Below are 57671 nucleotides of genomic sequence, written 5' to 3'. Positions count from 1 at the left end.
ATGCATTGCTAACATAGTATTTCTAGAAAAATCATTTTTACGGGAATCTATAATGCGGCCAGTATTTAGCCAATTGGAAAGTAGCTGAACGCTGCCGCATAAGATTTCCACTTTCCAAAAAACGGAGTACTCCAAACTCTTAAGGAGTTGGTAAAAATGAATCTGAGAGAATCTCGGACAGCCACTCCTTTATCAAATTTTAAAATAAATATTATGAAAAAAATAGTAATAGCCTTAATGGCAATAGTTTTTAATACGTTCTTATTTTCTTGCACCAGCGATTCGATTGCTGAAGAGGATACTCTTTATGATATACGAGCAACTGAAGGCGATGATGGTCAGGTTGAGGATGATAGAGGGAATGGATAAATTCCACCAATTAACATAGAAAGGGCCGTACAAAACTGTATGGCCCTTTTTATATACATTTATAACAAAATTTTAAAGTGTTTAGAATACGCATAATACTGATTGTATACGGCTTTATATTAATTCTCTCTTGTACCCAAAAGGACCGCGTTAAGAATAAGTCTTTCTATAATAAGATTGGATATGAAAATTTAAATAAATCAAAAAGTAATAAACTTGATATTGCTGAACGTTTAATGCTGATAAACGAAAGTTTTGAGAAAATTAAATTAGAGTCGCCAGATTCGATTTCACTTGCGATTATTTCTCAAAAAGGCAATCTTCATTATTTAAAGAAAGAAAAAGACAGTGCATTTTATTGCGATAAATTATTGCTTAAAACTTCCTCATCTATAAATAGCTATGCTTTTGCAGGTAAGGCACATTTTAATATTGCCTTATATTTTAAAAGTAAAGGCATTTATGATAGTGCGTTTTATCATTATAATCAATCAAAAAACAATTATTTAAAGGTTGCTGATTTTAGCCAGGTTGGACGGCGGTTTTTAAGTATGGGAGTAATTCAACAAAATAAGAGCGACTATTTTGGAAGTAAGGAAACCGTCACAGAGGCTTTAAGTTATTTACAAAAGGATAACGACGTTAAATTTATGGCTTCTGCATATAGCATATTGGCAACAAATCATAGGAAACTTTTAAACCACTCAGATGCTATAGATTACTATTCTCAAGCAATCAAGATAACAAACTCAGAAAAAGACAAGTTAATTTATAGCAACAATTTGGCGGCTACGTATATAGATAATGGACAATATGACCAAGCAATTAGTTTATTGCAGAAAATAGCAAACGATTCTATTCTGATTAGAAATAAAAAAGAATATGCCAGAGTTTTGGATAACCTCATTTATGCCCAATGGCATAATGGAAATTTTCCAAAGACTAAAGACTTCCTAGAATCATTGAAGATAAGGCAACAAAATAATGACAAGCGAGGTCTGATTTCCAGTTATACGCACTTAGGGGAATTCTATATCGAAAAGAATACTAAAATAGCGGAATCCTATTTTGATTCCGTTAGGCAGCTGTCAAAAACTATACAAATGCCGCGCGCAGAAAAAGATGCTCTTAAGTTTTTAATGCAGCTACAACCTCAAAATGTAGGCCTTCGGGATCGTTATGTTTCGCTGCAAGACAGTCTCTATGAACAAGAGCTGAAGGTGAAAACCCAATTTGCTAAATACAAATACGACGATAAACTCAAACAGGAGGATATTTTACGTTTAGAAAAAGAAAAAGTCGAAAACGAATTGGAAGTTACCCAGCAACGTAATCTAAAAATAAGTTCCTATGCTATTGGTGGTCTTCTCCTATTAATATCAAGTTTTGTAACATACTTTTTTGTGCAACGATCTAAACGTTTAAAACAACAAAATAAAACAGCGAGATTAGAGGCTAATTTCGAAACCGAAGCAGAATTATCTAGAAAGTTGCACGATGATTTTGGGGGAAAATTAAATCACGCTATGTTATTATTGCAAAGTGAGTCAAATAGAGAGGAAGTACTTAACATAGTAGACGGACTATATAACCAAAGTCGAGACTTTTCAAGGGAAATTAATGATGTGGATACAGGACCAAATTTTAAAGATTTCCTTTTTGGTATGATGGGCAACTATTCTAAGCATACAAGGCTTATAGTTTCTGGTAGCACTGAGGTGAACTGGCTAAGAATATCACCTTTATCAAAGAAAACACTATTTAAAGTGCTTCAAGAATTAATGATTAATATGCAGAAGCACAGCAATGCTACTTTGGTTTCTTTCGCCTTTAAGCAAACAAAGAAAATGATAAAAATCACTTATACTGACGATGGGGCTGGTGCTTCAAATGAAGCATTAAATCTTAAAAATGGTCTTTGGAATACAGAAAAGCGTATTGAAGCCATAGGTGGAACTATTATTTTTGATTCGGAGAAAGGACAAGGCTTTGAAACCCGAATAGAAATCCCGAATTAAATAGTAACGATAATGTTTAAAAAAATACTAATCGCTGAAGATTTTCAAGACACCAACAAGGGTATTGTTGATGCACTTGAAAGTAGGCTGCAAATCGATTTTATAAAAGAAGAACTTTACTGTGATAAGGCTTATAATAGGTTCAAAGTGGCATATGAAAAAGGAGAGCCATACGATTTATTAATTACCGATTTAACCTTTAAAGAAAGTCATGTAAATCGAAGATTAACCTCGGGAAAAGAATTAATAGTTGCTTTAAGAAATATTGATAAAAACATTAAGGTAATTGTTAATTCTATGATAGAAAATCCGATAGAAATAAACCAGTTGTTTTCTGAGCAGAGAATAAATGGTTATGTCTGCAAAGGTCGTCATAGCTTAAATGAATTAATCGATGCTCTTCAAGAAGTATTTCAAAACAGAACGTTTGTTTCTCCCCAATTAAATTTAAATACGGCCAGCAGTGTTTTCGAGATGGATAAATATGACCTCATGATTTTAAAAGATCTTGCCGAAGGTTATACCAAAAAAGAGATTTCAGAAAAGCTCAAAAAACAAAATATCTCCCCCAATAGTGAAAGCACCATAGATAAAAAGGTAAGCAAACTATTTGACGAATTTGGGGCCAAAAACACCCATCATCTAATTGCGAAACTGATTAAGCAGGGTAAAATTTAGCTCGCACCCCAATTCTTTATTAAAGAAATTTCAATGCCTTATAGATATCTGTAAGGCATTGTCTTTTAATGACTTTAGATTTGGGTATTATTAATCAAATACTAAATTATTATGGCAGTTAAACATACACCTACAAAAGAAGTTCATAAGGGTTCAAAAGGTGGAACTACTGGTTGTGGTTTTGACACAACTGAACACCCAAGTCATTGGGTAAATGCAAATGAGAAAATCACATGTGGTAAAAATGGATGTAAAAATTAGGTCATTTTAAAAAAAGAGAATTAAAATGGAAAACCAAACTCCGCTTGAAAAATTTGTGAATACTAAAGAAGGTTGGGATGATAAACACATTCAACTTGCACAATTATATGAATTGAAATTAATACATAAAAAATTGGAAAGAAATCGGTCAAATACATCAACATTGGTTTGGTGGTTAATTGCCTTTCCATTAATAACTATGCTGTTAATTCTTGGATTTGGTTTAGGGTCATTTACATAATCTATTAAGATTATGATCTCTAATACTAACCATTATTCGCACTATAAACTTTTGAAAAGAACGGTTCTTAAATCGTTCTTTTTTTGCTTTACAGATATCTGTAAGGTATTGCCTTTTATTGGTTATAGGTTTGAAAATGTCAAGGATAAACCATACTAAATACTAATCAAAATTTAAAAATGAGTTTCTTAAAAAGTGCCATAAATCAAGTAGGTCGTGATATGGGTAAGGTTGTAAGTAACCAGGTATTTAATAATAGTCATTCTACTCCGTACAGAAGAGTAAGTCAAAATGCAAGATTAAAAACTACTGCCCAAAATAAAAGTCTAAAATCAGATTTTGATAAGGCTATTGACTTTCAAACAGGTCATAGACCAAGTACTTTAATTGCCAAAATATCGGGTGTTTATACGGTTATTAAAAATGAAGCAAATCAGTATATTTCCGATGGTTATTTAGATACTTCCGAATCGGCAAGTCTTTTTGAAATGATGAATCGTTTTAACATGAAGATAGATGATGTCTGCGATGTTTTGGAAATTGATGAAGTAGCAAATGAAAAGGAGATTAATCAACTTATTACTATTGTAGATAAAACTAACAAACTATTCAAAGAGACTTTAAAAGTTTCGGCGGATGGGTGCATTGAAAGAAAATCTGAACATGAAATTGAAGCTACTAAGATTGAAAATGTTAGCTTTCTAAACTATGTTGGTCTTCATCTAATTTGGATGGGAAAATATGCCAGAGGGCAAGAAAAAAATGTTTGGAAGGCCGTTTTAGCCAATATATTTGACATCATTACAATTACTTTCCCTGTTACCAGGGTTTATCTTTTACTAAAAGGTGTTTTCACCTTTCCTTCAGAGAGTAAAAGGCGCATAACCCTTAAAAATGCTCATAATAAATTAGCCGAGTTAGAAGGGAAACGAGCTGAATCATATTTAAATATTGGATAATGAATCGCTCGAAGTAATGCTACTGCATAATTGAATTCGTTCTAATAAATGTCACTTTAAATGAAAGTTAGTACCCAGAAAAAGATAATCAGGTTTATTGCATTAATAAGTGCAATAGCATTATTTATGGCGTTATTAAATATGCCAAAGCAGTACTATTTAGTACTAAGGATAATAGTTTTTGTAGGTGCAATAGTGGTGATTCTAGAAAATATACTCAAAACCTATATGGTGCTGATTTTTTCAATAATTCTGATCCTGTTCAACCCGATATTCCCTATATATCTCTACGAGAAAATATTATGGATGCCCTTGGATTTTATTTCAGGGGTACTGTTTTTATATGTACTTAATGGGCGCAAGAATAAATCAATAGAAGACGATTCAGCAAAACCAAGAAAAAAGAATTTTGAGCGAGATAGAATTGTATAAATCATCTTAATATGGAAAAACCTGAAATATCAATAGAACTAAAAAGTCACTTTCTAAGACTATATCAGATAGCATTGTCTGATGAGGATTTTGACATTCTAGAAATGCGAATGCTTTATGAATTTGCAGAAGAAAGAGGGGTTTCAAAAGAACAATTAAATGAATTGTTATTGAGTCCTTCGAATTATTCATCAGTTCCAGATTCGCAAGAAACACGAGTGGAATATTTATATGATTTAGCAGTAATGATATGGGCTGATGGTAAGGTGACTGAGGACGAGTATAACACCCTAAAAAAATATTGTAAAAAGTTCGATTTCCTAGAGAATAACATTGTTCCATTGACTGATTTTCTGTTGGAAAATGCTAAAATCAATACAAGTAAAGAAGAGATTTTGAAGAACCTGAATACGTAATCAAATGGAAAATATTAAAAACCTTTTTACCCTTAAAAAACCTATACCTCAAGAAGAAATTAAGGAGGGTTTTGATGAAGAACTCAGAGATCAGATTAGGGTGACATATTATCAAAGTGGTTATGGAGCTTCTGTAAAAGCCTCAGGCGAACCAGTAACTTTTGGAGTAGGTTTAAGAAATTTGTATAACAGTTTTGAAGACCAATGTAGGAAACAGCTGAGTGAACAACAAAGACTAAAACAACCTTATATAGAAGAACAAGAGAAGAATAAAACAGAACTGAAGAAAAGAGATACCGCAATAAGTATTATTGAGGATCAAATTAAAAATACATCGCATTTAGTAGAAGAGAAAAAGTCAGACATGATTAATGTAAGACTAAATCCAGAAAAATATGGTATAGACGCTGATAAGCGACCTAAAGCGCAATTCTATATTGGGCTACTCTTATTGCTGCCAATCACCATATACTTATTTGTATTCTACATTTCAGCATCTTATTCCAGTTTTTTTAAAGATTTTGAAACTGCTAGTTTAACAGCAGCAATTTTCGATGCAAATGCTTTTAGTAAGGCTCTTTCTGATGGAATGCTCGAAGCAATATTTGTTGGTACCATTCCATTTGTTTTTATGGGGCTAGGTTATTTGGTTCACATGTTTCATAAAATAAAAGGCTGGCAAGCAACAATGAAATTAGTAACACTATTTATCCTTACGTTTCTGTTTGATGTAATATTAGCTTATTTAATAGAAAAGAAAATCTTCACTTTTAATGCTCTTGTAGGTCAGGAGTTCACACCATATGATGCTATCCAAAGTGTGAATTTTTGGGGTATAATCTTCGCCGGTTTTGTGGTTTACGTTATTTGGGGTTTAGTATTTGATTTTATAATGAAAGAACACGAAAATGTCGATAAAATAAGAGCTTTTATTAGGGTTAGAAAAGATGAGATAAAAAATCTAGATGCAAGTCTTGAAGAGCTTAAGTCGAAAATTGATTCCATAAAACAAGCTTCTATTGAATTTCAGGGTAAAATTTCTGAATTACAAACTAAAATAGATGGCTTTATTTTTCCAGTCAAAGAATACCTGCATTATCACTATCAATATAAAGAGGGTTGGTATCAAGCTATTAATTCAGAACTCTCATTCCCATTAAAACAGTTAGAGGCTATTCGCAATCAATGTGAAGGAATTGAAAAGGAACATTTAGAAAATCTAAATTTAACCGAGATGGACTTTCAAAATTTAATATTCACTACAAATTAAGATAATGAGGCAGCATAGACTTTTAGTTAACCTATTGATTCTTCTTCTCATATCTTGTGGGGATGAGCCTAAAGAAGAAAAGACCGTTTTTGAAGGGAGTTCTGTTCAGAGGGAAAAGGAACCCGCAAACCTTAATGTCAGCCTTTTGTTGGATTTGTCAGATAGAATTGACACCGTAAAATATCACAACGAGACAATGGAATTTTACATGCGAGATATTGGCTATATAGAATCAATTTCTAACGCTTTTATAAACCATTTGAGTATAAAGAAAAAACGAACTATTAATGACAGAATTGCTGTATACTTTAATCCAGAACCAAAAAATCAAAGAATAAATAGAATTTCTAAAGATTTAAAATTTCATATCAATAGAAGTAATGCTACACCAGAATTATTTAATAATGTAAAATCAGTTTATTCAAATGAACCTAGAGAAATCTATGAGCAAACCTTAGAAGATGATAAGTATGTAGGCTCAGACGTGTGGAGTTTTTTTAAAAACAAAGTCAAAGATTTCTGTATTGAAGAAAATTCAAGAAACATCCTGATAATTTTAACTGATGGGTATTTGTTCCATATTGACAATATCAGAGATGAGAATAACCTTTCAACGTATTTGACCCCTCAGTCCATTCAGGAAAATAGATTAAATAAGGCTGACTGGGAGCAAAAATTCAATGACAGAAACTATGGCTTTTTATCCGCTGCAACTGACTTAAAAGATTTAGAAGTTTTGGTCCTTGGAATAAACCCAGCTAAAGGAAATGTTTATGAAGATGATATTATAAAAGCGTATTGGGAAAATTGGTTTGATAAGATGGAAGTCGGTTATTATGAGTTGAGAAATGCAGACTTACCTTCTGATATGGAAAAAATCATTAATGAATTTATTAGCAAGAAATAGTCATTTACTACTTAAACCAAAGGACTTACAGTTGTCTTTCGTGAAATTTAGATTCCTCATTTCAGTTGAAACTTCAAAAAAACGGGTAAATGATCCGAAAGCTTTCTAGCTTTTTCTAGATTATCACAAGCCCTAACAAAATCGAGCACACCACTTTCTGTTTTCAGCAAGGAGTCAGAATAAAAGACATTGTCAATAGGATGGTTGCGATATTCAAAACCGTCACAAGCCTTTTTTAGTGTTGTTTTTTGATTAGTTATGGCGGCAGTAAACCCTTTGGTTTTAAAAGTGTCAAATACAGATTCAGCTTCATTTACATTAAAATCTCCTGCTAAAATCAAAGGGGAAGAAGAAGAATTGATGATATACTTTGTCAAGGCTTTAATTTCTGCTTCTGGATTTTTGTTATAAGGCCTAGAGTGAAAGTTAATAACGGTTATTTTTTTATTTTTCATATAGAAGTCTATTAAAAAAGGTTCTCTATCAACAAGGGTATCCAATTCCTTAATCAGTTTGCCTCTATTTTTTATTTTTATATGTTTGGTTTTCCAAACTACAGCATAACGTTCTGTAACATATTTTGAACTGTTGGTAGGGTCACTTATCACATAATCCCATTGAGCACCTTTTCTATTGAGAATATCGGCTAATTTAGCAACTGCTTGGGCACCTCCGTAACCTGTAACGACTTCCTGTATTGCTACTATATCTGCTTCTCTTAAAATGTCGGCAATTTCATCCAATTCTTTACTATTCTTTGTCTTGCCAAAATCTTGAATATTCCATGAAATAAGGTTAAAATCATTCTGCTGTGAGAAGATGATATTGGAAAGAAAAAGAAATAATATTAGTACGGCTTTTTTAAACATAAAACTTAGCTTAGAAAGTTGCAAAGCTAACAAAAGTTGTGATTTATGAATTACGCTTTTCTGTAAGAAAAAAAATACAATAATTTCTATATTGCGTCTTCGGTTATTAAAACCATATGCCACACCATTTTTGAATTTTGACAATAGTTACTAAGAATGATTCATAATTACATGCGAATATACTCTAATTGTTAAGTGGGTATATATGTCGAAAAGCATAGAAATTTATTTTACTCCTATACTAATAAAAACAGGGCGAATGAAATTAGAAAAATTAGAAATTAGAGGATTTAGGAAGTGTTTTACTATTGATATTCAACTTGGTGATGCAACTTTTTTAATTGGAGAAAACAACGTGGGAAAATCCTCCATTTTAAGAGCAATAGAATTGTTATTAACAGCAAATACACCTACAGAGGATGATTATTCTAAAATTTTCAATGTAGATACAAATTGTGTAGAAAATTCAAGTACAGAAATAGTTCTTGTCGGAACATTTACTGATGTTACCCTAGATGCAAATGGTTGGATTGGTTTTAAAGGCAGGGTTTTTATTGAAAATGAAAAAAGAAAAATAAAGTATAGAAAAACTTTCTCAACTAATAAACCCAAATATGAAATTTGGGAGCAAAATAAGGAACTAAAACCAGTTGTTTTTGATGCAGCCAAAATAACAATTGATTCAATTATTGAAAGTGGAATCGAGGAAAGTGTGGTCAAAGAACATTTTAAGGATATTGGTAACTCACAAAACCTTACAATAGCAAAGTATAAAAATTTACTGGATACATTTGCTCCGGCATGGGACTATAAAGAAACTTTTAACTGGATTAATAACCCAGGGGGTATTCCTCAAAATGTCATATCCAAACTCCCAAAATTTATATTAATACCGGCAGAACATAAAGCAAACGAAATAGACAGTGACAAGAAAACAGCTCTCGGAGAAGTTATGTCTACAATATTTGATGATGTAGTTGAAAGCTCAGAAAATTTTGACAAAGTAAAGGAATACTTTGGCGAATTAGAAAAAGAGATAGATACAGAAAATACTGAAACGATTTTTGGGAAATTAATGGTTCGTGTCAATACTACAATCAAATCAATTTTCCCCGATTCTGAAATACATGCTAAAGTAAATCTTTCAGATCCAAGTAGTTTTTTAAAGCCAAAGTATGATATTAAATTAGGTTCTAATATTATGACCGATGTATCATATCAAGGAACAGGTATGATACGCTCAACTGCATTTTCTCTGCTTAAGTTTAGGGAAGATTGGAAAAAGGAACGTAATGGAGACTTAAGAAATTTAGTTATTTGCTTTGAAGAACCAGAGCTCTTTCTACATCCAAATGCCTCAAATCAAATGCGAGATACAATTTATGAATTAGCTGGTTCTAGTAATCAAATAGTTTGTACGTCACACTCTCCATATATGATTGACCTTTCAAGAGAAAAAGAAAATCAAGTCATCAATAACATTTCTATACAAAGTGACTCATTTGTAAAGTCTACGGCTTTTTCCGTCACCGAAAAGTTTCTTGAACTACAAGGCAATGATAGAGATTACGTTAAAATGCTTGTGAAGATTGACGATTATTTTGCGAGAGCATTTTTCTCAAAGAAAATTGTTATTGTAGAAGGTGATACAGAAGATGTTGTTTTACGAAAAACAATTAGTATTCTACCGAAGCACACCAAGGACAGAATTGTATCAGATTATCAATTTATCAAAGCAAGAGGAAAAGCTACTATTCCGCCACTGCTTCGATATTTTAGTTCTTTGGGAATAACGGAGTATTTTGTCATACATGATAGAGACCAGGGAAAATCAAGAGCCGAAGATGTAAATCCAAGAATTTTGAAAGCTTTGAAATCAGAGGAGAAAAGAGTAATGTTGGAAGAAAACATCGAAGATACTTTAGGTTATGACTCACCCTCAAAAGACAAACCATTTAAAGCGCATTTAGAAACTAAAGAGTGGAAAAAGTTTGAGGATATTCCTGAGAATTGGAAAACAGTAATAAATAAGGTATTTGCTAATTATATATAGAAAACTAATTGTCTAAATTGTAAATGTAACGTAGTTGTCCACAGCTTTTTGAGAGAATTCAGACGAAACCCTTAGTGTCCTTATATTATAAGAGTTTAAGACCTAAATAAAATTCAAATGGTAGATAAAATAAAGTGTCCTAATTGTGCACACGAATTTGATGTCGAAGAAGCGCTGTCAGGTAAAATGCAAGCCCATTTTAAGGCTGAATACGAACGTAAGGTGGCCGAGCAGGCAGAAATATTTAATGAAGAACGTAGTAAACTAGCCCGAGAAAAAGAGGAGTTTGAACAGAAAAAGGAAAAAGAGAATGAACTTTTCAAAGAAAAACTGGAACTACGCTTAGCCAAGGAATCTGAGAAGATTCAGAAGCAGACCAACGAAACGTTTGAACAACAACTAAAAGCGCTACAACAAGAAAATGATAAGAAGAAAGAAGAAAATCGTGCTTTAAGAGCGCAAGAAATTGATTTGCTAAAAAGGGAAAATGAACTAAAAGAGAAAGCTGAAGACCTTAAATTAAATGTTCAAAAAGAGTTACTGGAGAAGCAAACGGAAATAGAAGATAAGGCGAAGGCCAAAGAACGAGAAGCAATGGCTTTAAAAGAAAAGGAATATCAAAAACAGCTTGAAGACCAAAAGAAGCTTATTGATGAAATGAAGCGAAAAGCTGAGCAAGGCTCTATGCAAATGCAAGGAGAAGTTCAGGAATTGGCACTTGAAGAGCTTTTAAGAAACGCCTATCCTTTTGATGAAATAGATGAAGTTGGTAAAGGTGTTCGTGGTGCAGATTGTATACAAACTGTCATAAATTCACTTCAACAAACCTGTGGCTCAATAGTTTATGAAAGTAAGCGAACTAAGAATTTTTCAAACGATTGGATTAATAAACTCAAACAAGACCAAATTAACTGTAAAGCAGATATTGCCGTAATCGTTACGGAGACATTCCCACCTGACATGGATAGGTTCGGAGAAAAAAATGGAGTATGGATTTGTGGTTTTAATGAGGTAAAAAGTGTTTCCTTAGTTCTAAGATCTCTATTGCTAAAAACACAGTCTATAAAATCTTCTGATGAAAATAAAGGAGATAAAATGGAATTGCTGTATTCTTATTTAACAAGTAATGAGTTTGTACAGAATATTAGTAGGATAATTGAAAATTATGATTCAATGATCAAACAATTGAATTATGAGAAAAAAGCAGCATTCAAAAATTTTGCAACCAGAGAAAAGCAAATTTGGGGAGTTCAAGAAAATATAAATGTACTGTTTGGTTCAATTAAAGGTATTGCTGGTAATGAATTGTCAACTTCAGCGATTTTAGAATTGCCTGATTCGACAATCGATGAATAGAGAATCTAAAAGCACTCTGGAAATTGCAGTTTAATATAAAGCCAAGGAAGTATTAGGTTTTTAGTGATAATTAAACTATAAAATGTCAAAATTAATCAGGTTTGCTATGCTAATATTTGCTTTAGGAGTAAATCCTATTTATGCTCAATCTTCAGAGATTAAAGTCATAAAAACGAAAAGGGAAAATATTCAGAGATTAGTTCGTGCCTACCAAGACTCCCTTGCAGATCTTGATTTCATAATATCGGAATTAGAAAGTGGTAATTCTGTAGACTACTCTGAAACTACTTTTTACAAAAAATCCAAGATTAAGAATACAAATGTGGTATCCAAACTTCCCTCGAATAGCTCTGGTAGTAAAACAGCGGAAATAAGAACTTCTAGATATCAAGTAAAATCCAACTCTCCCAAATACGGGACCAAAATCTTAAAAAAGAAATCAACAAGGCTTTCTTCCAAAACGTCTAAACCTGTGATTAAAAGCAAAAAATCTAAAAGAAGGGTCGGCGCGATATGTAGGGATGGAACCAGGTCTTCTGCAACTGGTAGAGGAGCTTGCTCTCATCATGGAGGGGTAAGTCGTTGGCTTGTTCAATAATATAAGTTTCTATTTAGTAGGTAATCGTACAATAATCAAAGTTTAAATAAATCTTAAATCAAAAATATGTATTTAGCTATCGGAGCTCCTCAATTAATATTATTATCTATCGTTCCTATTGGAATTTTCATTCTTGGATATGCGCTTGGAAAAAAAGCCGGGTACATAAAAAGGGTTAAAGAAACAGAAAATAAAGCTTTGAAGGAATAAGGTTCAAACAAGTAATCAATCATATTTACTAACTAAAATTCAAAATTATGGCTTATCATTCTATTATGAGCGACGTTCATCATGTATATAAGAAATGTACAGTTGGAAATAATATAGAAAAAGATAATTTAAGAAGCGGTACAGGAGGCAAAAGACTTTGTAAAACCTGTCAGGAAATTAGAGATGGAAAGAGGTCTAGATAGAAAGTTCAAATAAACTATGATAGAGTTGAAACCAGAAAGAATCTTAAAGGAATATTCAGCTGTCCTATCGCGAGCCTTGACAGACGTTTCAAAAACTGGACCGAAAAATTATAGAACTATTGAATTGGCATTAGATGAATTTCAAGGTCTTGGTATCGATGCAATAAAAAGTACAAAGACCTACCTTAAGCTAATTGATTTGTTTCTGTCATATACGGACCCCTGTGTTTATTGGTTTGAGATTAGGTCACCCACTGAGGTCAAAGGCATTTGGAATAGTTTTGGAGAATACAAAGCAAGAAAGTTACGAACTGTTCCCTATAAAAAGAAGGTCATGCCAGAGGACACCAATGTCCTCTATCTAGGAAAGGTTAAAAAGGGTTTGTTGAGAAGGTTAAAAGAGCATCTGGGATATACCGACTCGGTGAAAACCCAGTCTCTTCAGCTCATTCATTGGGCATTGGGATATGGCATTAAAATTAAAATTCATGTAATGGAATTTGAACAGGAGACTTCTAATTTAGTGGGAGTTTTTGAATTCAAATTAGCAAGGGAAATAAGACCATTATTGGGACGGCACTCCACTTAATAAGGTTCAAATAATAAACTCTTTACAGAATGCACCTTTTGTAAAGAGTTTATTATATGATTTGATTTTTAGTATCTTCGATTAAAAGAAAATTATAGCAAAAAAATGAGCGAAATAGCAAACAAATTAGCACAACTAGAAAATCGTGGTTACAAAAAATCTACAGATGTCCTTGGTGAGTATCATAAAGGGGCAGACTTGTATTCCAAGCGATTGAGAGATGGCGTTTACGTTATTTTCAGTCACTACAATAAAGGCAAGAAAGAATACCTTCAAGGCTTTGATTGTTGGTTGAGCCTTTTCAATTCTATACCAGATATTGGTAAAACCAAGTCAATATCAACAGACACTATTAGATTATCTTTTGATTTTAAAGAAGATTGGAAATTATTGGCTTCCAAGATTGAAGCTGTTCAGAGTGCAATTGTTTAACTAAGCAATCTTTTGTTACTTAACAATCCCTTTTACCTCCCGATGAATCTTCTCAAAATTCTCCTCAAGTTTTTCCTTTAAATTCCGCCCCTGCAAAGGCAACTTCCTGACAATTTTGGGTGTTTTGAATAGTACCTTTTTATCCTTGCCATCCGCAAGCACTACAAATGCCCCTTGTTGCAGTCCATAGAATACATCGGCACGGGTCTTTGCCACTTCGCGTTCCCCTTTGGTCACACGAGTGTCAAAGTTGAGGTTGTAGCCCTTGTTGACACTTTTGGTCTCCTTCTTTACGATTTCAAAAAAACGTTCGTAGTATTTGGCGGTATCGGGGTCGTTCGCCTTGCCAAAAAACTGATAGGACAAATTGGCCAAAATCGCCTTGCTGGCCATAGGCCCGTAAATCATATCATTTTGAATCTTGTCTTGCAATACGTAAACTGTGGCAATATCGTAGCTGCGTAAAGTGGCAGGAATACGGTGCATATTCAGTAATCGCAAAGTCGCGGCTTCTTCCATCAACAAAAAAGAAGGGTTTTGATTGCGTACGCTCATCTGTTTGGTAATTGTGTGAATGATAGTCGCAATAACCGGAGAAAGAAACGTTTCGATTTTTGGGTTATTGACCACAGAGACGACCGCCAAATTATCCTTGTGATTGATGTTTAAATCAACTTCATCGGCGGATAGTGCCATAAAGATCCGTTGGGTACTGATCTTTTTAAAGGCATTGGCCAAGGTACTTTTGACCCCGGCCGTCTGCCGTTCGGAATCCGCACCACTGATAAAAGCATCGGCCATCGCTTTCGAAGTAACATTGTCGGATAGGAATTCAATAAGTTGGGCAGTATTCAGATGTTGATATAGGGCGATCAAATGGGGTAGGGTACAGAATTTTTCAAAATCGGTTTTCAAACGCCATATCATTCCCCCGACCAGACCCTCAACCACATCATTAAAGAATCGGGTGGTAGCGTTCATATTGTTGTCCTTCTGTTCCAATAGATTTTCCACCAGCACCCTTGAAAGCTCGTTGACACTTTCCTCATCGGGCAGGTATCTTGGCGCAATGGGATTGACCCTAGAATGAATGGTGTCGAATGAAATGATAAAAAAGGGAATATCGCATGTACTGAATAGGGGGTAGGCCATTTCGGTAATTTCAAAATCTTTGTAATCATAGATGACCCCACTGAAATTCCATTGACTAAAATGATTTAGAAGCGGATAGACCACACTTTCCGTTTTGCCACTTCCCGCAGCCCCGATAATGGCAATTCCCCTGCGGATGTTTTCCAAAAGCAGTTTCCCTTTTGAGACTTGAAGTTTGACCCTATACCTACCATTCGTATTCGATTCGCCCTCCTTGGGAAAGAAAACATAAAAGAGGATGTTGATAAACGACAAGGGCAAACCAATTATTAGCAGAACCGAAAGGAACTGCTTTTGATCCGAGGACTTTGACCAAGCCCAGAACAATCCAAGCCCGATCCAAAGGATATTGACAAAGAACCCCTCTTTGATAAAACGCACCAAAAGGAGGCAGAGGCCGCTTCCAAAGAGAAGGGATAACATCACACTACTAAAATTTAATTCTTCCATGGCTTTGATTTAAATTCCTATTGATCCCGATTCGATGGCCCGTTGCATTCCCCGTCTCAATCTGTGAAACACTTTTAAGGCCAATTGCACTTTGTTCGTTGGAATGATAGGAATTCGCATTCCCGATTTTGAAAGTAGTTTAAGGGCGAGGGCTTTTTCGTTGGTGGGCAGGTTTCCCAAGAGCATCCGAAACAAGGCCGGATTTTTGACCAAGGTTTTCTTAGCGGTATAGGTCTCTACAAAGTTCCGGTTGTAACCAAATACTTTATCAAAAGTCTGTTCGGCCTTTTCATAGAATTGATTGCGATGGAAACCCCGCAGTACTTTTTTACCGTGCATTTCAACATCCGAAGCCTTGTATTTCGATCCAGGGGAAAGGCTAAACGAATTGGTCACATCCTTTCGGCTAACGATGATATGGATGTGGGATTGGTTGCCCTCTTTTTTCATTCCGGCCACGATCAGTTGGCCATCGATCTGATGGGGTGCTGCTTGTCTTAAAGCTGTGATTTCCTGTTCCAATTTTTTAATAGTTCCCTTCAATTCCCCACGCGCCACTTTTCGGATATCGTTCTCCAGTTTGGCAATTTGTTTTCGGTAGGGGGCATTTTCCAGCACTTCTTTTTCAAAACCACGATAGGTGCGTTCGTGTTCTATTTTGGCGAAGTATTTTATCTGGTCTACCGTTACCGGTTTTTCTCGGTAAAAGGATTTGGCGTAGTCTTTCATTAATTCCCTTGTATAGGTTTTCAAAGCTTCTGGATTGTCCGCTATTTTTTTAAGTTCCCTTTGGCTTGGACTGACCACGACCGAATAAAATTTGGGTTCGATTTTTTTGAGTTTTGCGGTATTGGCATCGATTTCAGAAACGACTTTATCGGGGGAAATCCGGTCCTCGGTTTGGTTGAAAAAGTGCTCTTGATTTTCTTGCTCCAGACCTTCGTTTTCCTTTTCGAGATAGGCGACATAATCCGCTGCGCTGTTCGAATAAGTTTGACCTATTTTTTGTGGTGTAATCGCTATATACATATCATGAATTTTTTAAGCCCCTTTTGAATCGGGCGAGTTCTTCTCGGGTGATTTCCAATTTTAAAAAGTCCTTTCCGAAACGGTTGCTGACCAATTCGACCCGTTCCAAAACATATCGTAATCGGTCTTTGGTCTCGGATAGTTTTTCCTGGGTTCGGTCATAGTCGATTCTTGAAACGGTGTTTTTTTCGGCTGTGGATTCTTGCTCAGATTTAGCCACCTTTTTCGGTTCCAATAATTTGGGCGCGTACTTTCTGACTTCCTCTTTAAAGAGGGATTTCAGCATGGCCTCGATATTCATTATCGGAATATTCTGAGACTTCTCGACGGACTTGATAATCGCGATTACCGCATCGATTCGCTTGCGGTTTTTCTTCTGTCCAGCGATTACATCTTTGCCGAAACGTTGGTGGGGCGAATAGTTGTGCCATTCAAAAAAGTCCATCATCGCCGTTAAGGTATCCGCATGGGAACGGGCTACTTTTTTGGAGAAGGCGCGAAAGCGGACAACGACCTTTGCCCGTAAGTTCAAGGCCAGGTAGTCGTACTTGTATTTGTTTTTTACCTTCATTTTGCAACAAACTTTTTCAATGTTTTAGGGGTCTACCGAATGTTTTGCAACAAACTTTTAACCTATTCCTAGACCGAATTCAGGTCTAAATCAGCGATAATCAATTCATTTTCAAGGCATTGAAAAAGAAATCAAACATTATAACACCGCCTTGGCGTGTTATCCTCTTGCTATTCCTTTTTCCCCCGCAGGGGTCAAAAAAAATACCTTTCCCTCAAGGTAAAGGCTCTTATAGCTACTAGGCTTGAAACACGGTTTTTTAAGAATGAGAAAGATTCTTTTTTAAGGAATCCGTATTGAATATGGAAAAGCGTTGCATTTCCTTAAAGGGAAAAAGGGCAACTTTTGCAAGTCGCCCCATTCTCCTATAATCTTCTTTCATTAGATAGTGAACATGAATTTGTAATTGTAAAGATTCTTGATGGCCTCCTCTTCCAAAATTTCTTGATAGTCCAAATGATTTTCTTGTGCGTACCTTTTCATTTCAGGACCGAATTTTAGTTCTACTTCTTTCTTGGATTGCTCCATCAATTTTTCCTGTGTATCTCCGTCCAGATTATTGAAATTCAGACGAAACGGTATATCTATATTTATGTCCATAGCGTTTGATTTTACAGCAGTCCGTTATCCGCAAAACTGTAATAATCCCCATTTGGGGCAATCAAGATATGGTCTAGTACTTTGATGTCTAAAAGCTCTGCAGCCCTTTTGATTTTATCCGTTATATCTCTATCCGCTTGGCTAGCATTTAACTTTCCACTGGGATGGTTGTGCGTTAGGATTATGGCGACCGATAACGATTTTAGCACCACCGCAAAGAGTAGTCTAATATCTATTATGGTAGCTGTGATTCCTCCCTTTGAAAGTTGGTAAATTCCTTTTACCTTATTGCTATTATTCAACAACACTACTTTGAAAGATTCGTGCAAACCTATCGTGTCGGAATCCCATGTTTCGATAAGCATTTTAGCCACATCTTTAGAGGATTGGATTTTGAGCCAAAACGGTGAAGTGATCCGCTCTTTATAGCTTACTTTTATTTCATTAACTTGTGATTTCATTGCTTTTGTATTAAGAGGTATTAGTAATGAAAAAGAGGGCAGAACTTTTCCGAGAGATGCCCTCTTTAATTTCAAATAGTCAATTCATTAGGCTGCCTTGTTTGCGTTCTTGGCACCCAATAACAAAACCTCACTAACGATTACTTCGGTGATGTAACGTTTTTCGCCTTCTTTGGTCTCATAGCTTCGAGAGGTCAATTTTCCCTCGATGGCAATTTCCTTGCCCTTGCTTGCATACTTCTCGATAATCTCGGCCGTCTTATTCCAAGCCACCAAATTATGCCAGTCCGTAGTTTGTACTTTTTCGCCTTTGGCGTTCTTGTAATTTTCATTAGTTGCCAATGAAAAACGGATTACTTTTTTACCGCTTTCCAAAACGGTCATTTCGGGGTCGTTTCCCACATTGCCGATTAACTGTACTTTGTTTTTTAGATTACTCATAATTGAAAAATTTAAAGGATTACTATTTGAATCACCCGAACCCTTCGAGTGATTTTTGAATGATTTACTTATTATATCTAGAGCGCTTTCCCCTTTTTTTGTTTTTAACTTTTGTTCCGCTTCCTTTTTGTTGATTCTGTACGTTTTCATGATTTCTGTTTTTGATTTACTTCCCATAGTGCCGTCGCGATTCCCTTTTTTTTGATGCTGTACTCGTTACAATATCCGGGCTTGGTAAGGCGTATAAAAAAGAGAACCCCGCAATAAGCGGGGTCCTGGTTTATGCCGTCGTCCAAGAACGGATGTTGTTTTTTGCTATCTAAAAAAAAGGGAAGTCGGGGCGGGACGGTATGGAAATCAAAAACCCATATCTGTGAGTACAGACCCAACTGGAAGCGGAATAGAAACGAAATATAATTTTCCCATGAAGCGAACGTGATGCCAAAACTTTATATTGGGAACACAGCGCTTTTGTCATTTCTGGCTGGAGAGGCGAAGTGGAAATCTAAAGTTTTGGCATCTTGTTCAAGACTTGTGCAGATAAAGCTTCTTTCCTGAAATGGAGTTTTTACGAAATGCAAGGGAAGGTGCTGAATCGATTATGTAGCCGTTTCTAATCTGAAGTTTACATTCGTGTTGCTATAATACAGCAATCGATATTCAACAATCTACTTCACTAAACAAGAAGCAATTAAAAATATATAATCGTAAATAAGCTTTGTGCATTAGATACCTGAATCCGGTCTACCCTTTAAGCGGACTTCGATTTTCTTTTTCTTAGCGGTTAGGCGCTTCATTAAATCCATTAGGTCTGTATCCTTTGTCTCCTTATAAATTTCATTTATTGCCAAAATAAGCCGCTTTGCCTCCCTAGAGGCCGTCACCCTATCGCTCGTGGTCATATTACTCATTTTGGCCTTTTCGAATTCTTCTGCTTCTTTTAAAATATCCATAGTTACTTTGAGACTTATTTGATGTTAATATCCTACCCTAAAAATAAATTTCACTTCTTGCGATGATTCATAGTCCTTAAAATACCTAATCGACAAGAAAGAAAACTAAGGTAGCTTATAGATTTTGTATATCGTTTTACCGATTTTGACTTTTGTACTCCTTTGTTCTCTCATCATCGATTACGCCCTTCCAATTCATCCCATAGGCGAAATCGTAAGTATTGCCTTCAGTATCGGTATGGCATTCCATGTCCTGCGGAACATCTTCCTTTTGAAGTTCGACAGTTTTCATATTGGCAGGCATCTGAAATGGTAAAAGACCATTGGGTTCGCTTTTGCCAGAGATAATATCCAATAGGGCTTGATCTTGAATACCGAAATGCACTAGTATTCCATCTACTTTGGTTTCAATCTCTGAAAATATCATTGGATTATTCGTATTGACACAAACGATAACTGGTTTGCCACCCATGACCGAAGAAGTTTCATTAACCAGATTCAGGTCGTGGATATTTTCTGTTTTTATCGATTTGTTTTTGTAAGACCGATTGGTAAAATCCTCCAAAGGATCCCCTCCGGCAATACTTGTTTCTCTGGCGTCTACAGCCGTGTAATCGCTATACTGTAGACTAATGGGTACATAACCCGTACCATTTGAAGCTACATCTGACTTATCATAACCGTTTCCGGGTTTCGGATTGTCTATAAAAACAAGGGCAAAGTCAGCTTCTTCAGGAGATTCTGAAATATTGAAATACTTTTTTACAATTTCCAGTTTCACGGGATAATCCAATTTTTCAGTAATAGGAGCTCCCAATAAACTTCTTCCTGCGGGTGTAAAACGCTTCGGTATGTAAACAGTTGATTTTTCAGGAAGTGGAAGAACGTTTTCTTTATTCTTCAGCATTACAACTGATTTTAGCTGCGCCTCATATCCGGCAGCCATAAATTCAGGATTACCAACAATAGTAGCCGTTTCTGAAGTATCGAGATACGGATTTTCAAACAACCCAGGTCGAATAATATTTTTGAGCAACCTCACAGCCGACACTTCAAAACGAGACCGCATGGCCTCTTCTCCCATTTCTTGAACACCCATGTTATAGGCTTCTATTACAGGGCCAGAATCATTATTTCCTCCAAACTGATCCACACCAGCTGTTAAGACCTTATAATGCCTTTCCGCTACAGACAAATGCTCAACACCCCATGGTTTTCCGCTAAAGAACGAATCGAGTGCCGTTTCATCTCCCGTAATGAGCCAATCGGTGCAAAGAACTCCATCATAGTTGTATTTGTTTCGTAACAGATCTTTGATAATATAGGAGTTATAACCATTACCGACGTTCTCGTTGTTTTTAGTGTCCTGATTAAAAGCGATAGTGTAATATGGCATTACTGCGGAAGCCATTTTCGTTTTTCCATTAAGTTTAAACGCCCCCTCTATAAACGGCATTAGGTGTTTCTCAAAGTAATTACCAGGATATACTGCATATTTTCCTATGCCGAAATGGGCATCCCTTCCTGCCTCTCCCGTTCCACCACCAGGCCAATGTTTGACCATCGTATTCACACTTTCAAATCCCCAGCCATCAGCAATCTCGTTATCTCCGGTTGAATTCTGAAAACCATCAATGTAGGCGCGTGCCATATCCGTCGCTAGTTTTGGGTTTTCACCAAAAGTGCCATTAAACCGCATCCAGCGCGGATCGGTAGAAAGATCAATCTGCGGGGATAATGCTGTAGTAATCCCTAACGCGCGATATTCTTTAGAAGCAATTTCTCCAAAATTTTCTACTAGATCAACATCAAATGTTGCAGCTAGTCCAAGCGTTGTAGGCCACATAGAGATATCACCTCCGGCACCTGCGTTGAATTCAGCATCGGCTTTGGATCTGTGTCTAGGATCCGAGCTTGTATTTACTGGAATACCTAAGCCAATTCCCTCGACCAAAGCCTGGGCTTTATTGTTCCATTCTGCTGCAATTTCAGGGCTCTGAAACCGCGTCATCAGCACATGTCTAAGATTGTTGTCAACTAAAAACAACCTTTGTTGATCTGTGAGATCTGAAGGGCTTGCTCCACTTTCGTCAAATGATTTTTTACCATACGTACCTGCAAAATATCCTTGTGAACTTGCTGGAATAGCCTGATGTTGGCTATATAGCATCAATCCTGCGATTTGGTCAATAGTCATTTTTGAAGCCAAATCAACCGCCCTATCGTGAGCAGATAAGCGCCAGTCTTCATACGGATCGAATATGCCATTTTTATTCAAATCTTTGAAAGCAAATCGATCAACTTCGAGAAGGGTAATACCAGACTCTTTGTGGTATTGAAGCGTTGAACCACCTTTATTGGTTATTGTGAGCAAATTGCCGGATGCTTTCTCTTCCCAATTTTGACCACAGGAAACGTTTATGAGAAGAAGAACTATAAGTAAACGATTTATTATTCTCATTATTTAATGTTTGGTCACTATGTTTGTTAAGGTAAATAATTTACGTAGATAAATATATGGCAAGTTGTGCAGAAAATAAGTAAGTTTCTTCGAATAAGCCTCTAGCTAAATCTTTTCGTGTTTTATTCTAATTTCCTATCGAAAGACTCCGTTTCCAAAGAATAAAATAACGGTTGTAAACTGAATAATTTGATGACTTCACAAATAGGCCATAAACCTCTTCTTAAGCAAGAACCGCTTTGTTGGTCATAAATAGTGTTGCTGACAGGTTTTTATTCCATTTTCAGTTCATTGATGTTCACGTTCAACTTTATGGATTCTCTTTTACTCTCCGCTCCGTATTGTATTTCAAATTCTTTTTTTGCCTCCTTGATTCCAGTCCATTTTTTAAACTTTGGATTATAAAAAGGCCCAATTTCAAAAAGATTCTGGAGTGGTTGCTCATCGTACTCAGAAACTGCGATTAATAAATTATGAGAAGCTTTGTGCCCTTCTGAGATTCCTGCACTTCCACTTCCGTTATCAATTTTATAAATTCTGACACGTAAATTATTCTCTCCGTTTTCTCCAATTAATTCAGAATTATTTAAAATCTTGATCAGTTGAGAATTTTCAGACTTTGCAATTTTCAGTTTATCCTGACCCCAAGATATTTGAACTAAGCAAATTGTAAATATTACGATTAATGTTGATTTTATTTTCATTTTTCAGTTTGTTGCTAACGGTCACGCTTATGAAACCTAGCGATTAAAAAGACGCTAACTTGGCGGACTTAACAAATATACATTAAGTCCTTTGAATGCCTATAATAACTATACTTCATTTAAATTTTCAAAGATGTTTTTTATTCCTTAACTGGTGTCCAAAGTGGCCCGACTAATACCAAAATCAAGAAAATATTAGCTATTACATTATTAGAATTACCCGAAAAAATTGAGCCTAAACCATCAATAACAAACCAACATACTAAACTTATTAAAACAATTTTGCGCGTCTGTTCTGGTGCAATATCATAAATTTTTGATGACAAGAACCATATTAAGATTCCCCAACCAAATAAAATCCCTCCAAGTAATGCAGATAAAAAGACTGTTGATTTTGCATCATAATTTTGAAGTTCGTCAATTGGCCAACTTGAAATATCAAGGACTACTTCAATTGCTTTGTCCGTTTGGTGTACTGTTCCTAGAAAGAATAATACAGCATAAGTAATAATAGAAATTGCTGTTACTTTTAGCCAAAATTTGTGCGTTTTATGCGTCATAATTAATCATTGATTTGTTTGCGCAAAGGTGTCAATGATTAAGTAAATATTTTAGTCGGTAACGTACAATTCAAACAAACTGCTTTGTTATTTGGCTCAAATTTTCAAAGTAGTTCGAAATATATTGGTATTCTAAATTATCTTTATTGATTCGCATATAGAAATCATCAGTTACTATTTCAAACAATCCATTAAGCTGATTTGTAGTCAATTTGAGATTTATTTCTTTGGCCCATAACATTACGGCATAATTACCCAATATTCGGTTTGATTTTAAGAGTGCGGCTTCTATGACTTTATTGTTTCTATTTATTCTCAATTGTCGGTGAAATAGAAGGTCTATTTTGTGTTCTACAAGTGTGTCAATTAATTCAGGAAATATTGATTCACAGTTTTTTTCTTTTCGCGAAAGGATTGAACATTTTTGACAATGATGATTGATTAGAACTTCAAAAAAGTATTCAAGGTCTGCAAAATGGTGATAAAATGAAGATTTACTAATTCCAACAACTTTAGCAAGCCGCTCAATTTTTAGAGATTCAAACCCATTTAGAGCATAGATTTCATAACCTTCCTTTATCCAAAGTTCTTTCGGTTTAATCATTATCTATACTGTTTTTTAAATCCACACCAACAATTGTATATAGCTCTAAATCATATGCGCTTATAAAATTAGCGTTTTCTGCAACATCGAAGGGGCTTCTATACCAAAAACACCTGCAAATCGTTATTAATCTATAACTATCGCGATCTGTGGTATTAGATTTCCATTTTTATATTCCTCAGTTTTCGATAATTAAAAACCTACGATGAGACTAACTGCCTTCTTAAAAATCATGATCCTATCAATACTAATCATTTCCTGCTCATCGAATGATGAAGATGATGCTATAACCGAAACTATAGAATACCCATCTTTTGGTTCAGAAATAGAGGTGACCATAAATGATTTATCATTTGATGCAATGGAGCCATTTATATCTTTTGATGGAAACTATCTGTTCTTCAATAATATAAATGATGGTGTACATACAAAACTCTATTATGCGGATAAAGTCAATGACTCCACTTTTAATTACGTAGGAGAATTAATAGGAACAAATCAAACTTCAGCACCGCATTTAGACGCGGTTGCGGACATGGACTCAAATGGGAATTTTTACTGGACATCAACAAGGAATTATCCATCGGAATTAAACAATCTCTTTCGCGGAAATTTTAGTGGTGGAAATGTCAGTGATATTGAAAGAGTTCAAGGTGATTTTAATATGAATATTCCCGGTTGGCTTGTTATGGATCATGGAATCAGTATGGATGGAGAGTTTTTATACTTCAACAATGCAAGGTTTGATGATGAAAATTGTCAGGGTCCTTGCGAAACACTATTAGGAGTTGCCAAAAAAAACAATGATGCTATGTTCAGTACGCTGCCTAATTCAGAATCAATTTTACAGCATATCAATAATGTAAATTACATCTATTATGCGCCTTGTATAAGCAATGATAATCAGGAACTATATTTTACAAGATATTTAAAAGGGCAAATTACCACAGGTACCGTTTTTGAAATATGTGTGGCGGTCAGAGAAAATTCTACTTCTGAATTTTCAATTCCAAAAGTTTTGTTTTCCGAAACTATTTCAGATTTAATAGAAGCTCCTACGCTTACAGCAGACAAAAACATCATGTATTATCATAGAAAAACCTCTGATTCGCACAAAATTATGATGCGATATCGAACTTCTTTATAAAGCTGCACGAAATAAATAGAACGTTATTATTAGAAGAAAAAAGAGGGCAATTATTACTAATTACCCTCCTAATACTTGATTAGTATATTCCTTAGATTTCGTTTGCACCTGCCTCCGCTACAGTATGGTCATTTTCTACTGAACTTCCGCTTACTCCAATAGCTCCGATAATTTCGCCGGAAGCGTTTTTAATTGGAACTCCTCCTGGAAAAGTAATCAAACCATCATTGGAGTGTTCAATATTAAATAAAGGCTGTCCCGGTTGCGACAATTCTCCAATAACTCCTGTGTTCATGTCAAAATAACGAGCAGTCTTTGCTTTTTTAATAGCGATGTCAAGTGAACCTAACCACGCACCGTCCATGCGACTGAATGCTACTAAATTTGCTCCTGCATCTACAATTGCAATGTTCATTTTAGTGTCAATTGCTGTAGATTTTTGTTTTGCTGCGGCAATTGCTTTTTCCGCTTGTGCTAATGTAATATTCATAATTCTCTTTTAGTATTGTTATTATTATGATGCAAAAATACTATGAGAGGGAATGTGTCGAGTTACTAAAACAGTTCAATAACTTATGAAAAAAGGTCAATTTAAGAATTGATGATTACGTTTAAAAATCAAGAACATGTTTCACTTGGGCTAAATCCAAATTTATTTTTAAAAGCTATGCTAAAGTTAGAAAGGTTGTTGTAGCCAAACTCTAAATAGATGTCTGACGGTTTTAAGTTGTCTTGTTCCAGAATTTCTTTTGCCTTATTTAAACGCTTGTCTTGCAGCCATTTTCCTGGAGACATTTTATATTCGGTGATAAAATGGCGTTTAAAAGTAGATAAGCTCATATTGCATAAAAATGCAATTTCTTCCAATTTTAAGTTAGAATATATTTTACTTTCAACCATTTTTTTAAATGGTGAACTTTCATTAATTATCAATGAATTCAAGTAGCGTTCAAATTTTCTTCCGTATTTCTGAGTCAGATAAAGCAATAATTCCTCAAATTTTACAGAAAGAAGGTTTTCCATAAAAATAGTGGGAGCATCGCTTATCGTAGAAAGTGAATTTAAATAGGATGAGATGTAGCCATCATTTCTTATAATAAAATAAGGAGCTTCATCTTTTATTGTTTCTTTGGTATCGATATGTTTTTCCAAAAACTCTTTAAGTTTTCTATCTGAAAAAAAGAGGAGTTTGCAATAATAGCTTGCTTCAAGGTCCAATAATTCTGTCCAAAGCCAATTGCCTTTTTTAAGTAATAACGATTGGTCTTTGTTTACCGCAACGGCTGTTCCCGCAAAATGAACATGCTTTTTACCAACTTGTAAAAAGCTAAACATATTCATCCCTAAATTAACCTTGCTTTTTACAACGTCGTTGGTCATTTTAAAATCATACACGAATAAATCAGGATTTTTTTTAGCGTCCTTGATGTAGATTTCAGGTATGTTTTCTGTTGGCATCTAGACTTATTATTTCATTCGTGTTAGGCCAAGATAAAAATAGTTTTCAACCAGTTCTATCAATCGTTTATGTTTGTTTCAAAACCTTCTTTCCACCTATTTAGGTTTTCAGAACATTAAGGCCTTTGTATTTTACAATTCATTCTTATAAATCTTTCCGTCTTTCATTATCAGTTTCAAGGTTTTTTCAGGATGCGCTACAACCTCAATATCATCCAAAGGATTACCATCATAAATAAGTAAATCTGCATATGCACCTACCTTGATAACACCTAATTTCCCTTCAGTATACGGATTGATTTTGCCGGAAAGGGAGAACAAACGAGCGTTTCCTGAAGTTGCCTGTTTTAAAATTTCCAAAGGGGAATACCATTTAGCACGGGTTGTAAATTCAGTCAGGGCATAAGATTCGTAACCTAAGTCTCCATAGGCATCAGAACCAAAACCTACATTAATCCCGTACTTTTTTGCGAGTTTGAAAACAGTATCTGTTCCTTCCAATACTGGCTTTATTTTTTTGTTCAAAGCTTCGGGAATGGTATCTTCTCCAGGTACCCAGAAACTTGCAGGGGTTTCTGTCCAGAAAGCTTGAGGGACCAACCATGCATCTTTTTCTTTTATTAATTTCACAGTTTCCTCATCAAGAAGATGACCATGATCCAAACATTTTACACCTGCATTCAGGGCACGAATAGCTCCTTTCGGTTCATAAATATGAACGGCGACATAAGTATCCCAATCGGCCGCTGCTTGAACGGCAGCCTCGAGTTCTTCAGTCGTGAACTGCACGGAATGAATCGGGTCAAAATCAGATGCAATACCACCGCCTGCCATCACTTTCAGTTGGGTGGCTCCTTTTCTTAAATTTTCACGCGCTGCTTTTAATACTTCAGGGACACCATCTACAACAAAAGCCCAGCCTAGTGCCGCATCCGAAGTAGTCATTTGTCCGCCAGATAATTGAACACTGGGTTCATTGGCGCTGCGCATATCACCATGGCCAGATGTTTGGCTGATGTAGGCCCCTGAAGGATAAATACGTGGCCCTATCGTTAAACCTTCATCTATAGCCCTTTTAATTCCAAAAACAGGACCCCCTAAATCACGTACCGTTGTAAACCCCAACATTAAAAAATTCTCAGCTGCCTTTGCCGTTCTAATAGAAGTATACATCCAATGGGCCTCATTTCTGGTTTCTCCATTACCCATAGTGGCAGATAAATGAACATGCGCATCTGAAAGACCAGGTATTAGTGTTTTGCCAGCACCATCAATGACAGTAGCACCATTAGGTTCTGAAATGCTTTTTCCAACTTTTATAATTAGGTTGTCTTTAATAAGAACGCTTAGGTTTTTATCAAGCTTGTCACTAGTTCCATCCCAAACATTGACATTTTTGATTAGGATGTTATGCTGCGAATAGACAGCGATACCTATAACGAAAAAAAGGAGTGTTAAACATGTGGTTCTCATAAAGCTATTGTTATAATTAATATTATGGAATCTAAGTAATATAGGTAGTCTTTTCTATTAATAACTCAATTTTTGTTTTTTCATAGCGCGGCGATAATTCATGGCCACAGCGTCAAATTTCAAATGAAGTTCTTCGGTAAAATCAAAAGGTACTTGTTCTGGTCGTTGCGATTCAACAATGCGTTTATCTTGGTCGAAGATCACTTGTTCAAAATCCTGCAAAATAGTATCTGGCTCGTCATGGTCATAATTACGGCCTATGATACAAAAACCACGACATTTATTATGCGAGATAGGCTGTGAGGTAAAGAAGTAAACCATGCCTTTCTCTCCACCCCATCCCAAACGAAGAACAATGCTGTATGGTAAGTGCAATTCATAGACACTTCGTCGTTCAGGTTTCACCACGTCGTCATTGGCAAAAATGGGAAAGTCATCGCTATTGGTTGCTTCGGGTCGTACAACAGAATAATGTAAAACAGAATCTTTAACAGTCACTTTGCATTCTGGCACTTTAGGCCTTTCGGGGTCACCTAATAGTCCTGGGTGCACCCAAGGAAAGTGACCAAAATCTGTAAAATTTTCTACTTGTCTTGAACTATCGCTTTTCCAATCAAATGGCCCCGTGTTGACCAATTTCCAATCATTATTTTCGTACTCCGGAATATCAGGAAGGTCGTAAACAGGCTCTTTTAAGGCAACCCATACTAATCCAAATTTTTCTTGACACTGATAACTCGGAGTTTTTGCTTTACTAGGAATTTCTGCTTCCGGATCTTGCGGAATCTTTACGCAGGCTCCTTTTTTATCGAATTGCCAAGCGTGATAGGGACAAACCAAGCAATCGTCTTTTATCCACCCTAAAGACAAAGCAGTTCCTCTATGAATGCAAACATCACGCATCGCATGTACTTCGCCATCAGATGTTCGCCACACCACTACCGGTTCGTCCAAAAGAAAAGTGCCAAATGGGGAATCTGCTTTGATTTCATGACTATATCCAACTGGGTGCCAGCATGCCATTAGTTTTTCTGGAAATTCAATCTTAGTATTGGTCATAAGTATTATTATTTTACATCAACAATTGTTGATGTAAATATATTCATTTGTAGATACAAACCAAATTTTTCATTACTTTTCGCTAATCCTACTAACATTATATTTATCAAAATGAAGAAAAGTGCAAAAAGAGAACGTTTTTTAAACGTAGCGCTTGAACTGATTCATAAAAAAGGGTTTAAAGCAACAACTATACGCGACATCGCACAGCAGCTCAACTTCGATGTTGCCAATGTTTACAACTATATAGATTCTAAGCAGTCTTTATTGGAAACCTATCTCTTCAGCATTCAAGATGAATTTCACGATTCAATTGATTTAGTTTTAGGCTCAACCCATACTCCAAAAGAAAAATTAAGATTAGTTATTTCCTCCTACATTCAAATCACGGCCAAAAGACCTTTTGAGCAAGCGCTGCTTGCCAATGAATGGCGTAATTTAAAAGAGCCAAGGCTTCAGGTGTTCTTAAATCGCCGAGAAGACTATGAAAATAAAGTGAAAACAATTATTAAAGAAGGAATCACAAAGGATGAGTTTAGGAAAGTGGATATAGAAATTACCACACATACGGTCATGTCTAGCCTACGTTGGGTATATCTTAGTTATATTAATCCCCAGTCAAAAATCAACGCTGAAATTATAGAACAAGAGTTGACTGATTTTATTCTAGCAGGGATTGTAAAAACATAAAAGACATTCATATACCCAATTCAATAAATAGTAATGACCTTTGTATAATTAGAAAGTTGAAGAATTTACTTTATGACAACAGCCGAAGCAAAACTAAAAGAGCGCGTAAAAGAACTGACGTGTCTTTATGAGGTTACTTAGATAATTGTGAACTATGTTTTAAGAACATGCCATTTGCTTTTTATGTCACGAACACAAATGATATTAAATGTAATTGCCATAGATACTGAAAGCTAACAAAATACAATAACGAGATAATAATTCGAACAGAAAGGTAGTAGCACAAACAAGTAAGTTAAGCTTGGCAATCAATGCCACTATAAATATATATAAACCGTAAATATATTGTTATGATTAAATATGCAATTGCACTATTATTTTCAGTAAGTATGTTAAACGCGCAAACTACGGTAGACCAAACGGCAGCCGATGTTCAAGTCGGAGATGTTTTTGAAATCGGTAAACCGGAGACAAATACATACAAACACATCAATTTCCCTAGAGCAAACTTCATTATCAAAAGGGGCGGTATCGCCAATTATAAAAGAGTGGAGGGAGCAAAAGTGGTAGTAACATCGATAAAGGAAAAAAAAGATGGTACAAGACAAGTAAAGATCAAGCGTACGGATGGTAACCGTTTCTTTAGAAGTCACCCCGTAGTGTCGGTAGATTTTAAAGAAGCCTTGGAGTCGGGCGAATTAGAGGTACTTTAATTTTTCTTGCTTGGCCGGTTCATGAAACTCATCTAATACAATAGCTTGATAACCAAAACTAATGACCTTCTATGAATACGCTTGGGCACTATAAATATTTCCAAACAATGTAAGTTCCTTTTTTATTGTACTCACCTCTTCTCGTACAGTAGAAATAAAATTTCTTGGCAGGTAAAAGGAACCATTTATTTTTAGTTCACTAATAATTCAACCAAATTTATGAAATGCTAGCACTATTTTTCTCCTGGTATTCAGGACAGTCCAATCGGATATCTTGATTCAATAATTCTTTGTCCAGAAGGTTGCAGTAATCTACTTTATTATTCTTTTGATAGAATTTGCATCCGAAACAGGTTCTTTGCACCGTTAGAATTCCATGGCGGTTCAGCTTATAAATCAATTCACTAACCGTTCTGAATAGACCCTCCAACTCCTTCTGTTCAAAATCGTCGATTTGAGATTTTAAAGGGTTGGCAAAGTCATGGGTTTCAGCTACCATTTTTTTGCCAGAAAGGGATAATTGTATGGAGTAACTTCGACTATCAGTAGATGAAAAATCTTTGACTATTATTCCCTTCCTATCCAAAACTTTAATGGCATCGCTTACCGTTGGTTTGGTGACGTTAAACTCTTTGGCCAAATGACTGACATTGCATAATTCTTGCTTGTGAAAAGCAATGAAAATAAGTATCTGAATCTGGATAGGGCTCAGCCCTACGGTCTTGGCCTTCTCCCAAAGTAATACTTTGAATACTTCTGAAATCCGCTCAAGTCCGGCCACTATTTTACTGGAAATGTCCTTTTGCTGCTGGGTTGGATTGAAAACGCTTTTGTCTATCATAAAAAAACCTGCCAGAATTTGTCCGACAGGCAAAGTTAGTAATCCTAATTAATTTAATCGCAGTTTTCCATTTCTAGAATATCATAGCCTTTTTTGGCAATGTGTTCAGCTATTTCATCCGTTGCCTGCTCAATATGGCAGAAACGACATTCTTCGGTGGTCAACTCTGAAATTTCTACTGATTTTGATTTGAGGTATTCCATACCAAAGCCGAATACGATTTTTTCATCTTTTTGATGATCTGGCACTAAGATATCAAAGTGCATTCTGCGCCCGTCTTCTCTTTGTACATAGGTATCCCAAACTGAAATTTTCATTTTCTTTATTTTACTTTATAAGGTAAAGATAGGTCTCCGCTAGCAACACTAAAAACCTCATAAACCCCCAACATGGGCAAATCCTCTTTACTGGTATTCACTTTCATAAATGCGGTCACGCCATCGTAACTGAAATCGGTTCTATTGTTCATACGATAATCGGGTACGACCACTTTTATTGTACTACTTTTAGTAGTTACCGGGTACCCAGGGGAATCCATATACATAGGCATTCCGGGATTTGTTGGTGGAAGCACGACGGTCTCATCTGCTTTTTTAAACTGTTTGACCGAAAGGCCGCCCGCAACCCTTTTATCCTCATGTAAGATGACCCAATGCGGATGCCATATCACGCCATCATTGTCATAGATTTTGTCATTATTCTCGTCCCATAGGGGAGTGTCATCAAAATCGGGATGCGAAGTCAGGGCAAGGGCTACAATACCTTCGGTTTGATTAAAGCCGACATCGGTGGACTTTAAACTTGTTGGAAAAACATACCCTAAAACCGGTGCGCCATCTAATTGCCCCACTTTTGTAGGCGTGGTTTTTCCTGCTGTACCGTTTACTTGTATTTGCCATAGTGTTACACCCAAATCGGCGTTATGCGTAACACTAACTTCCTTAATAGTAAAGTCTTCATTTTTATATTCGCTTTCCTGGGCAGAGCAATTTATTGTTATGCCGAAAAGCATCAAAGCTGATAATAATACGATTGATTTCATTTTTGTTCTTATTTTATAAAGTCAGAATCACTAAATAAAATTAGGAATCCTAACTTTATGAGTTAAATAAATTAGCCTTTTACATCAGCCATCGAGGCTCCAAAATTGATATGAAGTGCATTGCCTTGAGGTGTGACCAAAGCAGGGACAGATTTAACGCCGGCCTTTTCAGCCTCGTTAATTCTAGATTTGTCTTCTCCAATATTGACTATTTCAACATTCTCGGATCCGACTAGGTTAACGATGTCATGTTCTGCGCTTACACATACAGGGCATCCCGCGTGATAAAAAATTGATTTACTCATTTGACTTTGTTTTTAAGTTTATGCAATAGTGCATTGCAAATATAGTAAGGAATCCTAACTAAACAAATTTCAGAAGGTTTATTTTTAGTTTAACACATCTCCATATTTAAAGAAGTTGTTTGAATTATTGGATTTTAGAGCGTAGTCCAAGGTATATTCCCTTCGTAAAGGAATCTTTTTTTAAGCGAGGATAGTTTCTACTTGATTCCATTAAAACAGAACGAAAACCTAAAAATGTGTATGGGAAGGCTTATTTAATCCAATTCCGCGCGGGCTTTTTTCAACCGGGTAATCCAATCTTTATTAATATTATGTTCAGTTGCACCGGCAATCATAATATCTAAATATTGTTTTGAAGGGGTATAAGGGCCTTTTGGGTTGGCAACTCTGTATAGATCTGCGGCATACCATTTTCCATCATCGCCAAGTACTTGAAAAGTCTCTCTTTTATAAATCCCTAGTGGTACATCTTCTAAGATATCTAAAGCTTCCATTTCTTTTTTTGAAATCCAATATAAAACCGCATAAACCATTCCGCCCGGCTTTTCGATAATACTACTGATTCCACCTTTCATGTTCGTTGAATACTTCCTGAACTGAATCTCGTAATTAGGAAGCTGTGCGTTCATCACATAATCCAAACTTGGTGCATACTCTTTCATGTATTCTTCTGACATGTTTGATCCATATCCCAAATAAAGTATCTTCTCCTCTTCCTTAGACTCTTGAGCAAAACAACTAAATGGAAACCCAATGAAGGCTAAAACGAATACAATTGCTAATGTTTGAAAAAGTTGGTTAGGTTTCATGTCTTAATCTTTTAGTTATAATTAAATGTAGCTATAAAAAACAAAATACTTCTTCAAGATAATAATGACCGAATAACAAATTAGAAAACTACTTTGAATTACCTTCAATCAATCATTCAGATATCGGCCCTTCAAAAGCTTCAGGTTGACTTTTTTTGCGTTCTTCAATTGTAATGTCAGGCATTCGGGAATTGATGCCCTTTGCTTTCATGCGTGCATATTGAGTGGTGAGTCGTTCTTGAAACAAGCTCCAATTAATATTATTTTCTACCGTCCATCCTTTTTCTGCTACGGCAAATAGCCTCGGATATGTCATATATTCCAACCGTTTTTGATTATCGATGAATTCCGTCCAGATGCCTGCTTCAATTCCGATAATTTGATCGGACATACTTTCGCTAAATGTATCAGGAATTGGCTTCCATCGATATAATGCTTCCATTGAATTTGGACCGTTGTGCAGGCCTTCCCAATTGGCACCAGCTTCTTTTAAGTCGCTGGGATAGTCCAAATACAGGTAATCAACCGGAGAGAGTATAATTTGATAACCACGCTCAGCGGCGGTATGTAAAACCTCAGGATATTCTCCTCTCCACCATTGCAAAGTAGTCGCTATGTTGACGCCAAAATCGGAAGCTTCATCCCAAGCAATTGGTTTTAAACCTGATGCAACGATAAAATCTGCCATTCTGCGATCGAACCACCCTTCAAACTCATGCTGATCTTTGAGCTTTAATTCCTTCATTTTTGCAAGCATATCTGGTCGGCCGTCCCAATTATGATGTCTAACCTCATCGCTTCCATAATGGACATAATCGGTATTAAAAATATCAGCCAACCGTAGCACTACGGTTTCTATCATATTAATGGCATCTTCATTGGCAATGTTGAGGGTGTTATTGCCCCCGCTAAATTCAGGGTATGCTCTTTCAACAGCTCCCGAATGACCGGGAACATCCACTTCAGGAATTATCACAATCTGCCTTGCATTGGCATATGCTGTGATATCGCGGGCTTCTTTCTCGGTAAGATACATCTTCGGTCCATCTGGATTTGACTTATCGCCACGTGAACCAATTTCGATAAGTTTAGAATATTCTTTGATCTCAATGCGCCAACCGGTATCATCGGTTAGATGAAGGTGCAACCGATTCATTTTATACGCAGCCATTTGATCTATCAATTGCTTTATCGCCTCTGGACCAAAGAAATGTCTTGAAATGTCCAACATAGCACCCCGCCATTCAAACCTGGGAGCATCTTCAATACTAAGCTGGTCCAGCTTCAATTCTTCAGGTTGTACGTTAGCTCCTGAAACAGGAGTCAATTGCAAAATGGTCTGAAAGGCATAAAAATACCCCGCCTCTGAAGAGGCATTAATTGTTAATTTTGATTCGGAAATATCCAATTGATAGGCCTCATTGGCGAGGGAGTCCACTTGACTCAACTCGATTGTATTTTTTACTGCAGTTTCTTTTCCAATAGGGCAGTTCCATCCTACAAGATCTTTAAGCTGGCTATTAAACAATGTAGCTACTTTTTCCTGTTCCTCAGTTTTAAAAACCAATTTTGTCGTATTGCTCAAGATAAAAGAGCCTTCATAAACCCTGACCTCTTTGGGTTGAGGAATTAACGGCAATACAATATCAGTTAATTCACTTCGCTCTTCTGAATTACAAGACACCATTACTAATACCAAGAAAAATTGAAGAATAGATTTAAGTGTAATGTGGTTTTTCATAATTGAATCATACTAAATGGTTGGTCCCACCTCGTTTAGAACTGTGCTTGTTTTGTTCTTTAGTTGAGGCGTATCAGTTGCTATCCACCTAATCAGAATTCAACATCGGTCGTATCGAAAACGAATAGTCATAAGATTTAGGCTGTATCATATATTCGTCGTGTACAGGGGCTCTCCAAGAATTATCACCGCCAACGCCCATCTGCAAATAATCGATATTCCATTGTACGCTGTTTCCGATTTTGATATCCGCACCATGCTTTTTGGTAACTGGCACCAATCCGGAGGCAGAAATACCCGCATCTTCGCTGTTGAAATCGATTTCTTTCATGGCAAATGGCCAAGTACTGGCGTTCAGCAACTGCTTACTTTTAAGTTCCAAGGTCAATGCATCTGAAGAAACCTGCATCCAGCGAACATCAGTCTTGTTTCCGGTTTCCTGGGGTCTCATATATCTATGGAATTGTTCCACTACCTTACCCTCATGGATGCCCACTTTCATCCCTGTTTTCCTATCCCAATAACTCTCCGCAGGGCCTTTGCCGTACCAAGATATCTCAGTAAACGAGTCTGGAAGTGTCAAATACATTCCCAATCTCGGAATGTTCGGTAGCTCTTTTTGTTTCGGCTTAAATTGATAGTTGATATTCAAAATTCCATTATGTAAAATCTCATAATCTACTTTAACATCCGCTTCGGAATGGGGTAGGGTGTAGGCAACTTTGAACGAAACGCCATCTTTAGTTTTTGCAGGCTGCTCCGTTAATTGGGCAGAGTAGCCATAAGTAGCCGCCTGCCATATTTTGGCCCATTTGTCCATCCCATTCCCTAAATCGTTATCGGTCGGGGGCCTCCAAAAATTAGGCCGAATAGGTTGGTTGGTAACCGTTTTTCCTTCGAAGGCCCACGATATTAACTCCCCTGTCCTGATATCGATTCTAAGGTTTGTTTTATCATTTTTTATTTCTATATCCTCACCGGAAGCAACTATTTGCAATGGCGTTTTACTAGGAAGGGCCGAGACATGTCTTGCTCCCTCATTAAGAACAAACTGATCCCAAGCCATTTCATATTCTTCTGGAACCAAAGGCGTTTCATTTTTCTGGATTAGGCTAACTTCCAGAATATATTCTTCTTCGGGAATGAAAATATCGGGAACGTTCTCGAACTGAATGGTTTTCGTTTGCCGCGCGGCGACATTCAGGTCGGTTTTGGTTTGCTGATACACTTCTCTGCCATTATTCAAGACTTTTAAGTGCACCTCTTTATCCGAAACATCGGCAAAGAAGTTTTTATTTTCGATGGCTATGGTTCCGTTTCCTACATAATTGAATTGAACGGGCTCATACACCTTTTTTACTTCATAAAGATGCGGATTTGGCTTTCGGAAGGGATTCACCAGACCATTGTTCAAAAAATTTCCGTCCGTCGGTAGATCGGGGTGGTAATCATGGCCGTAGGCAAAATAGGGCTTACCGTTTTCGTCTTTGAACTCCAGGCTTTGGTCCACCCAATCCCAAATAAAACCGCCTTGTAGGTTGGGGTATTTTTCGATGATATCCCAATAATCCTGAAGATTTCCGACCGAATTTCCCATAGCGTGGGCATATTCGATTATAATAGAGGGTTTATCAGAATCCGATTCACCATGCTCAATAAGGTATTCGAATTTCGGGTACATGGGGCAATAGAGGTCGGTATAATCTTCTTTCCCCGCGGGTTCATATTGCACGATTCTATTGTCGTCTTGTTCTTTTAACCATTTATAAGTTGTCCTGAAAATTTCACCTTCACCTGCTTCGTTCCCCAGTGACCAAGAATAAATGGAAGGATGGTTTCGATCGCGAAAGTACACGCGTTGGGTACGCATCAAGTGGGCGGGCAACCAACTCATCTCATTTCCGATTTGGGTCTTCTCGTCAATGGCCAACGGATGGCTCTCGATATTGGCCTCATCGACGACATAAAGTCCATATTTATCACAAAGTTCCAACCAATAGGGGTCGTTGGGGTAGTGGGCGCTACGAACGGCATTGATATTATTCTGTTTCATCAGTTTGATATCCTTTTCCATGGATTCCCTGGAGACCACATGCCCGGTCAATGGATCGGTTTCATGCCGGTCTACCCCTTTAATATAGATGGCTTTTCCGTTAAAAAGTACTTGGCTGTTCTTGATTTCTACCCTTTTAAAACCTGTGCTACGTTTGATGTATTGATTGTTTTTCGAGTTTTCGGAATCTTCCAATGAAATAGAAAGTCGATATAAATGTGGAAGTTCGGCCGACCATTGTTTTGCGTTTTCAATAGTTGTTTCAGCTGTAAAATCGACACTCGAACCGGCCGGAATTTCAACGGTCTCCTTGGTTTTGAAAATCGTGGTATTACCATCCAAGAGTTCTATAGTTATGGCTCTGGATGCTGCTTTGTCCGAGTCGTTCCGAAGGAAAACGGTGTCCTTGAATATTCCATTGGTATACGTATCGTCAAGATTCGAATAGGCGTAATAATCGGATACAAAAACCTTGGGCCGTGCATAGAGATACACATCGCGCTCAATACCGCTCATACGCAACATGTCCTGACTTTCTAAATAGCTGGCATCGCTCCAACGGAATAGTTGCAGTGCAATCAGGTTTTTTCCTTCGGATAGGTATTCGGTGATATTGAACTCCGCCGGGGTTTTGCTGCCTTGGGAATAGCCCACATACTTACCATTGATATAAACATACATAGCCGATTTCGCTCCGGCAAAATGGAGGATTACGTCCTCGGACAAGAATTCCTTGTCAAGATCTATCTCTTTACGATATGTGCCCACCGGATTGTAGTCGGTCGGCGCATCGGGCCATGTGGTCGTGAAGGGATAGCGTTCGTCTAAATAAATAGCATGGTCGTAGCCTTCAACTTCCCAATTAGATGGCACCGGAATGGTATCCCAACTGCTGTCATCAAAACCCATATTATGAAACGTGGTAGGACGTTCCTTGGGGTCTTTTACAAAATGAAATTTCCAGTCGCCATTTAAACTTAAAAAGCGTTTTGAGTTTTCCCTATCTGAAATGGCATCAGATTCGAAAGAAAAGAACGTCGCTCTGGGAGCCAATTTATTTTCTTCAAATATTTTATGGTTGAAGTGATTGACTTGTTCGGGCACTTCGGATAAAGGGTCTTGTTTGCAATTTGCAAATACGAATAAAAGGAAAATAATAAGGGCATATTTCAAGTTCATAAAATATATTTTAATCAATAGACTTGCATAAAATCTTCGCTGAGAATTTTTCTTAGGTAAAATAGTAACTCCTCGGCATTTTCTTTTGTGAAGATTATGGGGGGCTTAATTTTTAGCACATTATAATCTTGGCCATCCGTGCTCATTAAAATGCCGTGATCTTTCATGCGATTGGCCAGGTAATCGGCATGGTCGCCAAGTGGATTCATTTTTGTGTCCACCAATTCAAAGCCTAGAAAAAGACCTTGGCCGCGGACATCCCCGATTATGGAGAATTCTTCCGCCAATTTTTTTAGTTCTTGCTTTAAAAATTCACCGATGCGTAAAGCGTTTTCTTGTAGATTTTCCTCCTTTACGGTTCGGAGTACCGCCGTACCGATGGCACAGGATACCGGGTTGCCCCCAAAAGTGTTGAAATATTCCATGCCATTGGCGAATTTTTCTGCGACTTCTTGCGTGCAGGCGACCGCGGCCAGGGGATGCCCATTGCCCAAGGGTTTGCCAATGGTCACAATATCGGGCATCACATTATGTAACTGAAAACCCCAAAAAGTCTTACCCAAACGGCCACAACCAACCTGCACCTCGTCAGAAATGCAAAGACCTCCGGCCGCTCTTATGTATTCGTATGATTGGGTCAAAAAACCTTCGGGCAATTCGATCTGTCCGCCACAACTAATGATGGGTTCGATAATAAATGCTCCTACACCACGCCCTTTTGCATGGACGGTTTCGATTTGCTTTTGCACTTCTTCCGCATACCTTGCCCCTGTATTTTCGCCGCGATATTTTCCCCGAAAGGCATCGGGCAAGGGAAAAATATGGGTGTGCTCAGGAGCACCTTTGCCGCCTTTTCCATCGAACTTATACGAACTGATGTCGATGCACATATTTGAATTACCATGATAACCAATTTCCGAGGCAATAATATCCTTTTCGCCGGTGACCGCTTTTACCATGCGGATGGCCAGTTCGTTGGCCTCGCTTCCGGAATTCACAAAATGAAGGACATTCAGTTCAGACGGCAAAGTTTCCAAAAGTTCTTCGGCGAGTTCGTTGATATTGTCGTGTAAATAGCGGGAATTGGTGTTGAGCAAGGCCATCTGCTCTTGCCCAGCCCTGACTACAGCAGGATGCTCATGACCTACATGGGCTACATTGTTAACGGTATCCAGATATTTTCGCCCGTATTGATCAATTAGGTATTGGCCTGATCCGCGGACCATCTTAATCGGAATCTTGTATTGAAGGCTTAGGCTTTTGCCCAAATGGTGTTTTCTGAAACGGATCAAGGTATCATTTGGAATTACTTCTTGTTGACAAAGTGCTTCCGATTTAAATAAAAGATTGGGGTCGGGACAGATGCTTTTCCAAACATCGATTTGATTGAAATAGGCAACTCCCGGAAAATCAATCTCGTAGCCGAGCAAGTCCAGCATTATCTGAAAATGGAGATGGGGTGCCCAATTTCCGTTTTCGGGATAATTTCCCAGATAACCGATACATTCACCTTTTCTAATGAGTTGCCCGACCGCCTTCCCTTCTAATGAAGCAAGCGATAAATGCCCATACAGGGAATAGAATTGTAAATTTCCGATGGTATGTTTCAAGATCACCAGCCCACCGTACTCCTTATCGCCCGCATCGTTTACTGCAGTAATGACTTCTCCATCTAACATGGCATGTACTGGTGTATCTGCTGGCAGCCAAAAATCAATACCTAAATGTATGGTTCGACTTTCACTTCCGCTATTTCCAAATTTATCATAAGCTGAAGAATTATAAACGGCACGCGGCTCCAAATACCCACCGGCCGGAATTTTTTCAGGATGCTCTTTTTGCAGTCGGTCGATCTTATACTTAAACAGTTCTAGGTCGTCAAAATCCTGTTGATGCCCCAACCATTTGCTCGATACGCTAAGATCGAGCAAATGAATTTTATCTTTTTGGAGGGTAGGAAATAGTTCTGTAACACTAAAATTGTTTTGGTCGGTCCAATTTCTAAACCTGGGTTCATTTGGGTGCGGGGTAAATCCGCAGATTTGTCTAAACTGATAATGCGCAAAATCGGAATCGATGGCATACCATTTTTCAAGTAGTTGCCAAGCGGGTTTTTCGCTTATAAGCAGGTATTCATTATCAGGTTCTTTACGCTTGTTTATAGCCGATTTGGTAACCGAAATGACTAACCTTATGGCAATTGTATCATAAAGATGTTCTAATTCCAATTCCTCCAAAGGAAATGTGGAGTGATACCCTTTAACAATTGGAAGGGCTGCATCCAAGGGGTCGTTTTGGCCCATTATGGCGTAGGCACAGGCTATGGCCAGATCATTGATAATTTGGGTATGGACGGAATCTCCGTAATCAATAGCAGCCTTTACTTTTGGATTGAGCAGTTGTTCTGAAACAATAACATTGTTATCGTTGGCATCATTGTGAACTACAGCCGTCCGGAGATTGGAATAGGTGTTTTGAATCGCTTCAAATCTATTTTGGAACGAAACAATGATTTCCTTTTCGCCTTGATTGAACAGATTGAGTTTTTGCTTCGTCCAAAGGGACTGGGCAATGTCCCAATCAAATTCCCTATGCGCCTGCGGATGTACAAAACCCTGCAAAGCATGGGTCAGTTTTCCACATTGCTCCCCTAGGCTATATCTTAGGTCATCCAATTGAGGATTTATACTGCTCCACAATCTTCCTGATATCCATGTCAACAGGCGCACCATTCTACGGTTTCCGGTATCATCGATAAACGATGAAATGAGTTTCCCCTTTTTGTCCTTGACCACACTAGGATAAATCAAATCTTTTCCTTGCTTTTCGACATGCCGTAACAATCGTTGCTGAAAATCGAGGTATTTTTCACTTTCATCGGGTCGTGAAATTTTGAGGATATAGCCTTCCTCATGTTCAACTTTGATTCTAAAATTGAAATCGATTTCCCCGGGAAGTGGCGTAGCTTTTCCTTTAATATTGAAAAGGTCAAATGCAATACTTTCCGCTTGTTGAGGGTCTATTTTTATTTTGGTGTAGTCCATGTTAGTCTTCCATTAAGAGCATAATGATATGTGCTGCACTCCAACTGAAATTTTGGGCTTCAAGACCTTTGCCCGTAACGGGATGATAATTTTCCCTTATGGACTTCCCTTTGCCCAAAACTCCTTCGGCACCTTCTAATATTTGAATTGTAGCCTTGTCTGCTTCCTCTTCAAAGCCGTAATTACGTAATCCCTTTACCCCGAAATAAGCTTGGTCTAACCAATTCGGACCTCGCCAATAACCGTTCATCGGGTCAAATTTTGGGTGGTCTTTAGCCATGGTCTGAAAAGGCACTTTGGTAAAGAATTTATTCGGATCCATCATTTTGGTTTTAATAGTCTCTGCCTGCTCTTGAGAGGCCGCAGTTGCCCAAAGAGCCGTCCAACCTTCACTACCCGCTCCTTTTATAAACTTTGTCCCTTCCAAATTTGTATCGTAAAACCAACCGTCCTCAGCGTCATAAAATTGATCTTGAATGCTTTTTTTCAACGTATTGGCTTCGGTGTGATAGGTGTTGGCCTCTTCCGTTTTACCCAAAGCCTTGGCTAACATTGCCAAGTACAATTTTTCAGCATATAAATAGGCGTTCAAATCAACACTTTCTTGATTAAGGGAATATGCCCCTTCCGAATTTTTTAAAATTTTTGAATTGTCAAAACGAATGGCGTTGTCCATACCACTTTCCCATTTTGCAGCCAATACAGTTCCATCGGTAGAACCGTACTCGCATATTCCGTCTTGGTCATGATCACGTTTATCATACCACCAGGAGTGATATTTCTTCAATTTGGGGTACATCTCTTTTACGAAATCAATATCCGAATCCTTTTTGAATATTTTAGCTACCGCCCAGGTTGAAAGCGGTGGTTTGGTATCCCGATAGTTATGTGCCTCTATGGTTGTATCTCTATAAACGCAGTCTACGATAAAACCATCCTCCCTCTGAAAATCGAACATGGCGCGCATTTGATCTTTGGCTAATGATGGGTTGTAGTACGAAAGCCCTGCCGCATGCTTCCAAGAATCCCAAGACCAAAACCCATGAAACCATTCATATTGATAGCTGGGGAAAAGTCCTTGGTACTTTAGTTCCCCAGCCGGAATACGCCAGTTGTTCTGCAAGGTCAGTTGCGCTTTGGCCAAAACCTCGGCGTATTTATCATTCTCAAAATTGGCTTTTCTGTTTTCTATTAATGAAGTCAATTCATTTTCTTTTTCCAACTTTCTGGTCTGTAAAACGGAATCAAAATCGATTTGAGAAATGAGCTGGCGTTCTTTATCCCAAGAATATTCTGGAAATATAAAAGTTTGCGTGACTATTAGTTCCTTTGATTTCTTGGAAGGTAAAACCAAGGACCGGCAATTAATCTCAAAAGACAAACTATCCTGAATAACGATATCATTGGGCATATTGCGTAATTGTACATAACCCATAGCATCGCTTTTAGACGATTCCAATTTAATCAGACCATTTTCTTTAAAAACTTGGACTCCCGTAGCGAATAAATTTCCTGAAAAATTGGAATTCAAGGTAATTTCCACATCGGAGTTATTGGTAATCGTAGTACGTTGTAGGGCAGTATGTCCCGAAACAAAAACCAATTGCTGTTCTACTCGCAAATTATCGTTTTCAAAAGTTTGTTCGAGATGGCTGGAAAAACTATTCTGCTGAACCAAATCTTTTTCCCAATCCATCAAATTTGAGTCATTGGAGTCATTTGAAAGCTCCAATTGTGTCAAACTAGGGCTAATCCAAACTCCGTTTTCTTGAGTCATTAGAAAGGGACCCGAAAAACCTGCCAAAGCAATTTCGGAATCTTGAAGACCATAGGCAAACCATGCACCGTTATCGGAAAACATTAACATATCACGATCTGCTTTGGTTTTTGGTACTCCTTTAAAATTTAAAATATTTTGAGAAAAAAGAAGATGGTTTATATTGTTGGAACTGCTGGTATTATTTGTCTCATTTCGCTTGCAGCTAAATAATAATAAAAAAAGAATGAGAGTTAATGTCCTTTTAGTGTCCATATTGAATAGGGGGTTGACCGATAAGAAATACCAATCTTGTATTTCAAATTATATACTATTTTTTATCCTTAAAAATCAAGCTAAAAAGATACCCAAAAATAAAGCAGGAAGCTACTCCGAAAAACGCATACATCAAAAAGCTGATATCAGTAAAAACGCTGATGTACCAAATCAATAGCGCACTTACAACTAAGCCCATTAAGGTTCCGGTAGCATTTGCCTTTTTGGTTAACATCCCTAAAAGGAACATCCCGCCCAGACCTCCTGTGAACAATCCTAGAAATTTATAGAATTCATCCCACAGTGATTTGATGTTGGAATTCGCCATCCATAGTGCCAAGAGTACTCCGGATACGCCAGTCACGACCGTGGCAATTCTAGCTATTTTCAACAATTTCGTATCCGTCGTCTCAGGCCTGAAATGTTGATGGAAATCATTGCAATAGGCCGTAGATACCGAATTCAGGCTACTACTTATGCTCGACATGGCCGCCGAGAAAATTCCGGCAACCAATAAACCAGAAACCCCGACGGGTAATTCCCTTACGATATACCAAGGAAAAATGGAATCATTGTTCGAAATCGCCGGAGATAAGGCATTGGGCATTTCCGAATAAAAAATAAAGAGTAAGGTTCCGATGCCAAAAAAGATGATAGTCGCCGGAAGGGTCAGAACCGCATTGGTATAGAGGGTTTTTTGTGAATTCTTTACATCGCTACTTGTCAAAAACCGCTGTACAATAGTCTGGTCGGTACCCTGGGTAACCATGGCCGAAGCTAGACCGCCTATGAAGACTACCCAAAAGGTAGATTCCGTAAAATCAAATTCCATATTCGTGATATTGAATTTATCACGCTCTTGGGCATAGGTAATCATTTCACCAAAAGAAGTTTCGGTGTGCAACATGATCCAAACTACGGCTAATATACTTCCACCCATAAGCACAACGACTTGTAAAACATCCGTCCAGATTACAGCTTCAATACCTCCAAAAGTGGTGTACAGAATACAAAGCACTCCCATTAAAAGAATGCTGTTTTCTACAGGTATACCTGTGACTATCGAAATAGCCAACGAAGGCAATAGCAATACAATCCCGATTCGGCCTAATTGAAATAAAATGAAGGAAAGACTGCCAAAAGCCCGTGCCAAATAATTGAAACGGTCCTCGAGATATTCATACGCTGTTCGAATCTTGAGCTTATTGAAAAATGGAATAAAAATAAACGCGATTACCGGAGTGATCAGAATGGCGGTAATATTCAGGAAGAAAAAAGACCAATCCGTTATAAAAGCTTTTGCCGGAATCGCCATAAAAGTAATAGCGCTCAGCAAGGTTCCAAAAACACTAAGCCCGGATGCCCACCAAGGAATACGCCCTCCACCTACAAAATAGTCTTCAGTCGATTTTTGTTTCCGCATGAAATAAATGCCAATACCTAATGAAATCAAAAGGTAAAGTGCCATGACCGTATAATTGATTGCTCCGAAGGGTTTAGTCTCTTCACCTATTTTGTACTTCTGCACTTTTGGTGTTCGTATTCCGGGGGATAACTCTCCTGAAACGATGAAAAATTCATCATCTTTTTTAAACGAAAGTGCCGTAACCGGAATTTTATCGGGAAGTCTATCGTACACAAACCATTTTTTGGTTATGGCATTGTAGCTCAGAATATCCTTCGAAAAGCCGGGATGGGTGTTGAGAATTTTATCCCTCTTTGCGGTCAATTGTGCAACTAACGAATCGTTTTGGGCATTGCCCAGTGCTAATCCGATGTTTTCGAGTTGGTCGAACAATACTTCATCAGAACCGCCATAAACCATCAGATGCATCGAACCCATAGTTTCGACTGAAGCACCCATTAAAACTCTAGAATGTTTGTCAATAATTATTTCGCCCTCATCTGCCCAATTACCTTTTTTTAAATCATACGAAAGGTAGTCGGTAAAAGTCTCTGATTTTTTTCCAGCCATTTGATTTCGACCTCCAATAACAAATAATTTTCTGGAGTCTTTGGTATCCTGAATGGCGATAGCATGTAAAGCCCTCGGAGCACCGGGAAAGTCTTTCAATTTTTCCCATTTCGACTTTTCCTTTAGTGACAACCTATAAAATGAATTGACACTTTTTTTGGAATTTTTACCGCCGACTAGATAAACGAAACCATCTTCAAGTACCGCAGCCGAATACGCCAATGGTTCGGGAAGGGGCGGATAGTCCACAATTTCAATTTCATTAGTCGATGTACTGAAACGTAGTAGAAAAACCTTATCGCTGGTTATGCTTTTATCTTCTCCTCCCAAGACCAAAACTCCTTCGGGAGTGGACACGGAAGCTCCGTAGGCGAGGGGAGAGGGCAAGGTTTGTTCTGATAATTGCCATTTCCCGTCTTTTAGAACATAAATTTTATCGCTATATACTTTTTTGCCACCCTCCCATGGTAGCCCTTCCGGGAAGTTTGCCCCGCCGGCCGCTATAATCACATTGTTATGCGAGCCACCTATCATACCCGCAAATCCCAAGGAAGGATTTCCTTCCACCTGAGATGGTAGACTAGGCAAGTCGGTACTACTTGTTTTGGGAACTACTTGCCCATTACCTACCGAAACGAACAGTAAGAGAAGAAGAAATGATATTAAAATTCTTATACTGTTCATTTTTTGATGGTGTTCCGTTTTTGAATATCCCGAATTAGAATTTATACTATCTTCTCTTTCGAGGCTTTTTGTACTTATCTTTTTTATCCGTTAGCCACTTTAGGCTAAATCTTGCAAATACATTTTTTGTGTATTCGTCTTTTTCGAAAAACACTCCGATATCTCCATTCTTCAGGACACTCAATGAAGAGTACGCCGAGGGGCCTTCATAAACGGTTTTACCTTCTGTCCATGTCTTTCCTTCGTCGTAGCTCACACGAACAGTCAAATTAGTTCGGCCTTTCTCGGATTTGGCATTTGCGAACAGCAGGCGATTTTTTTCATAACCGTCCTTAATCGCTGTGAATCTGATTATACTGGCATTACAACCCGGGTCGATTAGTTCGGGTTCTCCTTTCGTAGCCCAGGTTTTACCTTCATCTGAAGAAGTGTGAACATAGCGTATGCCCTCTTTATTTTCTCGGGCGTTGACCATCCAACTTCCATCAGCCAATTCAACTATTTTTGACTCATCGGCCGGAGTTATTGGGGTGTCGATAAAAAACCATGTTTTACCATGATCTTTACTTCCAAAAATGTGCATGCCACTATTCAAATTCACCATACAATGCAATAGCGTTCCGTTGCTAGTTTGAATACCCCTACCTGAGGTAATGAACTTAAAATCTTTATGCCATTCGGGTTTTGCGATTTGTGAGGTGATGTCCACTGGTTTACTCCAGGTTTTTCCATTATCAGAACTTTTCATGACATGCAGATAGTAGATATCTTTTTCGGTTGTCAGGTTCATAAAATTATAGAACAGGAAAATCTCTTTGGTAACATCATCAACAATGAGAGAAGGGTCTGAAGCGGACTGCCCTAACGGAAAATCCATAACAGTTTCTATAGGCCCCCATGTTTTGCCGTTGTTGCTACTTCTGCGGATTACTATATTAATGTCATCACTACCCCGCAAATCGGCACAAGAAGGTATCCGTTCATCAATAGCAGCGATGAGATCGCCATTGGGTGCTGTAATTAAGGCAGGAATTCTATAACAAGAAACCTCATCATTCATTGATGTATTAAATAAATCTTGATGGCTTTTTATTCCTTTCGCCATTTGATACACTTTGTCTTGAGCGTACATGGAAAAAGCAATAAATACTACTACTACAAATAGCGTATATTTTTTCATTCTTATTTAGATTTTATTTTTCGCTTCGATTTTTTCAAATGATTTCCAACATTGAAACATGGCTCTTGGAACGTGGAAACATCCTTTCCATTTGCCGCCTTTTAAGGTCAGTAATGGTTCACCTTGTCGGTTAAGATACCCATACCATTCGCCATTTTCAGGATCAGGAAAATGTGACCATGCATACTCGTGAACTTTTTGATACCAGTACTTGATTGTTTTAACCGGGTTATGTTCCCAGGCTTTAGCCAGTGCTACTAATGCTTCTAAATGTACCCACCATAATTTTTGGTCGTGTTCCAATTGTTGTGGCGGATGGCCCTTCGCATCCATGAAATAAAAAATACCTCCAAATTCTTCATCCCAACCATATTCCAAAATCCGGATGATGGTTTCGGTTGCCCTTTGAATAAGGGCCTGGTTTTTTTGGCGTACTCCGATATCGATCATAAACCACATCGCTTCAATTCCGTGACCGGGATTGATGAGTCTACCATCGAAACTGTCATGCAACGAGCCATCTTGTAGAACGTTTTCATAGATCAAACCAGAATCTTTTTGTAAAAAGACATCCATGACCTCATTAACACTAAAATCAATTGTTTGTTTTACTTCTTCCGGCTCCAGGATATCTTCTAACTCTAATACCAGGTTGGATAATATCATTGGAAGGGCAAAGTTCTTCAATTGCCTTTTGCCTGAACTCTTTTCATATTTTCCTTTCGGGAAATCCTTGCGTATTAATATATTGTAATAAGTATTCTTGGCCAATGCAATAAATTCTTCATTTTTTGACGCTTTCGCATACTGGGCAAATGCCATTGCTGCAAAACAATCGGAGAAGATATTATAAGGTTGGACTAAAGGTTTTCCTTCTTTGCTAAGGGAAAAATAAAAGTTCCCTTTTGAATCCATCCCATAGCCCTTTAGAAAGTCAGCGCCTGATTTAGCCATTTGTAACCAGGAAGCTTTTTGCTCTACCTGGTTGTAAAGCATTGAAAATGTCCATACCTGTCTTGCCTGAAGCCAAACAAATTTGTCGGTGTCATATACATTTCCCTTTTGATCCAAACAGGTAAAATAACCCCCGTTTATATCATCCAATGAATGATTCTCCCAGAAGGGAATCACGTCACCGAGTAAGGCATTCTTATAGCGTTCAGCGTATTTCATAATATATGTATGACATAATACAAATTTAATGTAAAAATGCGTAAATTACCTCGGTTCTCGCATAGAATATATGCCCGTCTAGGTATTGGTCAGGAAAAGAAAATTACAATCCTTATTTTTACCGTAAACTAGCCAAGGTTATTATCTCTTTTACCATGCCCTTGCTAGCGAAAATAAATTAAATAGATGAAGAAGTTCAAAAAATTGGAACCTATGGACACCGGCTCCCTTGTGGACAAGGTAGAAATTAGGCTTTTGGCATTTTTTAAGGAAAATAATCTTGTGCCTGGAGATGCCATACCTAAGGAATTGGAATTCGCCGAATCGCTTGGCGTAAGCAGAACAGTAGTTCGTGAGGCCCTTTTACGCTTACGTACATTAGGATTGGTAGAGTCCAGAAAACATCGGGGAATGATCTTGAAACAACCCGACATCATCAATAATTTTTCGCGAATTCTAGATCCAACTTTACTTGGAGAGGATACGTTAAAACAACTTTTTGAACTGCGCCTAATTTTAGAAATGGGAATGGCGGATTTTCTTTTTGAAAATAGGGATCCGAAGGATATGAAGGAACTGGAAAAAATTGTTGAGGCGGAGGAAGCAAACAGCCCTGGGAAAATCAGATTTGCCTTAGACAAGGAAGTTGCGTTTCATGGAAAACTCTATCAAATGTCGAACAACATAACTTTACAAGGGTTTCAGAACTTGCTTTTACCGGTTTTCGAATATGTGTATTTAAAGGAGACTAAAAACGAAGATTTTGATGATTATCATTTTTCTGGTGGAAAATTTGTTACGCACCGAATGTTGCTTGAAAACTTAAAAGTGGGCACCCCGGAAACATTTCGAAATGCTATGCGCCGGCATTTGGAGCCACATTTCGATAATGCTTTTAAAAAAAATGGTATCAAATAAAAAGGCCCTGGCTTAACAAGACCAAGACCTTTTTCTAACAAACTCAACCAAGTTCTTTTTTATTTTGCTCAACAATTATTTTCCATAGTTAATACCCAGGTGTCTGCACCAATGCTGGGTTTCTACCAATCATGTCAGTCGTAATCGGCAGAAGCAACTTAAATTCATCCCCAGGATTTAAAAAGCTCACATTGTCAATTACAAAACTATCACCCGCTCTTCTTAAATCCCACCATCTTTTACCTTCGCCTACGAATTCTTTATAACGTTCATCTAATATGGCATTGGCATTATCTACTTGTGAACCATTGGTAAAGCCGTGGGTAGCTTCAACATAATTTTCCCCAAAAGCTCTTTCACGAATGTGATTAATTTCATCTGTAGGGTCCTCGCCTAGCAGATTTTTTGTTTCGGCTAACATCAGCAATACATCTGCATATCTATAAACTGGCACATCATTTTCAAATATGCGTTCGGAACCAATCACTTGCCCCAAAAATTTATTGAATACGGAACCAAAATATGCCGGTTCATTATAGTTGGGATATCCTGCCCCTCCATTATCGTCAATATATAGCCTTATAAACGTGGCATCTTTACGACTATCCTCATTGTCGTCTAATAATAAGATGGTCTTTTCTGACTGACCATATCTGTTAGCCCCAGCAATAACAAAATCAATCATCGAAGATCCTTTGTCGTCAAACTGAGGATTAATTTCTGTGCTTCTTCCTGTTAGACTATTGTAAAAATTAGATGCTTCATCTTGCTTGTATTGCAGCGCAAAAATGAACTCACTATTACCGTCATTGCCCACACCCCAAAGCTCGGAGATGCTTTCTGCTAAGGTAACCTCTAAGGCTGCGATTTGTTCCAAGGCCGCTTTTGCGGTATTGAAATCTGATGCTCCTCCGCCGAGTAAATTACCTGACCAAATATGAACATCGCCTTTCAATGCCAAGGTTGCCGCCTTCGACCAGAAATTTCTATTGCCGGCCCAAAAACTATTATCTGACCCAAAAGCGTTTAAAGAAGCTTCTATATCTGACTTTATTAAGCTCATTACCTCTTCCTGTGTTGACCTTGGTTTGCTTAAGTCTGAAGGGTCTATTGCCCCGACAGGTTCAAGAATAATTGGCACTTCTCCCCATGTTTTTAACAAAGTATAGTAGTATAATGCTCTTAGTCCATAGGTTTGTCCGAGCATATGATTTTTATCAGCTTCGTTAATAAAACTTACATTTTGGGCATTTACTAAAAAGTCATTTATTCTATGTATTCTGGTATACAGTCCTGCCCAACCTCCAAAAGGTGCTGTAGCTTCTGTGAAATTAGACTCAATCAAGTTCGTATTAGAGGCAGACTCATAAGTTCGCCCTCCCCAAATATCACTTCTCATTTCGCCTAACAACCAAAGGTTTTCTCCAGATGATCTTAGGTTTGCATACAATCCTGTGTGGGCAGTTCTAGCTCCTTCTTCGGTATCCCAAAAACCAGCTGTTGTCAATTCACTTGGGCTTTCTAAGTCAAGCTGCTTCTCGCATGAGCTCAAAGTAATTGTGATCAATGCTATGTATAGATATTTTTTCATTTTTTTAAAATTTAAAATGTTACGTTTAATCCTAAAGTAATCGTTTTCGGAACTGGAAATGCTCCGTATTGTACACCTCCAATTTCTGGAGTATCACCGCTCATACTTTTGAAATAATGTAAATTAGAACCCGTCACATAAATATTCAGCCTCTGAATGACATCGTTGAAATATTGCTTTGGAACATCGTAGCTTAGGGTTACTTCTCGTAAAGCCAAATAATCTCCTTTTTCCCAAAATTGACTACTACCAGCATTTTGTAAGCTATTGGAATCTCTAAAATCCCTTCCTTCGTTTCCTCTCCAGACATTTTTCGCATCATTAACAAAAACCATTCGAGGCCAATCTGTATCCGTATTGGTTGGAGTCCAAGATTGTAATACTTCTATGGGTTGATTTAAGTTACCTTGTGTTTGTGCGTACCCTTTAGCTCTAATGTGGTTCCACACTAAATGCCCAGTAGCAAAATCTGTCTTAACAAATAATCTAAAGTTTTTGTAATTAAGACTAGAGGTCAATCCGCCAATGAAATCTGGGGTGGTGCGCCCAATTACTTTTCTATCTAAACCATTTATAATACCATCATTATTTTGGTCTACCCATTTAGAATCTCCCGCCCAACGTTGATTTCTACTGGCTGCCTGTGCAAATTCATCGGTTATTCCATTATCAGCATCGGCATCTGCTTGGTTCGTATAAATGCGTTCCTGTTCAAAGGCAACAACAAGATCATGCCCAGAACGCTGCCCTTCTTGAAAACCACCTACCCATTCTTCTTGTCCTGTACTTGGGTTCCAGATTAAGGTTCCGTTTTGTCTATTTAAATCATTATCGTTTTCTGGTAATGAAATAACAAAGTTTCTGTTCCTCGTAAAAGTAGCGCCTACATTCCAAGTTAAATTATCGTTTCTTATAACGTCACCATTTACTTGTAATTCAAAACCTTTGTTTCTAATGGTTCCATTATTTGTTTTTATTGCGCTAAATCCAGTATAAAAAGGTAATGTAAGATCGGCTAGTTTATCTTTGATATCCCTTGAGTACACGTCTGTTATAAATGTAAGTCTTTCATTAAAAAACGAGATATCTAAACCTGCATTGAAGGTTGTTGACTTTTCCCATTGCAAATCCAATGTTGGTAAGAGTGAGTTTGCGTAACCAGTCTGCCCATTATAAACGCCTTGACTACCGTATGCTCCAAAAACGCGATAGTTGTTAGGTACATCATAGCCAAATACCCTTTGAATACCTCCTAAAACATCCTGATTACCATTTACACCGTAGCTTAGTCTAGGCTTTAACCTACTAACTATTTTTCCTATTGAAGAATCATTGAAAAAGCTCTCGTTATGAACATTCCAACCAAAAGATGCGCCTGGAAAGAAGCCACTCTTATTATTACCTAGCCTAGATGAACTATCATTTCTAAAGGTAAAACCCAGTAAGTATTTATCATCGAAGTCATATAGCAATCTGCCAAAAGCGGATGTGATTAAATATTCGGATTCAAAACTAAAGGGAATACCATCGGCTTCAGCACCCGCGTTAAGTGTTTCAATTAAATCTGTTGGCGAATTTCTTGTTCCAGCACCTGAAATAAAGAAGTTATCTTTAAAATATTCTGCTCCAATTAGAGCATTAACATTATGGTTTCCGAATTTTTTAGTGTAATTTAAAGTGGCGGTCAACTGATTTCTTAGAGTTCGTTCTAATTGAACCGAAGCCTCACGGGCAGTTCGCAAAGGACCTTCATTGCTACCTACTCGATAGGCTCGATTAAAATTTTCATTATGGTTATTTATAGTGAAATGACTACCGTTCAAAGAGAAAAGTAAGTTATTGGCAATATTCCAATCTATTCCTACCGAGGCCGCCAATCGCTGTTCCAAGTTTTTTCTAACAAATTTATCCTGGTAATAGAGTGGGTTTCCAAAGCTTTGATTTTGACCAACTGTGAAAATATCTGAAAAAGTACCATCTGGGTTATTGTCGAAATCTCTTGAAGTAGGTGCCTGACCTTGGAATCTTCTAAACACCGTATCGTCGTTGCCTAATGGACTCAAACTTAAATTAGAATGCGTGTATAAAATATTAGAGTTCACTTTTAATTTATCCGAAACCCTGTAGGATCCCGAAAACTTCCCTGAATATCTTTTAAAGCCAGAGCCTAAAATAAGTCCATCATTATCCAGAAGTCCCAAACCTAGGTAGTACGTTCCTTTTTCATTTCCTCCATCAAACGATATATAATGATCTTGGGTTTCACTATCTTGATATATCCGATCACCAACATTTTTATTATCAAAAAAGAGAATTTCTCTGCTAGGGTCTAAAATATCAGGTATGGAATTCCATCCTGGTTGGTTTAACAAATATTGATTGTCAGCGGTTAATAGTTGTGTAGTAAAGGGGGAATTGGTTGTATTACCACCTATTCCAAAAGAGTTATCCCCATTTATAAACTGACGTATAAAATTTGGGTTGCCTCTTGCTTGCTCAGAATAGGCATGCCCTTGCCGGTTATAGTTAAGAAAATCCGCAGCGCTAAGATACTTTTGGTCATTTCTTTCCTCATTCATGCTATACTTATATCTATAGTTGATAGAACTTTTTCCAACCTTACCTGTTTTCGTTGTTACCAGAATAACCCCATTTGCAGATCTCGCACCATAAATGGCAGTTGCGGCAGCATCTTTTAAAACTTCAATAGACTCTATATCGTCTGAATTCAATGCGTAAAATGAACCAGGTATACCATCAATTAATATCAATGGAGAGCCAGTACCATCAAAATTTGTACCTCCACGTAAAACTATTTGAGGTGTCGCCCCAGGTTGCCCCGTAGTATTCGTTACTCTCAAACCTGCGATAGTACCCTGCAAAGCAGTTGCTGCATTTGACCTTGTAGAGGCTTCCAAAATTTCTGTATCTAATTTGGAAACAGAAGTTGTTAATTTCGCTCTTGATTGAGAGCCATAACCGGTTACTACAACTTCATCTAACATTGCGGTATTTTGGGCAAGCGTAATATTGATAGCAGCTTCATTAGAAACAGGTACTTCCTGAGTATCAAACCCTAAATAGCTAAATACCAAAACGTCTCCCACATTCGCATCAATGGTATAGTTGCCATCAAAATCGGTTTGTGTTCCTGTTGTAGTACCTTGAACAACAACACTTGCTCCAGGCAATGGAACTCCTTCGGTATCTGTAACAATACCAGTTATTGATTGTTCTTGTGCAAATGCATTTGTCCCAAAAAATAAAAGTACGAATGCTATAAGAAGCATTGATGCTCTCTGTTTAAAGGCAAGACAAGACGAATCTTTCGGTCTTGGTTTTTCAACCTTGTAGATTTTTTCAGATAATATCATATCCTATTGGTTTGAGTTAATACTAGTTAGATAATTTGGTGCAAGATACTATAAAAAGTATTATGTTATACATAAGGCATTTAAAAAAGAAAAATCTTTAACATTTTTTAATAGCATTGGTAAGAAACCCGGCTGGTTGCAGGAAGGTGAACTAAATCAATCTGGAAAGTTTTCTAGGTAATTGAAGAAAATGGTTGACCAAAATAAGGTAGGATACCTTTTTGATCTAAAGACCGAGTTGCAGTATTCAATTGTTGGTCGGTCATAGTATTGTGTGGAAATCTACTAGGGCCCATATCGAGTCCGAAAAGCTTCATGAAACTCTTTCCAGCGCCATTGAAACCGCAAATTTTATCCAAAGTTTCAACGAAAAAAACCGCCTTATCTTGAAGTTCATTTGCTTTATCCAAATTGGCATTGTGGTATGAAGAAATGATTTCATAATAGAGTGGGGCCAAATGGTTGTAGGTGCTACCAACCCAGCCTGTAGCCCCTAAAGGTAGGCTAGTTACCAGTTTTTCATCTACACCGAAAAGGATGTTCTTCGAACCTTGATTGAAATGTAAGCATTTAGCAAAATCAGTTATATTGTATTGGGAATATTTTATTCCTCCGAAGTTCGGGATTGTATCAACTGCCATTTCCATGAAATCAATCATTGGAAAATCAACACCTGTCAGGACTGGAATGTGATAATAGTAAAACGGTATACTAGGTGCGCTCTTTGCAATTTCGCAACAATAGTAAAGTAAGCTATCTAGTGTCTTTGGTTTGAAGTAGGAAGGAGGGAGGGCACAGATAGCATTCACAAAGTCTTCAGAATGTTCCGCTAACTCTTGAGCTTCACGCAAGTTGTTATGTCCCACGTGGTTCGTTAGAAAAAAATCCTCAGTTTTATTTTTTGACCAAGCCTCTATGAGCTGCTTTCGCTCTGAGGTACTTAGTGAAACAAAATCTCCTGTTGAGCCATTTACAAAGGCGCCAGCGACTTTATTTGTTTTCAAAAAATCACCATATGCTTCGATGATGTCCAAATTAAGTTCTCCATTTGGTTGCATTGGAGCGTAGGTGGCCGCTATTAAATTTTTCATATATGTATTATGTTATACATATACAAATGTAATAATTTAATCATACTCTGTGTTTTTATAACTGGAATTTCACAAATTCACCCGAAAATAAAACTTTTTGCGATACTTTTTATTACCACATAAAATTTGAACCAGTTTGCCATCATCTGAATGTCTTTATTATATTTGTGCAACGAAAGCGTCAAAGCGCTGCGATAGGTGTCCTTTTAGGTGTCCTATTGTGAAAATCAAATTGTAAAATATTGATTTATAAGGGAATAGGGTAGAATCTCAGATCCTGCCACCCCGACAAATTATAGTATCAATCTATAACAAAAACCTGTTAATCGTATGATTATCAGGTTTTTTCGTTTTTAGGGATATCAAAACAAATCATTTAACCCCAATAGAAACGTCAACAAATCGGTCAACAAATTTAAAACTGTAAAAGTGTTGACCTATTTGTTAAAACGCTAAATGCGTTGACTAAATAAATGTATCTTTATAAGTGATTTGACTTTCGTCTGATAACAAAATAAATGTTAACTAAAAGACGAAATCATGAAGACATCTTCAACATTCAGTATTCTTTTCTGGGCAGATTTTTCCAGAGTCAAGGACAATCGGGCATCACTTTATGCTAGAATCACGGTAAACGGCAAACGGGCGGTCATCAGTTTAAAACGAAAAGTTTTGATCTCGGATTGGGACGTACATAAAAACCGAGCTAAAGGGACTAGCCAAAAATCGAAAGTACTTAATAGCTATTTGGACGAAACCTATAACCATCTTTTTAATTCTTATCGGGATTTGATGGCCGGTAACAAGTTAATTACCGCGCAGGCTATTAAAGCTCGATACTTAGGAAAGGATGAAAACAATCATTCCATTTTGGACATTATCGCCTATCATAATGAGGATATGAAGGGTAAATTGAAATGGGGTACCCAAAAGAACTATTATACTACCCAAAGCTACATTTCGAAATTCCTGTTAAAATCTTATAAAACCTCCGATATGTATCTGAAAGAACTGGATTATAACTTTATAACGCAGTTTGAAAAGTACCTGAGAAGTTATATCCCGGAGGATCATCAACAACGAATGGGGAATAATACGGTGATGAAGCATATTGAGCGATTTAGGAAGTTGGTAAACTTGTCCATCAAATTGGGTTGGATTAATCGCGACCCCTTCGTCAAGTTCAAATCCAAATTCATCAAGAACGAAAGAGGTTTCCTAAGTTTGTTAGAGCTTCAAGCAATAGAAGAAAAGTCCTTTGCAACAACTAGACTTCAGCTGGTAAAGGATTTGTTTGTTTTTAGTTGCTATACGAGTTTGAGTTATATCGATGTAATTAACCTGACCGGAGAAAACCTATGTATTGGAATAGATGGCGAACTTTGGATATATTATCGTCGAGAAAAGACAACTAAGCCTATTCGAGTTCCATTATTACCAAAAGCACTTGAAATTGTTGAAAAATATAAGAGCAATAAAAAATCTATTTCACAAGGCACCATATTCCCTAAAATCACTAACCAAAAGCTAAATTCCTATTTAAAGGAAATAGCAGATGTATGTGGTATTCAAAAGAACCTCACATTTCATATCGCTAGACATACTTTTGCAACAACGGTAACGCTGAGTAATGGTATGCCCATTGAGACAGTTTCAAAATTATTAGGTCATTCTAGAATAGCTACGACTCAGATTTATGCAAAAGTTATAGAGCGAAAAGTAAGTGATGACATGCAGCGGTTGCGAGCACAATTCAATCTAAAGGAGAATAAATCATTTTCCAAAAGAACCACCTCAAAATGAAAAGCGTAAGATTTTCATTTTGAATGTATAGGCTTAAACTGAATATTACAAGACCAGGCTGATTCAGCTTGGTCTTTTTTATTGAAAGAATCTTATTAAAGATTATCTTCCAAAATCACTTTCCTACTTCCATTCAATTCCTTAAGCTCTAACATCAATTTTTCATTATCACCTAAAACAAATTTAGGAAGCACGTAGACAAACTGCTGAGATAGACCATTTAATATGATGTTTGGAAAATTATGTTGGTAAATTACATCTTGTGGGACACTATCCCACCAAGTGTGTAAGTTAAAAATAACGAGGGTTGGACTTTTATCTAAAGTCTGACCCTTTTTTCATAGATTGTAAGGAACTGGTTTAAAATTATGCCCCAGTTCCTGATGGGCATGGACCACTTCTTGGTGGCCTCCCTTGTTGCCAAATATACGGATTTCATCACCGCATCG

The 57671-nt window shown here is 37.3% G+C and carries 52 protein-coding genes and 1 pseudogene; 21 read left to right on the top strand and 32 right to left on the bottom strand.

The window, feature by feature from the left end; all coding sequences use genetic code 11:
• The first annotated feature begins 213 nt into the window (after positions 1 to 213).
• The 10 genes from BFP75_RS21770 (at position 214) to BFP75_RS06410 (ending at position 7551) form a co-directional block, all read left to right on the top strand.
• On the top strand, positions 214 to 369 hold the full coding sequence (locus BFP75_RS21770) for a hypothetical protein (RefSeq protein WP_165776556.1): 156 nt from the start codon (positions 214 to 216) through the stop codon (positions 367 to 369).
• 77 nt (positions 370 to 446) lie between these two features.
• Positions 447 to 2387, top strand: a complete 1941-nt coding sequence (locus BFP75_RS06450) for a hypothetical protein (protein WP_099544425.1) — start codon at positions 447 to 449, stop codon at positions 2385 to 2387.
• Positions 2388 to 2399: 12 nt separating this feature from the next.
• On the top strand, positions 2400 to 3065 hold the full coding sequence (locus BFP75_RS06445; RefSeq protein WP_099544424.1) for a response regulator transcription factor: 666 nt from the start codon (positions 2400 to 2402) through the stop codon (positions 3063 to 3065).
• 111 nt (positions 3066 to 3176) lie between these two features.
• Positions 3177 to 3326, top strand: coding sequence for a hypothetical protein (locus tag BFP75_RS21765; protein WP_099544423.1), 150 nt, complete (start codon positions 3177 to 3179; stop codon positions 3324 to 3326).
• 25 nt (positions 3327 to 3351) lie between these two features.
• Positions 3352 to 3567 (top strand): hypothetical protein, encoded by a 216-nt coding sequence (locus BFP75_RS06435; protein WP_099544422.1) that lies wholly within the window; start codon positions 3352 to 3354, stop codon positions 3565 to 3567.
• 179 nt (positions 3568 to 3746) lie between these two features.
• The gene (locus BFP75_RS06430; protein WP_099544421.1) at positions 3747 to 4526 is read left to right on the top strand and encodes a hypothetical protein; all 780 of its coding nucleotides are present in this window, start codon (positions 3747 to 3749) and stop codon (positions 4524 to 4526) included.
• A gap of 60 nt (positions 4527 to 4586) precedes the next feature.
• On the top strand, positions 4587 to 4958 hold the full coding sequence (locus BFP75_RS06425) for a DUF6804 family protein (RefSeq protein ID WP_099544420.1): 372 nt from the start codon (positions 4587 to 4589) through the stop codon (positions 4956 to 4958).
• Positions 4959 to 4969: 11 nt separating this feature from the next.
• Positions 4970 to 5374: a hypothetical protein gene (locus BFP75_RS06420; protein ID WP_099544419.1), complete on the top strand. Its 405-nt coding sequence runs from the start codon at positions 4970 to 4972 to the stop codon at positions 5372 to 5374.
• A 4-nt stretch (positions 5375 to 5378) separates the two neighbouring features.
• Positions 5379 to 6644 (top strand): ABC transporter permease, encoded by a 1266-nt coding sequence (locus BFP75_RS06415; protein WP_099544418.1) that lies wholly within the window; start codon positions 5379 to 5381, stop codon positions 6642 to 6644.
• Between the two features lie 4 nt (positions 6645 to 6648).
• Positions 6649 to 7551 (top strand): hypothetical protein, encoded by a 903-nt coding sequence (locus BFP75_RS06410; RefSeq protein WP_099544417.1) that lies wholly within the window; start codon positions 6649 to 6651, stop codon positions 7549 to 7551.
• A 56-nt stretch (positions 7552 to 7607) separates the two neighbouring features.
• Here the strand turns inward: BFP75_RS06410 and BFP75_RS06405 are convergent, their stop codons facing one another.
• Positions 7608 to 8564 carry an endonuclease/exonuclease/phosphatase family protein gene (locus BFP75_RS06405; RefSeq protein ID WP_240531716.1) on the bottom strand — a complete coding sequence of 319 codons (957 nt, stop codon included), beginning with the start codon at positions 8562 to 8564 and terminating at the stop codon, positions 7608 to 7610.
• 115 nt (positions 8565 to 8679) lie between these two features.
• Between BFP75_RS06405 and BFP75_RS06400 the strand changes: the two genes are divergently transcribed.
• The 6 genes from BFP75_RS06400 to BFP75_RS06380 all read left to right on the top strand — a co-directional run bounded on the left by BFP75_RS06400 (position 8680) and on the right by BFP75_RS06380 (position 13861).
• Positions 8680 to 10473 (top strand): ATP-dependent nuclease, encoded by a 1794-nt coding sequence (locus tag BFP75_RS06400; RefSeq protein ID WP_165776555.1) that lies wholly within the window; start codon positions 8680 to 8682, stop codon positions 10471 to 10473.
• A gap of 117 nt (positions 10474 to 10590) precedes the next feature.
• Positions 10591 to 11829: a DUF2130 domain-containing protein gene (locus BFP75_RS06395; RefSeq protein WP_099544414.1), complete on the top strand. Its 1239-nt coding sequence runs from the start codon at positions 10591 to 10593 to the stop codon at positions 11827 to 11829.
• Between the two features lie 82 nt (positions 11830 to 11911).
• Positions 11912 to 12427 (top strand): DUF3761 domain-containing protein, encoded by a 516-nt coding sequence (locus BFP75_RS06390; RefSeq protein ID WP_206073499.1) that lies wholly within the window; start codon positions 11912 to 11914, stop codon positions 12425 to 12427.
• 66 nt (positions 12428 to 12493) lie between these two features.
• Positions 12494 to 12637: a hypothetical protein gene (locus BFP75_RS21760; RefSeq protein ID WP_165776554.1), complete on the top strand. Its 144-nt coding sequence runs from the start codon at positions 12494 to 12496 to the stop codon at positions 12635 to 12637.
• Positions 12638 to 12856: 219 nt separating this feature from the next.
• Entirely contained in the window at positions 12857 to 13429 is a 573-nt protein-coding gene (locus BFP75_RS06385; RefSeq protein WP_099544413.1) for a hypothetical protein, read from the top strand.
• Positions 13430 to 13534: 105 nt separating this feature from the next.
• A complete protein-coding gene (locus tag BFP75_RS06380; RefSeq protein ID WP_099544412.1) occupies positions 13535 to 13861 on the top strand; it encodes a hypothetical protein in 327 nt (108 codons plus the stop codon).
• 15 nt (positions 13862 to 13876) lie between these two features.
• Here BFP75_RS06380 and BFP75_RS06375 read toward each other — a convergent pair whose 3' ends face one another.
• From BFP75_RS06375 to BFP75_RS06320, 11 genes are all read right to left on the bottom strand, one after another.
• Positions 13877 to 15463 carry a type IV secretory system conjugative DNA transfer family protein gene (locus tag BFP75_RS06375; protein WP_099544410.1) on the bottom strand — a complete coding sequence of 529 codons (1587 nt, stop codon included), beginning with the start codon at positions 15461 to 15463 and terminating at the stop codon, positions 13877 to 13879.
• Positions 15464 to 15472: 9 nt separating this feature from the next.
• The gene (gene mobB / locus BFP75_RS06370) at positions 15473 to 16492 is read right to left on the bottom strand and encodes a MobB family relaxase (protein WP_099544408.1); all 1020 of its coding nucleotides are present in this window, start codon (positions 16490 to 16492) and stop codon (positions 15473 to 15475) included.
• Position 16493: 1 nt separating this feature from the next.
• The gene (locus BFP75_RS06365) at positions 16494 to 17063 is read right to left on the bottom strand and encodes a BfmA/BtgA family mobilization protein (RefSeq protein ID WP_099544406.1); all 570 of its coding nucleotides are present in this window, start codon (positions 17061 to 17063) and stop codon (positions 16494 to 16496) included.
• Positions 17064 to 17444: 381 nt separating this feature from the next.
• Positions 17445 to 17663 (bottom strand): hypothetical protein, encoded by a 219-nt coding sequence (locus BFP75_RS06360; RefSeq protein WP_099544403.1) that lies wholly within the window; start codon positions 17661 to 17663, stop codon positions 17445 to 17447.
• 11 nt (positions 17664 to 17674) lie between these two features.
• A complete protein-coding gene (locus tag BFP75_RS06355; RefSeq protein ID WP_099544401.1) occupies positions 17675 to 18124 on the bottom strand; it encodes a RadC family protein in 450 nt (149 codons plus the stop codon).
• Between the two features lie 87 nt (positions 18125 to 18211).
• The gene (locus BFP75_RS06350; protein ID WP_099544467.1) at positions 18212 to 18565 is read right to left on the bottom strand and encodes a single-stranded DNA-binding protein; all 354 of its coding nucleotides are present in this window, start codon (positions 18563 to 18565) and stop codon (positions 18212 to 18214) included.
• Positions 18566 to 19290: 725 nt separating this feature from the next.
• The gene (locus BFP75_RS06340; RefSeq protein WP_099544397.1) at positions 19291 to 19518 is read right to left on the bottom strand and encodes a hypothetical protein; all 228 of its coding nucleotides are present in this window, start codon (positions 19516 to 19518) and stop codon (positions 19291 to 19293) included.
• Positions 19519 to 19654: 136 nt separating this feature from the next.
• Entirely contained in the window at positions 19655 to 21979 is a 2325-nt protein-coding gene (locus BFP75_RS06335) for a glycoside hydrolase family 3 protein (RefSeq protein ID WP_099544394.1), read from the bottom strand.
• A 272-nt stretch (positions 21980 to 22251) separates the two neighbouring features.
• Entirely contained in the window at positions 22252 to 22683 is a 432-nt protein-coding gene (locus BFP75_RS06330) for a hypothetical protein (protein WP_099544392.1), read from the bottom strand.
• Between the two features lie 140 nt (positions 22684 to 22823).
• Entirely contained in the window at positions 22824 to 23243 is a 420-nt protein-coding gene (locus tag BFP75_RS06325) for a hypothetical protein (RefSeq protein WP_099544390.1), read from the bottom strand.
• A 70-nt stretch (positions 23244 to 23313) separates the two neighbouring features.
• A complete protein-coding gene (locus BFP75_RS06320; RefSeq protein WP_099544388.1) occupies positions 23314 to 23847 on the bottom strand; it encodes a TetR/AcrR family transcriptional regulator in 534 nt (177 codons plus the stop codon).
• A 205-nt stretch (positions 23848 to 24052) separates the two neighbouring features.
• Here BFP75_RS06320 and BFP75_RS06315 point away from each other — a divergent pair, with 205 nt between their 5' ends.
• Positions 24053 to 24994, top strand: coding sequence for a hypothetical protein (locus BFP75_RS06315; protein WP_099544386.1), 942 nt, complete (start codon positions 24053 to 24055; stop codon positions 24992 to 24994).
• Between the two features lie 91 nt (positions 24995 to 25085).
• Here the strand turns inward: BFP75_RS06315 and BFP75_RS06310 are convergent, their stop codons facing one another.
• The 4 genes from BFP75_RS06310 to BFP75_RS06295 form a co-directional block, all read right to left on the bottom strand.
• A complete protein-coding gene (locus BFP75_RS06310) occupies positions 25086 to 25484 on the bottom strand; it encodes a GlcG/HbpS family heme-binding protein (protein ID WP_099544384.1) in 399 nt (132 codons plus the stop codon).
• A gap of 128 nt (positions 25485 to 25612) precedes the next feature.
• Positions 25613 to 26452, bottom strand: a complete 840-nt coding sequence (locus tag BFP75_RS06305) for a helix-turn-helix domain-containing protein (RefSeq protein WP_099544382.1) — start codon at positions 26450 to 26452, stop codon at positions 25613 to 25615.
• A gap of 132 nt (positions 26453 to 26584) precedes the next feature.
• Positions 26585 to 27925, bottom strand: coding sequence for a metal-dependent hydrolase family protein (locus BFP75_RS06300; protein ID WP_099544380.1), 1341 nt, complete (start codon positions 27923 to 27925; stop codon positions 26585 to 26587).
• A gap of 57 nt (positions 27926 to 27982) precedes the next feature.
• The gene (locus BFP75_RS06295) at positions 27983 to 28984 is read right to left on the bottom strand and encodes an aromatic ring-hydroxylating oxygenase subunit alpha (RefSeq protein WP_099544378.1); all 1002 of its coding nucleotides are present in this window, start codon (positions 28982 to 28984) and stop codon (positions 27983 to 27985) included.
• A 111-nt stretch (positions 28985 to 29095) separates the two neighbouring features.
• On the opposite strand from BFP75_RS06295, the gene BFP75_RS06290 reads away from it, so the two are divergent.
• Both BFP75_RS06290 and BFP75_RS06285 read left to right on the top strand, forming a co-directional pair.
• Positions 29096 to 29674 carry a TetR family transcriptional regulator gene (locus BFP75_RS06290; protein ID WP_099544376.1) on the top strand — a complete coding sequence of 193 codons (579 nt, stop codon included), beginning with the start codon at positions 29096 to 29098 and terminating at the stop codon, positions 29672 to 29674.
• A gap of 350 nt (positions 29675 to 30024) precedes the next feature.
• Entirely contained in the window at positions 30025 to 30387 is a 363-nt protein-coding gene (locus BFP75_RS06285; protein ID WP_099544374.1) for a hypothetical protein, read from the top strand.
• A gap of 217 nt (positions 30388 to 30604) precedes the next feature.
• On the opposite strand, the gene BFP75_RS06280 is transcribed toward BFP75_RS06285, so the two are convergent.
• The 12 genes from BFP75_RS06280 to BFP75_RS06225 all read right to left on the bottom strand — a co-directional run bounded on the left by BFP75_RS06280 (position 30605) and on the right by BFP75_RS06225 (position 48445).
• Positions 30605 to 31228, bottom strand: a complete 624-nt coding sequence (locus tag BFP75_RS06280; RefSeq protein ID WP_240531715.1) for a MarR family winged helix-turn-helix transcriptional regulator — start codon at positions 31226 to 31228, stop codon at positions 30605 to 30607.
• Positions 31229 to 31281: 53 nt separating this feature from the next.
• Entirely contained in the window at positions 31282 to 31545 is a 264-nt protein-coding gene (locus BFP75_RS06275; RefSeq protein WP_099544372.1) for a DUF2024 family protein, read from the bottom strand.
• Between the two features lie 5 nt (positions 31546 to 31550).
• Positions 31551 to 32270, bottom strand: coding sequence for a hypothetical protein (locus BFP75_RS06270; protein ID WP_099544370.1), 720 nt, complete (start codon positions 32268 to 32270; stop codon positions 31551 to 31553).
• Between the two features lie 71 nt (positions 32271 to 32341).
• Entirely contained in the window at positions 32342 to 32575 is a 234-nt protein-coding gene (locus tag BFP75_RS06265) for a thioredoxin family protein (RefSeq protein WP_099544368.1), read from the bottom strand.
• 254 nt (positions 32576 to 32829) lie between these two features.
• Positions 32830 to 33384, bottom strand: a complete 555-nt coding sequence (locus BFP75_RS06260; protein WP_099544366.1) for a gamma-glutamylcyclotransferase family protein — start codon at positions 33382 to 33384, stop codon at positions 32830 to 32832.
• Between the two features lie 112 nt (positions 33385 to 33496).
• Positions 33497 to 35125 (bottom strand): beta-N-acetylhexosaminidase, encoded by a 1629-nt coding sequence (locus BFP75_RS06255; protein WP_099544363.1) that lies wholly within the window; start codon positions 35123 to 35125, stop codon positions 33497 to 33499.
• A gap of 88 nt (positions 35126 to 35213) precedes the next feature.
• A complete protein-coding gene (locus BFP75_RS06250) occupies positions 35214 to 38357 on the bottom strand; it encodes a glycoside hydrolase family 2 TIM barrel-domain containing protein (protein WP_099544361.1) in 3144 nt (1047 codons plus the stop codon).
• 14 nt (positions 38358 to 38371) lie between these two features.
• Positions 38372 to 41401 (bottom strand): aminotransferase class III-fold pyridoxal phosphate-dependent enzyme, encoded by a 3030-nt coding sequence (locus BFP75_RS06245; RefSeq protein WP_099544359.1) that lies wholly within the window; start codon positions 41399 to 41401, stop codon positions 38372 to 38374.
• Position 41402: 1 nt separating this feature from the next.
• Positions 41403 to 43268: an MGH1-like glycoside hydrolase domain-containing protein gene (locus tag BFP75_RS06240; protein WP_240531714.1), complete on the bottom strand. Its 1866-nt coding sequence runs from the start codon at positions 43266 to 43268 to the stop codon at positions 41403 to 41405.
• A 220-nt stretch (positions 43269 to 43488) separates the two neighbouring features.
• On the bottom strand, positions 43489 to 46092 hold the full coding sequence (locus BFP75_RS06235; RefSeq protein WP_099544355.1) for a sodium:solute symporter family transporter: 2604 nt from the start codon (positions 46090 to 46092) through the stop codon (positions 43489 to 43491).
• Between the two features lie 46 nt (positions 46093 to 46138).
• Positions 46139 to 47272 carry a sialidase family protein gene (locus tag BFP75_RS06230; RefSeq protein WP_099544353.1) on the bottom strand — a complete coding sequence of 378 codons (1134 nt, stop codon included), beginning with the start codon at positions 47270 to 47272 and terminating at the stop codon, positions 46139 to 46141.
• Between the two features lie 6 nt (positions 47273 to 47278).
• Entirely contained in the window at positions 47279 to 48445 is a 1167-nt protein-coding gene (locus BFP75_RS06225) for an AGE family epimerase/isomerase (protein WP_099544351.1), read from the bottom strand.
• A 186-nt stretch (positions 48446 to 48631) separates the two neighbouring features.
• Here BFP75_RS06225 and BFP75_RS06220 point away from each other — a divergent pair, with 186 nt between their 5' ends.
• Positions 48632 to 49363 carry a FadR/GntR family transcriptional regulator gene (locus BFP75_RS06220; protein ID WP_099544349.1) on the top strand — a complete coding sequence of 244 codons (732 nt, stop codon included), beginning with the start codon at positions 48632 to 48634 and terminating at the stop codon, positions 49361 to 49363.
• 88 nt (positions 49364 to 49451) lie between these two features.
• Here BFP75_RS06220 and BFP75_RS06215 read toward each other — a convergent pair whose 3' ends face one another.
• From BFP75_RS06215 to BFP75_RS06205, 3 genes are all read right to left on the bottom strand, one after another.
• Complete coding sequence (locus tag BFP75_RS06215; RefSeq protein ID WP_099544347.1) at positions 49452 to 50954, bottom strand: RagB/SusD family nutrient uptake outer membrane protein; 1503 nt, start codon at positions 50952 to 50954, stop codon at positions 49452 to 49454.
• Positions 50955 to 50965: 11 nt separating this feature from the next.
• Positions 50966 to 54328 (bottom strand): SusC/RagA family TonB-linked outer membrane protein, encoded by a 3363-nt coding sequence (locus tag BFP75_RS06210; protein ID WP_240531713.1) that lies wholly within the window; start codon positions 54326 to 54328, stop codon positions 50966 to 50968.
• Between the two features lie 173 nt (positions 54329 to 54501).
• Positions 54502 to 55419 (bottom strand): dihydrodipicolinate synthase family protein, encoded by a 918-nt coding sequence (locus BFP75_RS06205; RefSeq protein WP_099544343.1) that lies wholly within the window; start codon positions 55417 to 55419, stop codon positions 54502 to 54504.
• Between the two features lie 540 nt (positions 55420 to 55959).
• On the opposite strand from BFP75_RS06205, the gene BFP75_RS06200 reads away from it, so the two are divergent.
• Complete coding sequence (locus BFP75_RS06200; protein ID WP_099544341.1) at positions 55960 to 57222, top strand: site-specific integrase; 1263 nt, start codon at positions 55960 to 55962, stop codon at positions 57220 to 57222.
• Between the two features lie 319 nt (positions 57223 to 57541).
• Here the strand turns inward: BFP75_RS06200 and BFP75_RS22310 are convergent.
• Positions 57542 to 57671 (bottom strand): annotated as a pseudogene (locus tag BFP75_RS22310) (IS256 family transposase); the annotation flags it as partial.

It is taken from the genome of Maribacter sp. 4G9, assembly GCF_002742265.1.
Lineage (GTDB): Bacteria > Bacteroidota > Bacteroidia > Flavobacteriales > Flavobacteriaceae > Maribacter.
The sequence above is the reverse complement of the archived record's forward strand: the minus strand, read 5'-3'. Positions and strand labels throughout refer to the sequence as shown.

Bases quoted from the DNA above. Each gene is read 5' to 3' on its own strand.
- BFP75_RS21770 (WP_165776556.1), top strand. From the start codon at position 214: ATGAAAAAAATAGTAATAGCCTTAATGGCAATAGTTTTTAATACGTTC.
- BFP75_RS06445 (WP_099544424.1), top strand. From the start codon at position 2,400: ATGTTTAAAAAAATACTAATCGCTGAAGATTTTCAAGACACCAACAAG.
- BFP75_RS21765 (WP_099544423.1), top strand. From the start codon at position 3,177: ATGGCAGTTAAACATACACCTACAAAAGAAGTTCATAAGGGTTCAAAA.
- BFP75_RS06435 (WP_099544422.1), top strand. From the start codon at position 3,352: ATGGAAAACCAAACTCCGCTTGAAAAATTTGTGAATACTAAAGAAGGT.
- BFP75_RS06430 (WP_099544421.1), top strand. From the start codon at position 3,747: ATGAGTTTCTTAAAAAGTGCCATAAATCAAGTAGGTCGTGATATGGGT.
- BFP75_RS06425 (WP_099544420.1), top strand. From the start codon at position 4,587: ATGAAAGTTAGTACCCAGAAAAAGATAATCAGGTTTATTGCATTAATA.
- BFP75_RS06420 (WP_099544419.1), top strand. From the start codon at position 4,970: ATGGAAAAACCTGAAATATCAATAGAACTAAAAAGTCACTTTCTAAGA.
- BFP75_RS06415 (WP_099544418.1), top strand. From the start codon at position 5,379: ATGGAAAATATTAAAAACCTTTTTACCCTTAAAAAACCTATACCTCAA.
- BFP75_RS06410 (WP_099544417.1), top strand. From the start codon at position 6,649: ATGAGGCAGCATAGACTTTTAGTTAACCTATTGATTCTTCTTCTCATA.
- BFP75_RS06400 (WP_165776555.1), top strand. From the start codon at position 8,680: ATGAAATTAGAAAAATTAGAAATTAGAGGATTTAGGAAGTGTTTTACT.
- BFP75_RS06395 (WP_099544414.1), top strand. From the start codon at position 10,591: ATGGTAGATAAAATAAAGTGTCCTAATTGTGCACACGAATTTGATGTC.
- BFP75_RS06390 (WP_206073499.1), top strand. From the start codon at position 11,912: ATGTCAAAATTAATCAGGTTTGCTATGCTAATATTTGCTTTAGGAGTA.
- BFP75_RS21760 (WP_165776554.1), top strand. From the start codon at position 12,494: ATGTATTTAGCTATCGGAGCTCCTCAATTAATATTATTATCTATCGTT.
- BFP75_RS06385 (WP_099544413.1), top strand. From the start codon at position 12,857: ATGATAGAGTTGAAACCAGAAAGAATCTTAAAGGAATATTCAGCTGTC.
- BFP75_RS06380 (WP_099544412.1), top strand. From the start codon at position 13,535: ATGAGCGAAATAGCAAACAAATTAGCACAACTAGAAAATCGTGGTTAC.
- BFP75_RS06375 (WP_099544410.1), bottom strand. From the start codon at position 15,463: ATGGAAGAATTAAATTTTAGTAGTGTGATGTTATCCCTTCTCTTTGGA.
- mobB (WP_099544408.1), bottom strand. From the start codon at position 16,492: ATGTATATAGCGATTACACCACAAAAAATAGGTCAAACTTATTCGAAC.
- BFP75_RS06365 (WP_099544406.1), bottom strand. From the start codon at position 17,063: ATGAAGGTAAAAAACAAATACAAGTACGACTACCTGGCCTTGAACTTA.
- BFP75_RS06360 (WP_099544403.1), bottom strand. From the start codon at position 17,663: ATGGACATAAATATAGATATACCGTTTCGTCTGAATTTCAATAATCTG.
- BFP75_RS06355 (WP_099544401.1), bottom strand. From the start codon at position 18,124: ATGAAATCACAAGTTAATGAAATAAAAGTAAGCTATAAAGAGCGGATC.
- BFP75_RS06350 (WP_099544467.1), bottom strand. From the start codon at position 18,565: ATGAGTAATCTAAAAAACAAAGTACAGTTAATCGGCAATGTGGGAAAC.
- BFP75_RS06340 (WP_099544397.1), bottom strand. From the start codon at position 19,518: ATGGATATTTTAAAAGAAGCAGAAGAATTCGAAAAGGCCAAAATGAGT.
- BFP75_RS06335 (WP_099544394.1), bottom strand. From the start codon at position 21,979: ATGAGAATAATAAATCGTTTACTTATAGTTCTTCTTCTCATAAACGTT.
- BFP75_RS06330 (WP_099544392.1), bottom strand. From the start codon at position 22,683: ATGAAAATAAAATCAACATTAATCGTAATATTTACAATTTGCTTAGTT.
- BFP75_RS06325 (WP_099544390.1), bottom strand. From the start codon at position 23,243: ATGACGCATAAAACGCACAAATTTTGGCTAAAAGTAACAGCAATTTCT.
- BFP75_RS06320 (WP_099544388.1), bottom strand. From the start codon at position 23,847: ATGATTAAACCGAAAGAACTTTGGATAAAGGAAGGTTATGAAATCTAT.
- BFP75_RS06315 (WP_099544386.1), top strand. From the start codon at position 24,053: ATGAGACTAACTGCCTTCTTAAAAATCATGATCCTATCAATACTAATC.
- BFP75_RS06310 (WP_099544384.1), bottom strand. From the start codon at position 25,484: ATGAATATTACATTAGCACAAGCGGAAAAAGCAATTGCCGCAGCAAAA.
- BFP75_RS06305 (WP_099544382.1), bottom strand. From the start codon at position 26,452: ATGCCAACAGAAAACATACCTGAAATCTACATCAAGGACGCTAAAAAA.
- BFP75_RS06300 (WP_099544380.1), bottom strand. From the start codon at position 27,925: ATGAGAACCACATGTTTAACACTCCTTTTTTTCGTTATAGGTATCGCT.
- BFP75_RS06295 (WP_099544378.1), bottom strand. From the start codon at position 28,984: ATGACCAATACTAAGATTGAATTTCCAGAAAAACTAATGGCATGCTGG.
- BFP75_RS06290 (WP_099544376.1), top strand. From the start codon at position 29,096: ATGAAGAAAAGTGCAAAAAGAGAACGTTTTTTAAACGTAGCGCTTGAA.
- BFP75_RS06285 (WP_099544374.1), top strand. From the start codon at position 30,025: ATGATTAAATATGCAATTGCACTATTATTTTCAGTAAGTATGTTAAAC.
- BFP75_RS06280 (WP_240531715.1), bottom strand. From the start codon at position 31,228: ATGATAGACAAAAGCGTTTTCAATCCAACCCAGCAGCAAAAGGACATT.
- BFP75_RS06275 (WP_099544372.1), bottom strand. From the start codon at position 31,545: ATGAAAATTTCAGTTTGGGATACCTATGTACAAAGAGAAGACGGGCGC.
- BFP75_RS06270 (WP_099544370.1), bottom strand. From the start codon at position 32,270: ATGAAATCAATCGTATTATTATCAGCTTTGATGCTTTTCGGCATAACA.
- BFP75_RS06265 (WP_099544368.1), bottom strand. From the start codon at position 32,575: ATGAGTAAATCAATTTTTTATCACGCGGGATGCCCTGTATGTGTAAGC.
- BFP75_RS06260 (WP_099544366.1), bottom strand. From the start codon at position 33,384: ATGAAACCTAACCAACTTTTTCAAACATTAGCAATTGTATTCGTTTTA.
- BFP75_RS06255 (WP_099544363.1), bottom strand. From the start codon at position 35,125: ATGAAAAACCACATTACACTTAAATCTATTCTTCAATTTTTCTTGGTA.
- BFP75_RS06250 (WP_099544361.1), bottom strand. From the start codon at position 38,357: ATGAACTTGAAATATGCCCTTATTATTTTCCTTTTATTCGTATTTGCA.
- BFP75_RS06245 (WP_099544359.1), bottom strand. From the start codon at position 41,401: ATGGACTACACCAAAATAAAAATAGACCCTCAACAAGCGGAAAGTATT.
- BFP75_RS06240 (WP_240531714.1), bottom strand. From the start codon at position 43,268: ATGTTAATGTTTTCCGATAACGGTGCATGGTTTGCCTATGGTCTTCAA.
- BFP75_RS06235 (WP_099544355.1), bottom strand. From the start codon at position 46,092: ATGAACAGTATAAGAATTTTAATATCATTTCTTCTTCTCTTACTGTTC.
- BFP75_RS06230 (WP_099544353.1), bottom strand. From the start codon at position 47,272: ATGAAAAAATATACGCTATTTGTAGTAGTAGTATTTATTGCTTTTTCC.
- BFP75_RS06225 (WP_099544351.1), bottom strand. From the start codon at position 48,445: ATGAAATACGCTGAACGCTATAAGAATGCCTTACTCGGTGACGTGATT.
- BFP75_RS06220 (WP_099544349.1), top strand. From the start codon at position 48,632: ATGAAGAAGTTCAAAAAATTGGAACCTATGGACACCGGCTCCCTTGTG.
- BFP75_RS06215 (WP_099544347.1), bottom strand. From the start codon at position 50,954: ATGAAAAAATATCTATACATAGCATTGATCACAATTACTTTGAGCTCA.
- BFP75_RS06210 (WP_240531713.1), bottom strand. From the start codon at position 54,328: ATGATATTATCTGAAAAAATCTACAAGGTTGAAAAACCAAGACCGAAA.
- BFP75_RS06205 (WP_099544343.1), bottom strand. From the start codon at position 55,419: ATGAAAAATTTAATAGCGGCCACCTACGCTCCAATGCAACCAAATGGA.
- BFP75_RS06200 (WP_099544341.1), top strand. From the start codon at position 55,960: ATGAAGACATCTTCAACATTCAGTATTCTTTTCTGGGCAGATTTTTCC.